Annotated in this window: 46 protein-coding genes and 1 pseudogene; 17 read left to right on the top strand and 30 right to left on the bottom strand. The window is 67.5% G+C overall.

Going from position 1 to position 49,311, the window contains the following annotated elements; all coding sequences use genetic code 11:
• From ACE3T8_RS12370 to ACE3T8_RS12360, 3 genes are all read left to right on the top strand, one after another.
• Positions 1-121 (top strand): transposase (locus tag ACE3T8_RS12370; protein ID WP_374606131.1); only part of this gene is annotated, 121 nt, incomplete at its 5' end.
• Positions 122-203: 82 nt separating this feature from the next.
• Positions 204-1,046: a DUF6159 family protein gene (locus ACE3T8_RS12365; RefSeq protein ID WP_374609505.1), complete on the top strand. Its 843-nt coding sequence runs from the start codon at positions 204-206 to the stop codon at positions 1,044-1,046.
• Positions 1,047-1,389: 343 nt separating this feature from the next.
• Entirely contained in the window at positions 1,390-1,947 is a 558-nt protein-coding gene (locus ACE3T8_RS12360; RefSeq protein ID WP_374609504.1) for a type 1 glutamine amidotransferase domain-containing protein, read from the top strand.
• A 113-nt stretch (positions 1,948-2,060) separates the two neighbouring features.
• On the opposite strand, the gene ACE3T8_RS12355 is transcribed toward ACE3T8_RS12360, so the two are convergent.
• From ACE3T8_RS12355 to ACE3T8_RS12315, 9 genes are all read right to left on the bottom strand, one after another.
• A complete protein-coding gene (locus ACE3T8_RS12355; RefSeq protein WP_374609503.1) occupies positions 2,061-2,612 on the bottom strand; it encodes a cupin domain-containing protein in 552 nt (183 codons plus the stop codon).
• 103 nt (positions 2,613-2,715) lie between these two features.
• Positions 2,716-3,102, bottom strand: a complete 387-nt coding sequence (locus ACE3T8_RS12350) for a hypothetical protein (protein ID WP_374609502.1) — start codon at positions 3,100-3,102, stop codon at positions 2,716-2,718.
• A 156-nt stretch (positions 3,103-3,258) separates the two neighbouring features.
• Positions 3,259-4,284: a proline iminopeptidase-family hydrolase gene (locus tag ACE3T8_RS12345; RefSeq protein WP_374609501.1), complete on the bottom strand. Its 1,026-nt coding sequence runs from the start codon at positions 4,282-4,284 to the stop codon at positions 3,259-3,261.
• A 113-nt stretch (positions 4,285-4,397) separates the two neighbouring features.
• The gene (locus ACE3T8_RS12340; RefSeq protein ID WP_374609500.1) at positions 4,398-5,144 is read right to left on the bottom strand and encodes an energy transducer TonB; all 747 of its coding nucleotides are present in this window, start codon (positions 5,142-5,144) and stop codon (positions 4,398-4,400) included.
• A 144-nt stretch (positions 5,145-5,288) separates the two neighbouring features.
• On the bottom strand, positions 5,289-5,522 hold the full coding sequence (locus ACE3T8_RS12335) for a hypothetical protein (protein ID WP_374609499.1): 234 nt from the start codon (positions 5,520-5,522) through the stop codon (positions 5,289-5,291).
• A 431-nt stretch (positions 5,523-5,953) separates the two neighbouring features.
• Positions 5,954-7,522, bottom strand: a complete 1,569-nt coding sequence (locus ACE3T8_RS12330) for a hypothetical protein (RefSeq protein WP_374609498.1) — start codon at positions 7,520-7,522, stop codon at positions 5,954-5,956.
• 65 nt (positions 7,523-7,587) lie between these two features.
• Positions 7,588-8,385: an NrdJb gene (locus tag ACE3T8_RS12325; RefSeq protein WP_374609497.1), complete on the bottom strand. Its 798-nt coding sequence runs from the start codon at positions 8,383-8,385 to the stop codon at positions 7,588-7,590.
• 94 nt (positions 8,386-8,479) lie between these two features.
• The gene (locus ACE3T8_RS12320) at positions 8,480-9,076 is read right to left on the bottom strand and encodes a hypothetical protein (protein WP_374609496.1); all 597 of its coding nucleotides are present in this window, start codon (positions 9,074-9,076) and stop codon (positions 8,480-8,482) included.
• 341 nt (positions 9,077-9,417) lie between these two features.
• Positions 9,418-11,568, bottom strand: coding sequence for an adenosylcobalamin-dependent ribonucleoside-diphosphate reductase (locus ACE3T8_RS12315; RefSeq protein WP_374609495.1), 2,151 nt, complete (start codon positions 11,566-11,568; stop codon positions 9,418-9,420).
• A 464-nt stretch (positions 11,569-12,032) separates the two neighbouring features.
• Here ACE3T8_RS12315 and ACE3T8_RS12310 point away from each other — a divergent pair, with 464 nt between their 5' ends.
• From ACE3T8_RS12310 to ACE3T8_RS12280, 7 genes are all read left to right on the top strand, one after another.
• Positions 12,033-13,478, top strand: a complete 1,446-nt coding sequence (locus ACE3T8_RS12310; protein WP_374609494.1) for a Do family serine endopeptidase — start codon at positions 12,033-12,035, stop codon at positions 13,476-13,478.
• Between the two features lie 97 nt (positions 13,479-13,575).
• Positions 13,576-13,932, top strand: coding sequence for a hypothetical protein (locus tag ACE3T8_RS12305; protein WP_374609493.1), 357 nt, complete (start codon positions 13,576-13,578; stop codon positions 13,930-13,932).
• A gap of 9 nt (positions 13,933-13,941) precedes the next feature.
• On the top strand, positions 13,942-14,502 hold the full coding sequence (locus ACE3T8_RS12300) for a phage holin family protein (protein WP_374609492.1): 561 nt from the start codon (positions 13,942-13,944) through the stop codon (positions 14,500-14,502).
• An 8-nt stretch (positions 14,503-14,510) separates the two neighbouring features.
• The gene (locus ACE3T8_RS12295) at positions 14,511-14,915 is read left to right on the top strand and encodes a hypothetical protein (protein ID WP_374609491.1); all 405 of its coding nucleotides are present in this window, start codon (positions 14,511-14,513) and stop codon (positions 14,913-14,915) included.
• Positions 14,912-16,027: an AI-2E family transporter gene (locus ACE3T8_RS12290; RefSeq protein WP_374609490.1), complete on the top strand. Its 1,116-nt coding sequence runs from the start codon at positions 14,912-14,914 to the stop codon at positions 16,025-16,027. The genes ACE3T8_RS12295 and ACE3T8_RS12290 overlap by 4 nt, the downstream gene beginning before the upstream one ends.
• Before the next feature lie 75 nt (positions 16,028-16,102).
• Complete coding sequence (locus tag ACE3T8_RS12285) at positions 16,103-16,834, top strand: HAD family hydrolase (protein ID WP_374609489.1); 732 nt, start codon at positions 16,103-16,105, stop codon at positions 16,832-16,834.
• Complete coding sequence (locus tag ACE3T8_RS12280; RefSeq protein ID WP_374609488.1) at positions 16,831-18,210, top strand: M17 family metallopeptidase; 1,380 nt, start codon at positions 16,831-16,833, stop codon at positions 18,208-18,210. Before ACE3T8_RS12285 ends, ACE3T8_RS12280 begins: the two co-directional genes overlap by 4 nt.
• A gap of 4 nt (positions 18,211-18,214) precedes the next feature.
• On the opposite strand, the gene ACE3T8_RS12275 is transcribed toward ACE3T8_RS12280, so the two are convergent.
• From ACE3T8_RS12275 to ACE3T8_RS12245, 7 genes are all read right to left on the bottom strand, one after another.
• A complete protein-coding gene (locus tag ACE3T8_RS12275) occupies positions 18,215-18,724 on the bottom strand; it encodes a hypothetical protein (RefSeq protein ID WP_374609487.1) in 510 nt (169 codons plus the stop codon).
• 91 nt (positions 18,725-18,815) lie between these two features.
• A complete protein-coding gene (locus ACE3T8_RS12270; protein ID WP_374609486.1) occupies positions 18,816-19,244 on the bottom strand; it encodes a hypothetical protein in 429 nt (142 codons plus the stop codon).
• A gap of 77 nt (positions 19,245-19,321) precedes the next feature.
• On the bottom strand, positions 19,322-21,304 hold the full coding sequence (locus ACE3T8_RS12265) for a serine hydrolase domain-containing protein (protein ID WP_374609485.1): 1,983 nt from the start codon (positions 21,302-21,304) through the stop codon (positions 19,322-19,324).
• A gap of 142 nt (positions 21,305-21,446) precedes the next feature.
• The gene (locus tag ACE3T8_RS12260; RefSeq protein WP_374609484.1) at positions 21,447-22,049 is read right to left on the bottom strand and encodes a response regulator transcription factor; all 603 of its coding nucleotides are present in this window, start codon (positions 22,047-22,049) and stop codon (positions 21,447-21,449) included.
• Positions 22,050-22,270: 221 nt separating this feature from the next.
• On the bottom strand, positions 22,271-23,452 hold the full coding sequence (locus tag ACE3T8_RS12255) for a sensor histidine kinase (RefSeq protein WP_374609483.1): 1,182 nt from the start codon (positions 23,450-23,452) through the stop codon (positions 22,271-22,273).
• A gap of 39 nt (positions 23,453-23,491) precedes the next feature.
• Positions 23,492-24,256: an ABC transporter permease gene (locus ACE3T8_RS12250; RefSeq protein WP_374609482.1), complete on the bottom strand. Its 765-nt coding sequence runs from the start codon at positions 24,254-24,256 to the stop codon at positions 23,492-23,494.
• Positions 24,256-25,182 (bottom strand): ABC transporter ATP-binding protein, encoded by a 927-nt coding sequence (locus ACE3T8_RS12245; protein WP_374609481.1) that lies wholly within the window; start codon positions 25,180-25,182, stop codon positions 24,256-24,258. The genes ACE3T8_RS12250 and ACE3T8_RS12245 overlap by 1 nt, the downstream gene beginning before the upstream one ends.
• Before the next feature lie 199 nt (positions 25,183-25,381).
• On the opposite strand from ACE3T8_RS12245, the gene ACE3T8_RS12240 reads away from it, so the two are divergent.
• The 5 genes from ACE3T8_RS12240 to ACE3T8_RS12220 all read left to right on the top strand — a co-directional run bounded on the left by ACE3T8_RS12240 (position 25,382) and on the right by ACE3T8_RS12220 (position 31,308).
• Positions 25,382-26,650: an efflux RND transporter periplasmic adaptor subunit gene (locus ACE3T8_RS12240; protein WP_374609480.1), complete on the top strand. Its 1,269-nt coding sequence runs from the start codon at positions 25,382-25,384 to the stop codon at positions 26,648-26,650.
• Positions 26,651-26,781: 131 nt separating this feature from the next.
• Positions 26,782-27,471, top strand: a complete 690-nt coding sequence (locus ACE3T8_RS12235) for an ABC transporter ATP-binding protein (RefSeq protein ID WP_374609479.1) — start codon at positions 26,782-26,784, stop codon at positions 27,469-27,471.
• Positions 27,472-27,483: 12 nt separating this feature from the next.
• A complete protein-coding gene (locus ACE3T8_RS12230; protein ID WP_374609478.1) occupies positions 27,484-28,641 on the top strand; it encodes an ABC transporter permease in 1,158 nt (385 codons plus the stop codon).
• Positions 28,642-28,748: 107 nt separating this feature from the next.
• The gene (locus ACE3T8_RS12225) at positions 28,749-30,065 is read left to right on the top strand and encodes an ABC transporter permease (protein WP_374609477.1); all 1,317 of its coding nucleotides are present in this window, start codon (positions 28,749-28,751) and stop codon (positions 30,063-30,065) included.
• 139 nt (positions 30,066-30,204) lie between these two features.
• Positions 30,205-31,308 carry an alpha/beta fold hydrolase gene (locus ACE3T8_RS12220; RefSeq protein ID WP_374609476.1) on the top strand — a complete coding sequence of 368 codons (1,104 nt, stop codon included), beginning with the start codon at positions 30,205-30,207 and terminating at the stop codon, positions 31,306-31,308.
• Between the two features lie 6 nt (positions 31,309-31,314).
• Here the strand turns inward: ACE3T8_RS12220 and rarD are convergent, their stop codons facing one another.
• Positions 31,315-32,244 (bottom strand): EamA family transporter RarD, encoded by a 930-nt coding sequence (gene rarD, locus ACE3T8_RS12215; protein WP_374609475.1) that lies wholly within the window; start codon positions 32,242-32,244, stop codon positions 31,315-31,317.
• Complete coding sequence (gene yedA, locus ACE3T8_RS12210) at positions 32,241-33,143, bottom strand: drug/metabolite exporter YedA (RefSeq protein WP_374609474.1); 903 nt, start codon at positions 33,141-33,143, stop codon at positions 32,241-32,243. Before yedA ends, rarD begins: the two co-directional genes overlap by 4 nt.
• Positions 33,144-33,211: 68 nt before the next feature.
• Between yedA and ACE3T8_RS12205 the strand changes: the two genes are divergently transcribed.
• Positions 33,212-33,712: an Lrp/AsnC family transcriptional regulator gene (locus tag ACE3T8_RS12205; RefSeq protein WP_374609473.1), complete on the top strand. Its 501-nt coding sequence runs from the start codon at positions 33,212-33,214 to the stop codon at positions 33,710-33,712.
• A gap of 9 nt (positions 33,713-33,721) precedes the next feature.
• On the opposite strand, the gene ACE3T8_RS12200 is transcribed toward ACE3T8_RS12205, so the two are convergent.
• The 12 genes and pseudogenes from ACE3T8_RS12200 to ACE3T8_RS12145 form a co-directional block, all read right to left on the bottom strand.
• Complete coding sequence (locus tag ACE3T8_RS12200; RefSeq protein ID WP_374609472.1) at positions 33,722-35,908, bottom strand: carboxy terminal-processing peptidase; 2,187 nt, start codon at positions 35,906-35,908, stop codon at positions 33,722-33,724.
• 272 nt (positions 35,909-36,180) lie between these two features.
• Positions 36,181-37,173: a lipoyl synthase gene (lipA, locus tag ACE3T8_RS12195; protein ID WP_374609471.1), complete on the bottom strand. Its 993-nt coding sequence runs from the start codon at positions 37,171-37,173 to the stop codon at positions 36,181-36,183.
• A gap of 42 nt (positions 37,174-37,215) precedes the next feature.
• On the bottom strand, positions 37,216-37,920 hold the full coding sequence (lipB, locus tag ACE3T8_RS12190) for a lipoyl(octanoyl) transferase LipB (protein WP_374609470.1): 705 nt from the start codon (positions 37,918-37,920) through the stop codon (positions 37,216-37,218).
• The gene (locus ACE3T8_RS12185; RefSeq protein WP_374609468.1) at positions 37,908-38,186 is read right to left on the bottom strand and encodes a DUF493 family protein; all 279 of its coding nucleotides are present in this window, start codon (positions 38,184-38,186) and stop codon (positions 37,908-37,910) included. The genes lipB and ACE3T8_RS12185 overlap by 13 nt, the downstream gene beginning before the upstream one ends.
• 72 nt (positions 38,187-38,258) lie before the next feature.
• Positions 38,259-39,476, bottom strand: coding sequence for a D-alanyl-D-alanine carboxypeptidase family protein (locus ACE3T8_RS12180; RefSeq protein ID WP_374609467.1), 1,218 nt, complete (start codon positions 39,474-39,476; stop codon positions 38,259-38,261).
• A gap of 132 nt (positions 39,477-39,608) precedes the next feature.
• Positions 39,609-40,868 carry a septal ring lytic transglycosylase RlpA family protein gene (locus tag ACE3T8_RS12175; protein ID WP_374609507.1) on the bottom strand — a complete coding sequence of 420 codons (1,260 nt, stop codon included), beginning with the start codon at positions 40,866-40,868 and terminating at the stop codon, positions 39,609-39,611.
• Positions 40,869-40,894: 26 nt separating this feature from the next.
• The gene (mltB, locus tag ACE3T8_RS12170) at positions 40,895-41,995 is read right to left on the bottom strand and encodes a lytic murein transglycosylase B (protein ID WP_374609465.1); all 1,101 of its coding nucleotides are present in this window, start codon (positions 41,993-41,995) and stop codon (positions 40,895-40,897) included.
• A gap of 83 nt (positions 41,996-42,078) precedes the next feature.
• Complete coding sequence (gene rodA, locus ACE3T8_RS12165) at positions 42,079-43,206, bottom strand: rod shape-determining protein RodA (protein WP_374609506.1); 1,128 nt, start codon at positions 43,204-43,206, stop codon at positions 42,079-42,081.
• Positions 43,195-45,182, bottom strand: a pseudogene (gene mrdA, locus ACE3T8_RS12160) (penicillin-binding protein 2); the annotation flags it as partial. The pseudogene mrdA and the gene rodA, both read right to left, overlap by 12 nt.
• Before the next feature lie 13 nt (positions 45,183-45,195).
• Complete coding sequence (gene mreD, locus ACE3T8_RS12155) at positions 45,196-45,675, bottom strand: rod shape-determining protein MreD (RefSeq protein WP_374609464.1); 480 nt, start codon at positions 45,673-45,675, stop codon at positions 45,196-45,198.
• Positions 45,672-46,646: a rod shape-determining protein MreC gene (mreC, locus tag ACE3T8_RS12150; protein WP_374609463.1), complete on the bottom strand. Its 975-nt coding sequence runs from the start codon at positions 46,644-46,646 to the stop codon at positions 45,672-45,674. The genes mreD and mreC overlap by 4 nt, the downstream gene beginning before the upstream one ends.
• A gap of 168 nt (positions 46,647-46,814) precedes the next feature.
• Positions 46,815-47,858 (bottom strand): rod shape-determining protein, encoded by a 1,044-nt coding sequence (locus ACE3T8_RS12145; RefSeq protein ID WP_374609462.1) that lies wholly within the window; start codon positions 47,856-47,858, stop codon positions 46,815-46,817.
• A 232-nt stretch (positions 47,859-48,090) separates the two neighbouring features.
• Here ACE3T8_RS12145 and ACE3T8_RS12140 point away from each other — a divergent pair, with 232 nt between their 5' ends.
• Entirely contained in the window at positions 48,091-49,026 is a 936-nt protein-coding gene (locus ACE3T8_RS12140; RefSeq protein ID WP_374609461.1) for a carbohydrate kinase family protein, read from the top strand.
• The last annotated feature ends 285 nt before the right edge of the window (positions 49,027-49,311 follow it).

Below are 49,311 nucleotides of genomic sequence, written 5' to 3'. Positions count from 1 at the left end.
CACCAACCTGGTCGAAGGCATCAACAACAAGATCAAGGTCATCAAGCGAATGGCCTACGGCTTCCGCGACGACGCCTACTTCTTCCTGAAGATCCGGGCCGCCTTCCCCGGACTTGGGTGAAGAACCCGAAGTTTAGCCTCAGCGGAAACTGGAGCGGCTGCTGCATACTGCGCGCACCCAAACCCTGCTCCCGGAGGCTGTCGTGTTCGAGCGAGTTTCCCGTAGTTGGGGCCTGATCAAGGCCAGTGCCGGCGTGCTGGCCAAGGACAAGGAACTCCTGGTGTTCCCGCTGCTCTCGGCGATCTGCACGCTGATCGTGGCGGCGGCGTTCCTGCTGCCGGCGTTCGGCTTGGGCGCGCTGGACGGCCTGCGCGAGGGCGGCATGTCGGTCACGGCCTACGTGTTCGCGTTCCTGTTCTACCTGGTGCAGTACTTCGTGATCTTCTTCTTCAACTCGGCGCTGGTCGGCGCGGCGATGATCCGCCTGGACGGCGGCGACCCGACCGTGCGCGACGGCCTGCGCATCGCCGGCGGCAAGGTCGTGCCGATCCTCGGCTATGCCGCCATCGCGGCGACGGTGGGCATGGTCCTGCGCGCGATCCAGGAACGCGCCGGCTTCCTCGGCAGGATCATCGCCGGCCTGATCGGCGTGGCCTGGACGCTGGCCAGCTTCCTGGTGGTGCCGGTGCTGGTGTCGCGCGACATCGGCCCGCTCGATGCGGTGAAGGAAAGCGCGCTGCTGCTGAAGAAGACCTGGGGCGAGAACCTGATCGGCCAGGGCGGCGTGGGCCTGGTGTTCGGCTTCATCTTCTTCGCACTGGTCATCGTCGGCGGGGCGGGCATCGTCGCCGCGGCCACGACCGGCAACGGCGTGCTGATCGGGCTGATGGTGGCCCTGCTCATCGTGGCGCTGCTGGTCGCCGCGCTGGTGCAGGCCGCGCTGTCGGGCATCTACTCCGCGGCGCTGTATCGCTACGCCGTCGGCGCGGGCGACAGCGAAGGCTTCAACGCGCAATTGCTCGGGCAGGCATTCCGCACCAAGTAAGCACGCGACAGGCGAGGGAATCGATGCATCGATTCCCTCGCCGCTTCACCCAAGGTCATTCCGCATCGATGTCGATGCGCACGCCCTGCACGTTGTTCTCGACCACGGCGTCGTGCACGTGATCGACAGCGTGCTGATGCCGAAGTAATCGCATTCCGCCTCCCTCGTGGCGGCATGCGTGCGGGCGGCTTCGGCCGCCCGTTTTCGTTGGCGCGCGTCGCGCGCGCGACGGTCAATCGCAACGGCGCAGTCAGCATTGCGAAGTCGCCGCTCACGGCTCCGTCACCCTGCAAGGACCCTCGCATCGGCATGGTGCGGGTCCTCCCACAACGCAGGAATTCCCATGGGCATGCCATTGCGCAACAAGACCATCGCCATCCTCGCCACCGACGGCTTCGAGCAGGTCGAACTCACCGAACCAAAGCAGGCTGTCGAACAGGCAGGCGCGACGACCCGCATCCTCTCGCTCAAGGACGGCGAGATCCAGGGCATGCACCACGACAAGAAAGGCGACACGTTCAAGGTTGATGCGCTCGTGGCCGACGCCAGCATCGACGACTTCGACGCCCTGATTCTTCCGGGCGGCGTGGCCAATCCCGATGCCCTGCGCCTCGACCAGGCGGCTGTGGATTTCGTGCGCGACTTCACCAACAGCGGCAAGCCGATCGGGGTGATCTGCCACGGCCCGTGGATCATGGTCGAGGCCGACGTGGTCGGCGGTCGCACGATGACCGCCTGGCCGAGCGTTCGCACCGACCTGCGCAATGCCGGCGCCGAGGTGGTGGACGAGGAAGTCGTCACCGACCGCGGCATCGTCTCCAGTCGCAACCCGGACGACCTGCCGGCGTTCTGCCGGAAGATCGTCGAGGAGTTCGCCGAAGGGAACCACGCAACGCGCTGAGGCCGCGCATTGCGGCAGCAACGGCGGGACGCGGAAGCGCGTTCCGTCAGTGCACGCAACATCGGCATTGCGCGGGTCCGAGGATCACGAAACGCGCCCGCGTTTCTCACCCATCATTTGTCCGCGGGAGCCGGCGGCGGTGCGAGCCAGCGCGGATAGCGACGCACGATCTCGAGCAAGCGCGCCTGGAACCCCGGGTCGCTGCGCTGCACGGATTTCGCCAGCGCCACGCGATCAAGGAAGAACTGCTCGAACGCGCCCGGCGAGAGCGTGGTCAACAGGCGCACCGGGCGATCGTCGGCGCTGCCCTGCGCATGCACTGTCCCGCGAGGGATGTGGACGAAGGAGCCGGCCGGCAGGCGATGGCTGCGGCCGTCGAGTTCCAGCGCCAGCGTCCCCTCGAGCACGTAGAAACTCTCGTCCATCTCCGGATGCACATGCGCGGGCGTGCGATACGGCGGTTGCTCGGTGAGCTCCACCACCGCGAAACGCCCCTCGGTGGCGGACGACGGCACCAGCACGCGCAGCGTGCCCGCGTCGTAGGAGTGCGATGGAGCGTCGGCGGCGATCACCGGCAGCGGTCCGTCGGCGGCCGATTGCGCGCGCGTCGCGGGCGCGAACGAGAGCAACAGCAACGCAACGCTGGCGGCGAAACGGATTGGCATGATCGTCTCCGGAATCAACACGGGCTACGAAAATCGCACCCACGCGCGGACAGTGGCGGCATCGATTCCAGCGGATCGTCGCTGACACCCTGCTTCGCTGGCGTCATTCCGCGCCGACCTTGCCAGCCGCTGGCGCACGCACGGCATTCCAGTTGAACAGGAAACGGCGGTGTTCGGCCCAGGTCTGGCCGCGCGCGACCTCGCCCTCCAGGCAGACGGACGTGTGATAGGGCCCGACCCCGTCGCTGGTGCGGAAGCTCGCACACACACGACCACGATCCAACTTCCAGCGCCCGGCTTCGATACGGCTGTTGTAGAAACTGCCCTCCACGCCGCCACCCGGTCGCAGGGACAGTTGCATGGGTTGCGTGTAGGGCACCGCAGGATCGGTGGCGAGATCGACCACCCAGTCGCCTGCCAATCCCGGCTCGGCGGCCGATACCGGCATCGCCAGGGATGCCGCAATGCAAAGCAGGGCCAGCACGCGCATGACGGTACTCCTCGTTGATCGTCGAAGACTGCATATGGGGACGTGCGAGATCCGGATGCACGGGAGATTTACTCTCGCGTTGTCACGACGATCCCGACGATGCGCAAGGCGGGACATGCACGCCTCTCGATCAGTGAACCTGACCGGGGGTCTGCGTCAGCGCGCGTCGTCCACCCTGTGCAACCAGCCCAGCAAGCCGTCGAAGAACATCTGCTGGTCGTCGTACATCGGCATGTGGCCGCTGTTCGGCAGCAGCAGGAAATCGCCGCGCGGCACTTGCTTGCTCATCATCCGCATCCACGCCGGATCCATCGTGTCGTGTTGCCCGGCGATGACCAGCGTCGGGACGGTGATCCTCTTCAGGTCGGCGGTGCGGTCCCAGTGCAGCAGGATGCCGCTCGCCCCCATTTCGCTGGGGCCCTGCATCGGCACGTAGACCTTCTTGTTGATGTGGCGGACGTAGGAACGCAGGACCGGCTCCGGCCATTCCGCCGCGGGCCGGCGCAGGAGGTGGGCCTCGTAGTACGGCAGCAGCAGTTCCTCGTAGCGCGGGTTGTCGTACTGCTTCGCCGCTTCCAGCGCCAGGATCTCCTTCAACGCCCGCGGATCCATCATCGGCATCAGCACGTCGTGCGCGTACCGGTTGTACGCGGGGATGCTGGACATCATGTTGGAGATCGCCAGCCCCTTGAGGTGCTGCTGGTATTTCAGGGCGTATTCGATGGCGAGGATGCCGCCCCAGGAATGGCCGTAGAGGTAGAAGTTCTCGCGGCCCAGCCCCAGCGCGATGCGCACCTGCTCCACTTCCTCGACATAGTGTTCGATGTTGAGGAACGGCGTCATGTGCTCCGGCTGGTCGCTGTAGTACGAGCCCAACTGGTCGTAGTAGTAGTACTCGATGCCGTCCGCCGGCAGGAAGCTGTCGAAGGCCTCGAACGCCTCGTGGGTGGCGCCCGGCCCACCGTGCAACAGCAGCAGCTTGATCCGCGGGTTGTTGCCGATGCGCTTGGTCCACACGCGGAACTCGCCCTCCGGCGTGTGGATCGGGATCATCCGCACGCCACCGGACCATGCATCGGGGTGCTCGGTGTTGCCGTGGTAGGCCTTGAGCGACTGCGGCTCCGCTGCGCTGGCGACCAGCGCACAGGCCCACAGCAGCAACGTGACCAGGATGCGATGCATGGCGATCTCCCCGAATCGATGCGAGGTGCCACTGTACTCCGGCTGCCGGAACAGGATTCGGCGCATGGCGCCCGGCATGCAAACGGAATCGATCGCTGCCGGCGTGCCGCAGATCAGAGCACGACGCCCTCGACCTTGGTGTCCAGCACCGGCGTCAACGGACAGCCGTCGGCAACGCGCGCCAGATAGGGCCGCAGGTCCGGCATCGCCGCCGGCGGCGGAGACCGGCCAGTTCCCAGGCGGAACGTGATCGGCGTGATCAGCCGACAGTCGATGCGCTGGCCATCCACCTCGACCGGTTCCAGTTGCCAGTGCACGATCGCCTCGCGCGCGACTGCATCGAACGTCTTCTTCCAGTTCTTGCCTGCCTGCGAATCCAGCAGCTCCACTTCGATGGGCTTGCCCTGCGGATCGGGCCGGATCGCGTACACCAGCGTTTCCTCGACGCCCCGCCGCTGCGCGTCCACCGGATAGCGCGGCGGATGCATGGCACGACTGCTGGGAGCTCCGTTGGCAACGAGCCACGGGGGCACGCTGGTCACGCTCTTGATCCGCAGCGAAAAGCCGCCACCCGCCGCAGGCAACACATCCACCACAATGCGTTGCGACACGCGCCCCGGCACCGGCTTGCCCTGCCACGTGCCCGGGATGTAGCGCCAACCGGCCACCTGCTTGCGCACCATCGCCTGCAACGTCGGCGACAACCCTGCGTCCGGCGCGATATTGGCTGGCCGCCCATCCGCCCGCACGTCGGCCTGGAAATCGAGCGGGAGCGTGCGCGGCGGCGATTCCGCGCGTGCGGGCAGGACGGCGCACAGCGCGACAACCAGTCCCATCGAAGCCAACCGGATTGCGTGCATGTCGGATCCACTCACGGAGGATGCCGAAGTGTGGCACGGCGGGCGCAAGCCGGCGTCCTCGTTTCGGGGCATGCGGAACATCGCCTGCGACGCCTCAACCGGACATATGTCTCTCGTTCTTTTTCGTTGCAGCCGGGATTGCGGCTAGTGCGCAGGGACGGAACTCTTCAGCGCAGACACGATGTCGATCAACCTCGTTCCGCTCAGGATGCTGGCGCGTATGAATTGCTTCTGGGCGACTGAAAGCTTTCCACCCAGCGCGTCGCGCACCGCCATCTGGTCCAGGTCGAACTCCAGGCCGCGAATGAGGCGCTTGACGTCGCCGTCGGGAAGTCCGTATTCGGAAAGCAGGTGGGCGATTTCATCGAGGACATCCATGTGTTCATAGGCCAAGGCTGGAACGCGGGCCTATTGAACCCCAGCACGGGTCTCGCCTCGGTGAAGAGAGAAATGGAGGAGATACATTCAATCAGACGAAATAAATGTACCTGACCCCATTTTTGATAGGCCAAGGCTGGAACGCGGGCCTATTGAACCCCAGCACGGGTCTCGCCTCGGTGAAGAGAGAAATGGAGGAGATACATTCAATCAGACGAAATAAATGTACCTGACCCCATTTTTGCTTCACCTCAAGAAAATTCGAAATTGTCCCTGACACCTTTTCTGCGCTGGCTTTCTCTTGGGCCAGCAAGAGAAAGTGATCCGGGCGCCGGAGGCGGACGGAAGCTCTGCTTCTTCCAGACATGCGAAAGGCGGGACATGCCCGCCTCCTGCAAGAGAACCTGGCCCTGCCACTCCCCTTTGCAAATTTAAGAAGCCGAAGACGACAAGAGCGAATTCTCAAAATCGGAAAGGTTCAAGATTGCCCTTCTTATCGAGCGATAGTCAGTTGCGGGAACATCCACATAGCCGGAAACACCCATTTCCGACTCAGCCTCGAAGAGCCCCTGGGGCGCACTGGTCGTGGAAATTAGGTCGACATAACAACCATAGTCAATCGCGTAGACGTTGTAACGCACGCCCCGAGTCTCATTACTGGAGACTCCTTTCTTGATGACGTGGATCACGCGAGAATCGTATAGATAGTCTATGAGATCACTCTTAGTAGATGACGGCAGCAAGAACGCCCTGGCGCGACGCTCCCCAATCACGTCTTCGCGAATCCAATGCAGCAGATCGAGCGCACTTTGGCGTGAGCCAATTGCGGCTTCCTTCGACTGCTGATACCACTGTCGCGCAGCCGATCTGATATCTGCAACTGAGATGGCGCGATCAGATGCTGATTGCGCGGCCAACGCCATTACATTGATCGCATCCCTAGGGACGCCTTCTGCAGCCCTCACCAATTCTTGCAAAGCATTGATTTGGGTGAAAGCGGCCGAAACGAAACTAGACTCCGAAATCTCCTTAAGTTCATGTCCCTCGCCCTTTTCTGGCGCCGACGAACGGACGTGCTTCCATAGTAAAGATTTGAAGAAAGCGGTCGCAGTCGTTGCGTTGTTGTCGAACACCATGAAGTCGTCCAACGTGAGACTTGCGACTGCATCGGCACCTATTTCAATGCCAATGGAACCACCTTGCTCTGAGGCTATTTGAAAATTTGTTCGCTGTTCGATAGCCGCGATTTTTACGACTATTTCTCTGATCGGGAAGACGGTCCTTCTAAGCAGATCTGCTAGATAGGGCTGAAGATCCAATGGAACTTCACTCCACTCGTCTAGCAAGAGCCACAAGGTCGCGCCGCTAAATGGCGCGCACGCTTCACGCAGAGCAGTCGAAACATTCCCAAACACGAGCCTGTGGCGCGCTACACCACTCACCGTAACTGTTCGTCCAGAACTCCTTGTGGAGCTAGCGACGTTCTCGAGCTTCGCCGTTAGGCCAGGATTTCCAGATAAATCTAATGAGATCCCGTCAGTCGAACCGGCGCTCTCTTCCGAATTTTGATTAGTAGCGTCAACCACCTGACCAACCACACAAACTTGTGTGATGGAATCTCGTAGGCCATCAAGCCGCCTCTGTGCAACTTCAAGATCTACGGACTCGTTGTCTAAGGCCGCACCCATCAGCCCATCGTGGATCGCCCAGAGCAAATCTGTAATTAGACGCGTCGCCCTCTCTGATAGCGGCAAATTCGGATCAGAGTAGATTCCGCCAGTCGACCCTAACGTCCGAAGATCAACCTGAATCGCTATCTGATTTTGCGCTATCGCGTCCGCATATAGCTTGGACAATACGTGGGTCTTACCTGTACCCCGCCTACCAAAGATGATCTGGTGATCATTATTGGCAAGCGACGCCAGAAGCGAGCCTGCGTCAGTAAAGGAAGCAACCAACTGAGCACTAGTGGCGCGCTCTGCTCGTTTTGGCAACTTCAAGAGGAGTCTATTTATTGGGCGCACTCATCTCCCCCTGCATTGCATCTAGAGGTATGAAGACCTACTCACCCGCACTTCGAATAACCACAATTCAAACAAGTCGCACACCCATCCATCAGGACCAGCGCCTTGGTCGAACACTTGTGGCACATCGTCGCCGTCGGCGGGAACACCGCGCCGTCGCCCGTCACTTCGATGTCCTCGTGGTGCGTCGCCGTGGAACCGGCGACCGTGCTGCCCGCAGGCGGCGTTACGTCAGAGTTTTTTTTTGAGCGCTGCTGCGTCTCATAGGCGCGCCGCTTCTCCGCGATCAGCGCGCGCTGGTGCTCGCTCATCTCAGGGTCGTGCATCATCCCGATCGACTTCAGGTGGTCCTCGATGATCATGCCGAGCTCGGCGACCAGCGACGGCATGTACACGCCACCGGCCTTGAAGTAGCCGCCCTTCGGGTCGAACACGGCCTTCATTTCCTCGACCAGGAAGGTCACGTCGCCGCCCTTGCGGAACACGGCGGACATGATGCGCGTGAGCGCGACGATCCACTGGAAGTGCTCCATCGACTTGGAGTTGATGAAGACCTCGAACGGGCGGCGGTGTTCGTGGTCGGTGCCGGCGTTGAGCACGATGTCGTTGATGGTCACGTACATGGCGTGTTCCACCAGCGGCGACTTGATCTTGTAGGTGCTGCCGATCAGGACTTCCGGGCGCTCGATGCGCTCGTGCATCTGGATGACGTCGGCCACCGGCAGTTCGGCCTCGACCTGGGCGCGGCTGACGGAATCGGCCTTGACCGCTTCCTTCGCCTTGTCCTCGGGGGTGACGACGGCGTAGCCCTTGATTTTCTTTTCGATCCTGACGGCCATGTGTGTTCCGGTTCTCTTGCTGTCTGCGTGCGTGGGTGGGTGCTGGCCCTCACCCCAACCCCTCTCCCGCGGACGGGAGAGGGGCTCGAGCGGGTCACTTCTTCTTCGCTGCCTTCTTGGCGGCCTTCTTCGCCGGCGCCTTCCTGGCGGCCGTCTTCTTCATCGGTGCCTTCTTCGCGGCTGCCTTCTTCGCAGGCGCCTTCTTCACCGCTTTCTTGATCGCCTTCTTCGCGACGGCCTTCTTCGCCGTTGCCTTCCTGGCGACCTTCTTGACCGCCTTCTTCACTGCCGCCTTCTTCGCCGTGGCTTTCTTGGCGACCTTCTTGGTCGCCTTCTTGCCGGCGGCCTTCTTGGCAGGGGCCTTCTTCGCGGCCTTCTTGCCGGTCGCCTTCTTCTTCAGGCTGGCGGCTTCCTTCTTGGCATCGGCACTGACCGCGGCGAGCTTCTTCTTGGCGTTGGCCACGGTCTTCTTGACCGCCTTGCTGGCTTTCTCGGTGCGCTTGGCCACGGCCTTCTTGGCGCTGGCGACGCGCGTCTTCACCGTCTTCTCGGCGGACTTCGCGGCCTTCTTCGCCTTGGCGACGGTGGCGCTGGCGGTGCTGGCGACGGCCTCGCCGATTTCGGATGCTTTTTCTTTCACGCTTTCAGCGGCATCGGACAGCGTGGCCGCCACTCCATTTCCATTGCTCATGAAGCCCTCCTCGTCGGGCGTTGGTTGGGTACTACAGCGCGATCCTATACCTGCTGGCGGCGTGCGTGCAGCGTGACGAACGTTGTAGGTCGCGCCGCCACCAGGCGCGACCGGAACTCCGTGATCCCTTCCATCGAGGCGCGCTTGCGGGTTGCCTCGAAACTTGCCGCGGGTCTTCTCGCGAAGCGCCATCGGCGGACCCTCAGAACGTGCCGCGGGCCTTCCTGCGAAGCCGCATCGGCGGGGACATCAGAACTTGCCGTGAGCCTTCTCGCGAACCGCCATCGGCAGACCCTCAGAACTTGCCGTGAGCCTTCTCGCGAAGCGCCCTCGACGGGACCTCAGAACTTGCCGTAGTAGCCTTCCTTCAAGGCATCGAACAGGTTGGCGGCGGTGTGCAGTTCGCCGTCGTATTCGATCTGCTCGTTGCCCTTGACCTCCACCACGCTGCCGTCGTCCAGCTCGAAGCGGTAGGTGGTGTTCTCCAGGTCGGCCTCCTTGACCAGCACGCCCTGGAAGGCGGCGGGGTTGAAGCGGAAGGTGGTGCAGCCCTTCAAGCCCTGCTCGTGGGCGTAGCGGTAGATGTCCTTGAAGTCCTCGTACGGATAGTCGGTGGGGACGTTCGCGGTCTTGGAGATCGAGGAATCCACCCACTTCTGCGCGGCGGCCTGGACGTCCACGTGCGCCTTCGGGGTGATGTCGTCGGCGCTGATGAAGTAATCCGGCAGCTTCGAGGCGGCGTCCTCGGCGTACGGCATTGCCTTCGGGTTGACCAGCTCGCGGTAGGCGAGCAGCTCGAAGGAATAGACGTCCACCTTCTCCTTGGTCTTCTTGCCTTCGCGGATCACGTTGCGGCTGTAGTGGTGGGCGAAGCTGGGCTCGATGCCGTTGCTGGCGTTGTTGGCCAGGCTCAGCGAAATCGTGCCGGTCGGGGCGATGGAGCTGTGGTGGGTGAAGCGCGCGCCGACCTCGGCCAATTCCGCGACCAGTTCCGGGGCGACCTCGGCCACGCGCTGCATGTAGCGGCTGTACTTCGCGTGCAGCACCTTGCCGCTGATCTCCTGGCCGAGCTTCCAGCCGTCCTTCGCCATCTCCGGGCGCTTGCGCAGCATCTCGGCGGTGACCTCGAACACCTCGTCCATGATCGGCGCGGCGCCTTTTTCCTTCGCCAGCGACAGGCCCATTTCCCAGCCGGCCACCGCCATGTCGCGGGCGATGCGCTCGGTGAACTCGCAGGATTCCTTGCTGCCGTACTTCATCTGCAGCATGGTCACGGTGCTGCCCAGGCCCAGGAAGCCCATGCCGTGGCGGCGCTTGCGGGCGATCTCGTCGCGCTGCTGCTGCAACGGCAGGCCGTTGACCTCGACCACGTTGTCCAGCATGCGGGTGAACACGCGCACGACTTCCTTGTATTCCTCCCAGTCGAAGCTGGCCTTGTCGGTGAAGGGATGCTTGACGAACTTGGTGAGGTTGATCGAGCCCAGCAGGCAGGCGCCATACGGCGGCAGCGGCTGCTCGCCGCAGGGATTGGTGGCGCGGATCGTCTCGCACCACCAGTTGTTGTTCATCTCGTTGACGCGGTCGATCAGGATGAATCCCGGCTCGGCGTAGTCGTACGTCGAGACCATGATCATGTCCCACAGGTGGCGGGCGCGGATCTGGCCGTAGATCTTGCAGGCCACCAGGCCGTCGTCGCGGGTGATGTAGCCCTTGTGGGTCGGCCAGTCGCGCCAGACGACCTGCGCGGCATCGGCCAGGTCGAGCTCGCCGGCTTCCTGCTCCGCCACCGGGAACACCAGCGGCCAGTCCTTGTCGTTGTTGACCGCGTCCATGAAGCCGTCGGTGATCAGCAAGCTGAGGTTGAACTGGCGCAGGCGGCCGTCTTCGCGCTTGGCGCGGATGAAGTCCTTGACGTCCGGGTGGGCGATTTCGAAGGTGCCCATCTGCGCGCCGCGGCGGCCACCGGCCGAGCTCACGGTGAAGCACATCTTGTCGTAGATATCCATGAAGGACATCGGCCCGCTGGTGTAGGCACCGGCGCCGGCGACGAACGCGCCGCGCGGGCGCAGCGTGCTGAATTCGTAGCCGATGCCGCAACCGGCCTTGAGGGTCAGGCCGGCCTCGTGGACCTTCTCCAGGATGCCGTCCATCGAGTCGGTGATGGTGCCGGACACGGTGCAGTTGATCGTGCTGGTCGCCGGCTTGTGTTCCTGCGCGCCGGCATTGCTGGTGATGCGGCCGGCGGGAATCGCCCCGCGGCGCAGTGCCCAGGCGAAACGCTCCATCCAGTACTGCTGCAGCTCGGCGGTGGGCTCGGCCTCGGCCAAGGCCTTGGCCACGCGCTGGTAGGTGCCGTCGATGTCGGCATCGAGCGCCACGCCCTGCTTGGTCTTGAGGCGGTACTTCTTGTCCCAGATGTCCAGCGAGGCCGGCTGCATCGGGATGTCCTGCTTTGCGTCCGTGGCCACTGCTTCCAGCCTCACCGTGCTCATGCCTGACGACTCTCCTGTCCTGTCATTCGATCGCAGCGGGGGCCGCGACCTGGGTTGTTCGTGGGTTCGCCATCGGCGATTTCAGCCGGCGACGATGCGGGCCGCGCGCTGCGCGCAGCCTGCCTGTCATGGTTTTCCTGGCGTTGCCGCCGAACTCCAGCTCGTCACGCGTCGCTCCCCCGACGTCGTTACTGCCAAGCACTTGCACTACCCTCCTGGGCACAAGTCTTGGGCCTGTTCGGCGAACCCGACCACAAGATGTAGTGGCTCGCCAGCAATCGAAGGTACCCAGCGTCCGGGAGCAAGTCAACGCTAAAATTTATCGAAAATGGCTTGCAAAGCGGGGGTGCCGGCTGACACGCGCATCCCGACGCGGTTTCACCGAAGATTCAAGCGCGTCGGCGGAAAGTGTGAATGCGCACCAACCGGTGCATCCCCCTGATTCATTCCGGAGTCGTCCCGCAATGCAGCACGCCCCGAGCACCGCCCGCCGCACCCTGCTGGCCCTGACCGCCGCCGCCGCGTTCGGCGGATTCGCCGCCACCGGCCTGAACCTGATGCTGGATGCGCCCGCCGGCGCGCAGCCCCCGCCCGGCATGGCCAGCGTGCCCGCCGCCGCCGCGCTGCCGACCGCGGTCAGCGGCGTGCCGGTGCCGTCGCTGGCACCGATGCTGAAGCGGGTGCTGCCCGCGGTGGTCAGCGTGACCAGCAAGCAGCGGGTGCGGGTGAACACCCCGTTCGGCGACGACCCGGTGTTCCGCCGGATGTTCGGCATCCCGCAGGAGCGCATCGCCCAGTCGCTGGGCTCGGGGGTGATCATCGACGCCCAGCGCGGCCTGGTGCTGACCAACAACCACGTGGTCGAGGATGCCGACGAGGTCTCGGTGAACCTGGCCGACGGGCGCACCCTCAAGGCCGAATTCGTTGGCTCCGATCCGGACACCGACGTGGCGCTGATGCGCATTCCCGCGCAGGACCTGACCGCGATCCCGATGGCGAACAGTGACAGGCTGCAGATCGGCGACTTCGTGGTCGCCATCGGCAATCCGTTTGGCGTGGGTCAGACGGTGACCAGCGGGATCATCTCCGCGGTGGGTCGCAACAACCTGCCCGGCGCCGGCTTCCAGAACTTCATCCAGACCGATGCCTCGATCAACCCCGGCAACTCCGGCGGCGCGCTGGTCAACCTCAACGGCGAGCTGGTCGGCATCAACACCGCCAGCTTCAACCCGCGCGGCTCGATGGCCGGCAACATCGGCCTGGGCTTCGCCATCCCGGTGAACCTGGCCAACAGCATCAAGGACCAGTTGCTGGCCGGCGGCGTTGTCCGCCGCGGCACCCTCGGCATCGACACCCAGGACGTGGACGCGAAGATCGCGCGCGGCCTGGGCCTGGCCGAAACCCGCGGCGCGGTGGTGACCCGGGTGTATCCCGGCTCCGCCGGCGCGGCCGCCGGCCTGAAGATCGGCGACGTGATCCTGGCCGCCAACGGCGAGCACATCGACAACGCCGAGGCGCTGCGCAACTTCCAGGGCCTGCAGGCGGCGAACGCGCGGGTCACCCTGGACGTGCGCCGCGACGGCAAGCCGCTGCAACTGGCCACCGGCCTGCGCGAGGCACCGAAAGCGCTGCAGGGCGCGCAACTCGACGAACGCCTGGGCGGTGCGAGCTTCGCCGAGCTGCCGGAGTCGCTGCGTCGGCAGGGGCTGGCCGGCGTGCTGGTGGAGAAGGTGGTGCGCGACAGCCGCATCGCCCGGACCGGCTTGCGCGACGGCGACGTGGTGCTCGGTGCCAGCAGCGGCGAGTTCAGCGACCTGACGGGCTTCCGTGCAGCGATGTCCGCGCAACCGCAGCAACTGGTCCTGCGCGTGCTGCGCAACGGCCGCGCGTACAACGTGCCGATGCGCTGATGCACTTGCGCGATGACAGCCGCGTCACATGGACGCTGGCAGTCTCGTTCTTCGTTGAACCCGCTGTTCCCCACATGTTCCCCACGAGGATTCCCGGATGAGCGACAACACCACTGCCGTCAAGACCAACCTCGGCGAAGCCGGCACCCACCTGAAACAGGCCGCGATCGCCGCGGGCGATGCGATCAAGGGCGCTGCCAGTGCCGCCGGCGGCGAAGTGCAACTCGGCAAGGCGCAGATGAAGTCCGAACTCGCCGAAGGCGCGCTCTCCGGGCTGACCGCCGCCGAACACCTGGGCGGTGCCGCCGGCGAGCAGATGGACGCGCTGATGGACAAGGGCCGCGACCTGATCGACAGCGCCGCTGAACTGATCCGCGAGCGTCCGCTGGCCGCGTTCGGCGTGGCCTTCGCTGCCGGCTGGATCATTTCCAAGCTCGGCCGCAGCGACAAGTAAGCCGCAACGATGCGCGCCGACGGCGACGCGCCGCAGCCAGACCCGGCAGGCAAACCGCAGGCCCCGCCCGACCTGGGCGAGGCCCTGCATGCGCTGGGCGCGGACAGCCGTGCCGGGCTGAAGGCCGCCAGCGACAGCCTCAAGGCCCTGCGCATCCTGGTCGCCGCGGATTTCTCGCTTGCGCGCAGCGCGTTCGGGCGGGCGCTGGCGTTCACCGGCGTGGCGATCGCGTTCGGCGCATCGGCCTGGCTGCTGCTGATGGGCGCAATGATCGCGGGCATGCAAGCCGCCGGCCTGTCCTGGGCGGTTGCCATGCTGATCGCGGCCGCCTTGAGCATCGCGATCACGGTCGGCGCGGTGATCGCGGCAATGCGCTACTTCGAACACACCCGGATGCAGGCGACACGGCGACAGTTCGCCCGCCTCGGTTTCGGTGAACTGGCCGATGTGATGCCGAGTCCCGGCAGCGCCGAATCCAGTGTCGATGCCGCGCAGCGCGTGGCCGAAGCCCACGCGAATGCCGACACACCGATGAAGAAGGGCCTGGGCGTCGACGTGACCCCGCCGTAAGGACACCGATGAGCTTCGATGCGTTGATCACCAAGGTGCAGCAGGCCGAACAGGCACTGGAGGGGCGCGAGCGCGCGGCCTCGGCGCAGTGGCGACAAGTGAAGACGACCTGGCGCGAGAGCTGGACGCCCGCGCGGATCGTGATCGCCGGGCTTGCCAGCGGTTTCCTGGTCGGTCGTGCGCAACCGCTGAAGCTGGCCGGAAGTGGTGGCCTGCTGAATCTCGTCACTGCGCTTTCCGGCATGCTGGCCAGCGGCAGCGCGCAGGCCGCCGCCGAGAACGCCGAACAGGCCGCGGATGCCGCGGGTGATGTCGCACAGGTCACGGGCGGAGCAGCGACCGGCAACCCGGGTGTCGTGCATGCCAGCGATGACGACATCGCCGCGATCGAACGGGCTGCCCGCGGCGCATGAGCGCGATCATCGACGGCGCGACGCCGCCCGCAGCCACCCCCGAACCCGCCGCAGCCGCTCCGCAGCAGCGCCCGCGCTCACCGGCCGCGCTGGTGGTGCTGGCGTCGCTGGCGGTCGGTTACACCCTGTGGGCGACCCAGGACCTGATCCTGCCGGTGCTGCTGGCGATGTTCTTCGCCCTGGTCGGCAACCCGATCATCCGCGTGCTCCAGCGCATCCGCATCCCGCGCTTCCTGGCCGCGCTGGCGGTGCTGTGCAGCGGCATCGCGCTCGCCGTGCTGCTTGGCCAGCAACTGGTGCAACCAGCCGGCGAATGGATCCGCGAGGCCCCGCGCGAATTGCGCAGCCTGGCACCCAAGCTGCAGAAGCTGGCCAAACCGATGCAGGAGGCGAACAAGGCCGCCGAGAACATCGCCCGCGCGGCCGGCGGCGAAAGCACGTCGCGGCCGGTGCAGGTGGTGCGGACCGAGGTCAACGATCCCTATCGCGTGCTCACCACCACCCCGCGGATGGTGGCCTCGATCCTGGCGGTGGTGCTGCTGACCTTCTTCTTCATGGTCTACGGGCAGGACCTGCAGCGGCACGCGATCGCGCTGCTGCCGGATCGGCAGAAGAAGCGGGTGACGGTGGAGATCCTGCACACCATCGAGATCGAGGTCAGCCGCTACGTGCTGACCATCAGCGTGATCAACATGCTGGTCGGCCTGGTGTTCGCCGCCTGCCTGCACCTCGGCCTGGACCTGCCGCTGGAGCAGGCCCTGCTGTGGGGCACCCTGGCCGCGATCCTCAACTTCGCGCCCTACGTGGGCCCGCTGATCGGCATCGTGGCGATGCTGCTGATGGGCTTCTCCAGCTTCAACGATCCGCTGGAATCGCTGCTGCCGGCGGCGATCTACCTGGGTCTGCACACGCTGGAGGGGCAGATCGTCACCCCGATCGTGCTGGGCAAGCGGATGGCGCTGTCGCCGCTGATCCTGATCCTGGCGCTGATGGTGTTCGGCTGGATCTGGGGGATCATCGGCCTGCTGCTGGCGGTGCCCATGCTGGTCTGCGTCAAGATCGTGCTGACCCGGATCGAGGGCATGGACGGCTGGGCCAAGCTGCTCGAGTGACGGCACGCGCCGGCCATGCCGGCAAAGCGCGACCGCGATCACGCCGATGGCGTGGGCGCGACCTACAATGCGTCGGTGAATCCTCCCATCCGTGCCGTCACCCTCGACCTCGACGATACCCTGTGGCCGTTCGCGCCGATCGGCGATCGCATCGAACGCGCCCTCCACGACTGGTTCGTTGCCCACAGCCCGCGCACCGCCGAGCGCTTCCCGATCAGCGAGATGCGCCACCTGCGCGAGCGGGTGTTCGCGCAGTTCCCGGAACATGCGCATGACCTGGGCCTGCTGCGGCGGCTGACCATCGAGCGCGCGCTGAAGGAAAGCGGCGACGACCCGGCACTCGCCACCGCCGCGTACGCGATCTTCTTCCGCGAACGCAACCGGGTGGATTTCTATGCCGATGCCGAAGCAGGCTTGCAGCGGATCGCCGCGCGCCTGCCGGTGGCGGGCCTGACCAATGGCAACGCCGATCTCGGCGCGGTCGGCATCGCCCCGTTGTTCGTGTTCTCGCTGAGCGCGCGCGAGTACGGCGCGGCCAAGCCCGATGCCGGGCTGTTCCACGAAACCTGCAAGCGGCTTGGCCTGCCGCCACGGGAGGTGCTGCATGTCGGCGACGACCCGCGCACCGACATCGCCGGTGCCGCCGGTGCCGGCCTGCAGACCTGCTGGATCGACCGCGGCGACCATGTCTGGCCGGAGGACGTGGCACCCGCCGACCTGCGCGTGACCACGCTGATTGAACTCGCCGACCTGCTGGACGCACACCTCGACCCCGAGGCCCACCTGCGCAAGGAGCAGGCCGCATGACCCTGCCCGTCGGTTTCGCCACGCCCGACGCGGCGACCACGCCGCGGCCGCTGCACATCGTCGACAAGGCCGGCTTCGCCGCATGGCGCGATGCGCAATCGCCCGTGGTGCAGGCCTGGCTGGCGGCGCAGCGCTTCGACGGCAGCGCCGGCACGGCGCAAAGCTGGGCGAATGCCGAGGGTGCGATCGGCGGCGCGGTGATCGGCATCGGCGATGGGCTGGATGCGTACAGTTATGCGCATGCGCCGCTGGCGCTGCCGGGTGGCGACTGGCAGGTCGTCGCCGACATCGACGAAGCCACGCGCCAGGCCTTGCACCTGGGCTGGGGGCTGGGCTGCTACCGCTTCGACCGCTACAAGAAAACCACTCGCGCGCCCGCGCGCCTGGTCGACACCTTCGATGCCGAAGCCCTCGACGTACTCGCCGCTTGCGTACGCGTGCGCGACCTGGTCAACACCCCGACCGAACACATGGGCCCGGATGACCTCGAATCACTGGCACGCGATCTTGCCGCGCGGCACGGAGCATCGATCACGGTCGTTGCCGGCGAGGACCTGCTGGCGCAGGGCTACCCGGCGATCCACGCGGTCGGACGCGCCTCGCATCGCGCGCCGCGCATCATCGAGCTGAGCTGGGGCGATGCCTCGCATCCGCATGTGGCGATCTGCGGCAAGGGCGTGTGCTTCGACACCGGCGGCCTGGACCTGAAGACCGCGGTCGGCATGCGCAACATGAAGAAGGACATGGGCGGCGCCGCGCATGCGCTGGCGCTGGCGGAACTGATCATGGCGCGCAAGCTGCCGCTGGGTTTGACCGTGCTGGTGCCGGCGGTGGAAAACGCGGTGGGACCGGATGCCTTCCGCCCCGGCGAAGTGGTCGCCACCCGCAAGGGCGTGAGCGTGGAGATCGACAACACCGATGCCGAAGGACGGATGGTGCTGTGCGATGCGCTGGCACGCGCCTGCGAACTCAAGCCCGACGTGCTGCTCGACTTCGCCACGCTGACCGGTGCCGCGCGTGTCGCGCTGGGCCCGGACCTGCCGGTGCTGTATGCGAATGACGAGTCGCTGGCCAACGACTGGCTCGACGCGGGCAACAGCACGCGCGATCCGTTGTGGCGGATGCCGCTGTGGCGGCCGTACCTGCGCTACCTCACCAGCGGGATCGCGGACCTCGCCAATGGCAGCGCCAGCAGCATGGCCGGCAGCATCACCGCCGCGCTGTTCCTGGAGCGCTTCGTCGCCGAAGGCCAGCGCTGGGCGCATGTCGATGTGTATGCGTGGAACGATAGCGACCGCGCCGGCAAGCCCGCGGGCGGCGAGGCGCAAAGCCTGCGCGCCTGCTACGCGATGCTCAAGGCGCGCGCGGCGGCCTGAGCCGTCACACCGCCGGGCAGGCCTCGGCGGACCGTTCGATCGTGTAGTGCTCGACGCCGTTGTCGCTCTGCGGGCCCATCGGCGTGTCCACCGTGCCCACGCCCCAGCCCTTCATCCTGACCGGCGCGCTGCCGATCCATTCGACCGAATAGGCCTCGCCGCCGCGCACACCGAAACCGCTCAGGTGGCCGTCGTACTTGTAGGTGCCGCCGTCCTTCGAGGTCGGCGTGAAATACACGGTCAGGCCGCCACCCTTGAGCTGAAACGGCTTCTCGAAATCGCAGACGATCCCGGTGCCGTGCCAGTCATCGGCACCGCCCTCGACCTTGTAGGCCACTGGCTTGGGTGGCGGCACGACCGCCACGATCGGTGCCGGCGACGTCGCGGGCGGCGTGGCCGTGGCGACCGGCGGCTCGGGCTTGGCGGGCGCGGGCTGGCCACGACCACAGGCCGCGAGCAGCAAGGTGCCTGTGGCGACGGCGATGAGCACACACGGGCGAACGACAGCGATCATCGGCAGGGTTCCATGGCATCCCGCAACGGGATTCTTTCCATCGAAGCGGAAAACGGCGAGGTTTGCGGCCACGTGCTGATCGTCTCGCGGCTCAGCGCAACCAGCCGCGCGACGCCGCCTTGCCCGCGTACCACCACAGGAACAGGCCGAACAAGCCGATGCACAGCGGCAGGATCGCGCCGCCGATGCCGGTGAGCGCCCACGTGGGCGTGATCGCGTAGATCGACCCGAACTGCACAAGGATGGCCAGCAGCGACAGCAGCAACACCGGCACCGCCCAGCGCCTGCCCAGCAGCAGGCCGAGCGAACCCAGCACGCCGCCGATGGTGGCGACGGCAAACGGCACGAAGATCCAGCGCGGCGTCGCCGCCTCGATCTGCCGTTGCGCCTCGGGCCAGCTGGCGATGACCTCGGGACCGGCGGTGACGTGGACGTAGAACGAGAACAGGCCGAACAGGTTCCACAGCAGGGCCAGCACGGCCACCAGCACGAACCACCACGGACGTGGCACGGTCTTCATCGCGAATCCTCCCCCCGGTTGGATCGCCGCAGCCTACGCCGGTCGCATGGCGCGTGCATGCCGCAGCGCGTCGCGGCTTACTGCACCGGGGTGAACACGTACTCGTGCTGCTCGTCGTCCAGCACCAGCGTCGGCTGGCCGGGCGCGCCCTGCAGCTTGAAGCCGAACCCGTCCACGCCCGGCGAGACCGTCACCAGCAGCGGCGTGTCGACATCGTTGCGTGTCGCCATCTCGCTGTTCCAGCCGCCGAAATCGAACCACAACGCCGCACCTCGGCGCGAGACCACGATGTCGCCCAATGCCGCGTTGCGATAGCGCGTCGCCAGCGTGCCGGCCACGGCGGGATCCACCGGCACGGTCAATGCCTTGCGCGCGACCTCGTCGCCCTGCCTGACGCGGCGGCCCTGCACCGCGACGTTTTCTTCCGCCAGCGGCCTGCCGTCGAACAGCACCTCCAGCACGCGCCGACGGAACGGATAGCGCATGCCGGTGCCCGCATCGGCATTGGTCAGGATCACCCCGCCCACGTCGTGCTCCGGCAACCAGAACATGTCGGAGCGATAGCCCGGCTCGCTGCCGCCGTGGTTCACCACCAAGGTGCCCAGGCTGCGGTCCAGCTTCAGGCCCATGCCGTAGCCCGTGTCGTTGCCGGTCGCCACCTGTTGCCTGGCTCGCTCGTGCAACGCGGCTTCGCCGATGTAGCGGCTGCCGTCCGGCAACAGGCCATCGGCCAGCTCCATCCGCACATAGCGCAGCATGTCGTCGACATTGCTCCACGCGCCGCCATCGGGTCGGCTCGGACGCACCCGGTCGCGATGGACGCGCAGGTCGAGCGGCACCAGCCTGCCGTGCACGTCGCGCGCATGCGGCGAGGCGTGGTTGCCGCGCAACGCGCGATCGAAATCGAAGGTGGTCGAGCGCATGCCCAACGGGTCGAACACCAGGTCCTGCATCGCGCGGTCGTAGGCGGCACCGAGTTCCAGTTTCGGGTACCGCACATGCCCGCCGGTGAAGCCACCGGCTGCGGCCATCGCGTTGGAATACTGGTACAGCTCGCCGAAACTGCTGGTGGGCTGCATGGTGGCCAGCACCCGCACGACCTTGTCAGGCGTCAGTGTCTCGTCGAACAGCATCTCCATGTCCTGCCGCGGCATGCCGGTGCACGCGCACACCAGGTGCCGCACCTGCACCCGTGCGGTGCTCGCCGCATCGCCGAGCCTGAACTCCGGCAACAGCGTGGTGACGGGCGTGTCCCAGGCGAACCTGCCGGCATCGACCTGTTTCGCCAGCATCAGCGTGGTCAGCGCCTTGTTGTTGGAGGCGATCATGAACACTGTGGACGCATCGACCTTGCCGGGCTTGCCGAGCTCGCGCACGCCGAACCCGCCGGCGAACACCACCTTGCCGTGCTGGACGATGCCGATCGCCACGCCGGGCACGTCGAAGGCGATGCGCGCGTCTTCGATGAAGCGGGTGAGGATGTCGATGCGCGCAGGGTCGAGCGCATGCGCCTGCCTGCCGGCGAATGTTTCCGGCGCATAGCCCTTCGGCCACAACCGGCCGAGCGCCAGGTCGACCTGCGATTCGCGCTTGCCGAACACGCCGTCGTCCATGTCCAGGATCGCGACGGTCCAGCGCTGGCCGACGCGCAACGCCTGGGCGGAGACCACGCGCGATTGGCCCGCCGGCGACCGATATGCGTAACTGCGGATCTGCTCCCAGCCATCGCGGCGCGCACGGTCGCTGTCGAGCTTGAGCGGGGGCGGCGTGATCGCGTAGATCGCCCACGCTGCGGCCACCGCGGCATCGGCATCGGCCACGCTGCCGACATCGATCAGGGCGAGCTTCGAGCCGCGTTCGGGCGTTTCCAGCAGGCGCATCGGGCCGGTTGCGGTCAGCGACCAGCCGGCCGGCGCGATGAAGCCGTTGCCATCAAGGGTGACGCTCGGCGTATCCGCCGCCAGCACCTGGCCTGCACCACCGGACGGCGTTGCCGCGGACACACTGCCTGTCAGGAACAGTCCCACCAACATCGAGATCACCCGCATCCGCAGCTGCATCGCCCACTCCGCACCGAATCGTGGGCGGATGGTAGTGGCGATGGCCGCGGCACAGGCATGATCAGCCGATGCCACGGGACGAAGACCCCGTTTCCCGTGACGAAACTCGTTGCCCGATGCGCGAAGCATCGGCGGCGTTGCGCTACAGCCAACCCTTCTGCCGGGCCAGTCGATAGGCCTCGATGCGGTTGCCGACACCGAGCTTGCCGATCGCTTCCGACAGGTAATTGCGCACGGTGCCTTGCGAGAGATTGAGCTTGGCCGCGATCTCGCCGGCGCTCATGCCCTCGCCGGCCAGGCGCAGCGCCTGGCGTTCGCGGTCGTTGAGCGGATCGGCTTCGCCCCAGGCCTCCAGCGCGAGGTTCGGGTCGATGGCGCGACCGCCGCGATGGACCTTGCGCAGCGCCTCCGCCAGGTCTTCGGCCGGTGCGTCCTTCAGCAGGTAGCCGCACACGCCGGCATCCAGCGCACGCCGCAAAAAGCCCGCCCGCGCGAAGGTGGTGACGATGACGACCTTGATCGGCAGTTCATGGCGCTGGATGCGCTGCGCAAGTTCCAGCCCGGTCAGGCCTGGCATCTCGATGTCGGTGACAAGCAGGTCGGGCTTGAGCCGCTGCAACTCGCGCCAGGCGCTTTCGCCATCGGGCGCGGCACCGAGCACCTCGAGGTCGTCCTCCATGCCGAGCAGCGCGGACAGCGCGCCACGCAACATCGCCTGGTCTTCGGCGAGGAGGACGCGGATCACGCGATGGCGGGCATCGACGACATGCGCGGGACGTTAGCAGATCGCCCGCGGTGAGCGTCGAACCCTGGACCGCTTGCACCGCCCTGCCATTGCTCGTCATCCCTGCGAAGGCAGGGATCCAGTGACTTCAAACCACTGAAAGCAAAGACGCTGGATACACAGCCATTCGGCTGCGAAAGCGGCCTGCCTTCGCAGGAATGACGGCATCAGTCATATCTCACCTATGTTGTTTCCTCGCCGGGATCGTCGTTCGCGGCCAGCGGCACGCGCGCTTCGACCCGGGTGCCGCGGCCGTTGCCGGCATCGATGCGCAGGCTACCGTGCACGCCTTCCAGGCGTTCGCGCATGCCGCACAGGCCGTTGCCGGGCACGATGGATCCACCGCGGCCGTCGTCGACAATGCGCAGCACCGCATCGCCGCCCTCCATGCCGAAGCTGGCCTCGGCGCGTTGCGCGCGCGCATGTCGCTGGATGTTGGTGGCGGCCTCGCGCACGGTCATCGCCAGCGCGCTTTCCACGCCCGGCGGCAACGCGCTGCCGGAAAAGCCGTCGTCGAAGCGGTAGTCGAAGCTGACGCCATCGGTTTCCAGCAGCAGCTTGGCGGCAGCGAGTTCGGCGGCGATGCCGGCGGCGCGGATGCCGCTGACCGCACGCCGCACCTGCGCCAGCGCCTCGCGCGCGACCCGGCTGACTTCGCCGATCTCGTTGCGTGCGGCGGCGGGATCGCGGTCGAGCAGGCGCCCGGCCAGGTCCGACTTCAAGGCCACCATCGACAGCGTGTGGCCGAGCAGGTCGTGCAGGTCGCGGCCGATGCGTTCCCGTTCCGCCAGCGCAGCGAGACGGCGCACCTCGTCGTGCGAGAGCTTGAGCGCCGAATCGCGTTCGCGGTTGATGCGTTCGACCATCACGATCACGCCGATGATCGCGGTCACCGTCGGCATCCACACCAGCGCCTGCCACGGATAGCCGATGGTGCGCGCGTAGCCGATCAGGATCACGTTCAGCACGGCGATCGTGCCGAGGTAGCGCAGCACCGAACGGGAACGCCGTGGCTGCAGCATCACGCAGCCGAACACGAAGTAGCTGAGCCCGGACGGATACCAGCGCAGCAAGGCGAGGCACAACGCCACCATCGCCAATGCCGCCAGGTGGGCGCGGCGCGGCGACGCGAACACGCTGGTCGCGTACAGCCACAGGAACAGCGGATACGACACCGCCGTCAACGCGAACCAGGTCGGGGTGAACCCGTAGTCGCCGCCGGAAAGCGCCGGGGTCAGGAACACCCACACCGACCACACCAGGTGGATGAAGCTGGTCCATGGCGAGCGGCCCAGGCGCAACTCGTGCGCCGCCACCGAGTCCGGGGCCGCTTGCAGCACGCGCAGTCGGGACAGACGCTTCACATGGCGCTCCGGTGGCGGGCTGCGCGGATCATGGCACGCTCATTCCGCCGCGGACAGGCGGCGCTGCGCCAGCACGAAGAACAGCACGGTGATGCCGGCCAGCACCAGCACATGCACCCACACGGGCTGGCCCATGTCGAAACCGACCACCTTCAGCGCGAGTTGCCCCAGGTGGTAGGCCGGCCACAGCGGCGCGATGGTCGAGAGGATGTCGGGCAGAATCGTCAGCGGCAGCCACAGCCCGGACAGGAAGGCCATCGGCAGGTACAGCATGTTGAGCAGCGCCGGCGCCGCGTTGCCGCCGACCAGCGAGCCGACGTACAGGCCGATCGCGCAGAACGGCAGCACGCCGAGCACGTCGATCACGAACAGGCGGATCCATTGCGACGGCTCCAGCGCCACGCCGGCCACGGTCGCGGCGATCACCGCGAGCACCAGCGAGATGATCGCGGCGAACGACATCGCCATCACCATCTTCGCCAGCAGCAACGCGCCCGGCGGCACCGGCAGCGCGCGCTTCAGGCGCAGCAGGCCTTTCTCGCGATCCACCGCGATGCTCACGCCGAAGCCGAACAGGCCGGCACCGATCACCCCGAATGCACCGTACGTCGCCAGCAGGTATTGCGCGGCCTTGCCCTCGCCCTTGTCCAGCAGCACGCCGAACAGCAGGTAGAACAGCACCGGGAAACCGATCACCGGCAGGCAGAACGCCGGCTCGCGGAGCATGCGCAGGGCTTCGCATTTCGCTTCCTGCAGGTAGCTCTGCCACGGGGAATGCGTGGAACCCTGGACGATGGAGGACATCACGCGGCTTCCTGTTGTTGGACGGTCGTGTCGTCGTTGTTGCGGGTGAGTTCGAGGAAGGCGTCGGCCAAACCGGCGCGTTGCACTTCCAGTTCGTGCAGCGCGGGATCGGCATCCAGCAAGCGGCGCACGACCGGTTCGGCAGTGTCGGCGACGATGCGCAGGTACTCGCCATCGCGCACCGCCTCGCGCACGCCCGGCCAGCGTGCGGCCGCATCGGCATCGACCGCGGTGATGCAGCGCACCCGGCGCTGCGAGACATGCGCGCGGATCGCGCCCACGCTGCCTTCGGCGACCAGCTTGCCGCGATCCAGCACGACCACGCGGTCGGACAGCGCTTCGGCCTCTTCCAGGTAATGGGTAGTCAGCAGTACGCCGCTGCCCTGCGCCACCAGTTCGCGGATCGCCTGCCAGAGCTTCTGCCGCGCATCGATGTCGAGGCCGGTGGTGGGCTCGTCGAGGAACAGCAGCGCCGGCCGCCCGCACACCGCGATGGCGAACTGCACGCGCCGCTGCTGGCCGCCGGAGAGCTTGCCGTAGGGACGATCGAGCAGGCCATCCAGGCCCGCCAGCGCCACGCAGTCGGCGATGCTGCGCGCGTCCGGGTAGTAGCTGCGTGCCTGCGCCAGCAACTCGCCGACGCGCAGGCGCTCCGGCAGGCCGGCGGTCTGCAGCATCACCCCGATCTTCCGGCGTGCAACCAGCTCGCGCGGATCCTGGCCGAACAGTTCGACGCTGCCGCTGTCCGCGCGCAGCAGGCCCAGCAACAGGCCGATCGCGGTGGTCTTGCCGGCGCCGTTCGCACCGAGCAGTGCGGTCACTTCACCCGCACGCAAGGACAAGTCCAAGCCGTCCAGCGCACGCACCTTGCCGTAGGCCTTGCCTGCCTGCTCCAGGCGGGCCAGCACGTCGTCGTTGCCCTGCATCGCACATCTCCCGTGGTCGATGGCGTGCATCCTGCGTGCAACGCGCCGCATGCGGCAGTCGCGGGTTTCAGGCAAACGACATGACAACCGTCAGGTGACGCGACAACGCCACGCGCCTAGTCTGCGCAGCGTCGGTCGATGGCACCCGCCCCGCCATGCCGGCACACTGATCGTCCCTCCACACCCATCCAGACCGCGCATGAACTCGTCCGCAGACCTGCTGAAGTCGCTCAAGATCGACCGCAGCGCCCCGCCGCCGCCCGCATCGCACAAAGGGCTCTGGATCGGATTGGGCGTGGCCGCGGTGGTCGTGCTGGGTGCGGGCGGCGCGTGGCTCGCGCTGGGCCGCGACCAGGGCGTCGAAGTGCAGGTGGCCGACGTGGTCGCGATCGGCAACGGTGGCGCGGCCAGCGCGTCGGTGCTGGATGCGACCGGCTATGTGGTCGCGCGGCGGATGGCCACGGTCTCCGCCAAGATCACCGGCAAGGTGCGCGAGGTGCTGATCGAGGAAGGCCAGCGTGTCGAGGCCGGCGACGTGATGGCGCGGCTGGATCCGATCGATGCCGATGCGCAGCGCGACCTTTCCGCCTCGCAGCTGGCCGCCGCGCAGAGCCAGATCGTCGGCAGCCAGGCGCAATTGAAGGAAGCCGAGGCCAATGCCGCGCGGCTCGGTGCGCTGGTCGGCCAGAAGCTGGTGTCGCGCGCCCAGTACGAGCAGGCCGTGGCCCAGCGCGATGCGCTGCGCGCGCAGGTCGCCACCGCGCAGCGCAATGCGCAGGTCGCGCGCAACAGCCTGGCCATCGCCAGCAATGGCGTGGACAACACCGTGGTGCGCGCGCCGTTCGCCGGCATCGTCATCGCCAAGTCCGCGCAGCCGGGCGAGATCGTGTCGCCGCTGTCCGCCGGCGGCGGCTTCACCCGCACCGGCATCGGCACCATCGTCGACATGGACTCGCTGGAAGTCGAAGTCGAAGTCGGCGAGGCCTTCATAGGCCGGGTCAAGCCGGGCATGCCCACCGAGACCATCCTCAACGCGTACCAGGACTGGAAGATCCCGGGCAAGGTGATCGCGATCATCCCTGCCGCCGACCGCGGCAAGGCCACGGTCAAGGTGCGCGTGGGCATGGACGCCAAGGACGCACGCATCGTCCCCGACATGGGCGCGCGGGTCGGCTTTCTTGAAGACGCCAAGCCCGCCGCGGCACAAACCGATGCCAAGCCCGGCGTGCTGGTCCCGGCCGATGCCATCGTCCAGCGCGCTGGCAAGGACGTGGCGTTCGCAGTGGAAGCCGACAAGGCCGTGCTGCGCACGCTGACCATCGGCCGCACCCTGGGCGACGACCGCGAAGTCATCACCGGCCTGTCCGGCGGCGACCGCGTGGTGCTGGCGCCGGCCGACGACCTGGCCGATGGCGCGCGCGTGCGCATCGCCAGCGACAAGGACGACGCGGACGCTAGTAACGAATAAGTCGCTACCCACCGTAGCCCGGATAAGGCCGAAGGCCGCATCCGGGACACGTGCGATGCAGATCAACCCGGGTGCGCTGCGCTTACCCGGGCTACAACAAGCCGCCAACAACACCGTCTTCAGGAGACGCCATGTCCACCCTCGTCAGCATCCGCAACCTGCACAAGACCTACCAGCGCGGCCCCGAGAAGGTCGACGTGCTGCGCGGCATCGACCTCGACATCGACAAGGGCGACTTCGTCGCGCTGATGGGCCCGTCCGGCTCCGGCAAGACCACCCTGCTCAACCTGATCGGCGGACTGGATTCGCCGAGCTCGGGCAGCATCGAGGTCGACGGCGGCCGCATCGACAACCTCGGCTCCGGCCAGCTGGCGCAGTGGCGCAGCAACCATGTCGGCTTCGTCTTCCAGTTCTACAACCTGATGCCGACCCTCAACGCGCAGAAGAATGTCGAGCTGCCGCTGCTGCTGACCCGCCTCTCCGCCGCCGACCGCAAGCGCAATGCGGCGATCGCGCTGGAACTGGTCGGCCTCAAGGATCGCGGCGGGCATCGCCCGAACGAGCTCTCCGGCGGCCAGCAGCAGCGCGTGGCGATCGCCCGCGCGATCGTCTCCGACCCGACCCTGCTGATCTGCGACGAACCCACCGGCGACCTCGACCGCGCGTCCGCGGAGGAAATCCTGGGCCTGCTGCAGACGCTCAACCGCGAACACGGCAAGACCATCGTGATGGTGACCCACGACCCCAAGGCCGCGGAGTACGCCACCCACACCCTGCACCTCGACAAGGGCAACCTCGTCGAGTCCGCCGCGCACGCCTGACGGAGCGCCGCGATGAAATATCTCCACCTCATCTGGGCCGCGCTGTTCCGCAGCAAGACCCGCACCCTGCTCACCCTGCTCTCGGTGGTCGCCGCGTTCCTGCTGTTCGGGATGCTCGATTCGGTACGCGTGGCCTTCAATTCCGGCGGCCAGGTCACCGGTGCCAACCGCATGATCGCGTCCTCGCGGCTGTCGATCACGCAGATGCTGCCGTACAGCCTGACCGAGCGGATCCGGGCGACGCCGGGCGTCAAGAACGCGGCGTTCGCGGCCTGGTTCGGCGGCATCTACCGGGACCCGAAGAACTTCTTCGCGAATTTCTCGGTGAGCCCGAACTACCTGGACCTCTACCCGGAGTTCAAGATCCCGGCCGCGCAGAAGAAGGCCTGGCTGGCCGACCAGCGCGGCGCGATCGTCGGCGAGTCGCTGGCCAAGCGCCACGGCTGGAAAGTGGGCGACACCATCCCGCTGCAGGCGACGATCTTCCCGACCAAGGGCAGCAACAACTGGTCGTTCACCCTGCGCGGCATCTACGTGGTCGACGACCCCAAGCAGAAGGCGCAGGAGAACGTGCTGTTCTTCCACTGGAAGTACTTCGACGAGGCCAACGACTACGTCAAGGGCCGGGTTGGCTGGTTCGTGGTGCAGCCCGACAGCGGTGATGCCGCCGACCGAGTGGCATTGGCCATCGACACGCTCAGCGCGAACTCCGACCACGAGACCAAGACCCAGACCGAGACCGCGTTCAACCAGGCCTTCGCCAAGCAGTTCGCCGACATCGGCCTGATCGTCACCGCGATCATGGGCGCGGTGTTCTTCACCCTGCTGCTGCTGACCGGCAACACCATGGCGCAGGCGGTGCGAGAACGCATCCCCGAACTCGCCGTGCTGAAGACGATCGGCTTCTCCAACCGCAGCATCCTCTGGCTGGTGCTGGCCGAGGCCATCCTGCTGGTGGCACTGGGCGGGTTGATCGGCCTGGGCATCGCCGCGCTGATCATGCCGGCGGTGAGCGCCGCCAGCGGCGGGATGATCCAGCTCCCGGGCGTCATGCCCGAGACCTGGCTGATGGGCCTGCTGCTGATGCTGGCGATCGGCGTGATCGTCGGCCTGCTGCCGGCGCTGCGCGGGATGCGGTTGAACATCGTCGATGCACTGGCCGGCCGGTAACAGAGAGCTGAGGCGGCTCGCGCGGCACTGCCGCGCGCCGAAGCGAACGCCCGGCGCGCTGCGCCGGGCCAGTCGACCAGAAGCGAAAAATTTTCGAGGGCACTGACATGACACGTTTCAAGGGATTCCTCGGCGGCCTGCTGACCGTGCTCGCGCTGGTCGCGATGCTGGTGGTCTGGATCGCGTTGCCGTGGTTCGCGGTGCTCGGCATCGCGGTCGCCATCGGCCTCTGGCTGTTCCTCACCCGCGGCGGACGACTGGCGCGCGAGGCCGCGAAGATCGGCATCGCCGGCCTGCCGCAACGCTGGGGCGCATCGCTGGTGATCGTGGTCGGCATCGCCGGCGTGGTCGGCGTGCTGGTGGCGATGCTGGCGATGGGCGAAGGCTTCAAGGCCACGCTCGACAAGACCGGCGGCACCGACTCGGCGATCCTGCTGCGCGCGGGCTCGCAGGCGGAAACCAATTCGGTGATCACCCGCGACCAGGTCCCGCTGATCTCCACCCTGCCCGGCATCGCCAAGGGCACGGACGGCAAGCCGCTGGCGTCGGCGGAGCTGTCGCAGATCATCAACCTGCCGAGCATGGCCGACGGCACCGATGCCAACGTGCAACTGCGCGGCGTCGGTCCGACGGCCTGGACATTGCGCTCGCGGGTGAAGATCGTGGAGGGTCGCAAGTTCGGCGCCGGCCTGCGCGAGATCGTGGTCGGCCGTGGCGCGCAGCAGCGCTTCCGCGGGCTGGAGCTCGGCAAGCAGCTGAAGCTGGCCAACCAGGCGTGGACCGTGGTCGGCGTGTTCGAATCCGGCGACTCGCACGAGTCCGAACTGTGGGCCGATGCCGACGTGCTGGGCCCGGCCTACCAGCGCACCGCGTTCCAGTCGATGACGGTGAAGCTGGACGGCAAGAACGGCTTCAAGCAGCTCAAGGCCGCGCTGGCCGCCGATCCGCGCCTGAAGCTCGATGCCGAGACCACCCGCGACTACTACGGCAAGCAGTCCGAGGGCCTGACCAAGGTGATCAACGTGCTGGGCACGGTGATCGGCGCGATCATGGCGATCGGCGCGGTGTTCGGTGCGCTCAACACCATGTACGCAGCAGTCGCCGGCCGTGCTCGCGAGATCGCCACGATGCGGGCCCTCGGTTTCCGCGGCGTGCCGGTGGTCACCGCGGTGATGCTGGAGACGATGCTGCTGGCCTTGCTCGGCGGACTGCTCGGCGCCGGCATCGCCTGGCTGGTGTTCAACGGCTACACGGTGAGCACGCTCGGGCAGAACTTCAGCCAGGTCGTGTTCCAGTTCCGGGTCTCGCCGGAACTGCTGTGGACCGGCCTGAAATGGGCGCTCGGCATCGGCCTGGTCGGTGGCCTGTTCCCGGCGTTGCGGGCAGCAAGGCTGCCGGTGACGGACGCCCTGCGCGGGGCCTGATCCACCTGCAACATCACGACATGCGGCGGCCATTCGATGAATGGTCGCCGCGATGTCATGGCACTGTCATCCGATTGCGGTAGATGCGCGCGGCCGCGACGCCTACCCTGCGCGACCTCCATTCGTCCGGATCGCGCCGATGTACCGCGTGTTGTTGTTCCTGTGCGCCTGCCTGTTGCTGGCCGGCTTTGCCTGGCCCGATGCCGCCGACATGCTCGGCAAGCGCCTGGTCGCACCCGGCGGTTCGTCGCCGATCCTGCCGACCGCGCGCATCGACCGGGCGGTGGCGCGGCTGCCGCATCGCGAAGGCTACGTGGCCACGTCCGCCGGCGTGCGGCTGTTCTGGCGTGCGTTCGATCCTGGCGACTACGTGCTGGATTACGCCTACCGTCCCGACGGTACGCAACACGGGCGCATGCAGTTCGACCTGGATTTCGCCGTTCCGCGCCGCACGCCCATCGCACCGCGCGGCACGGTCGTCCTGCTGCATGGCTGGATGATGGATGGCGGTTCGCTGCTGCCGTGGTCGCTGCAACTCGCGCAGGCCGGCTATCGCACGATCAGCATCGACCTGCGCAACCACGGGCGCTCCGGCGCGGCACCGTCGGGCTACGGACTGCGCGAGGCGCACGACGTGGCCGATGCCGTGGCGGCGCTGCGCGCACGCGGCGAAGTCGTGGGTTCGCTGCACCTGATGGGCGTGTCCTATGGCGCGGCGACCGCGGTCTTCAGCGCGCGCGCACTGGGCATGCAGGTCGACAACGTCATCGCCATCGAATCCTTCGACAACGCCGGCGGTGCGATCCGCGACATGGTGCCGCACATGCTGGCCAAGCCACCGGAGACGATCGCCCAACAGGTCACCCATCGCATGCTGCGCATGCAACTGGACGACGCCGCGCTGGAACGTGCGATCGCCTCCGCCGGCGATGCGCTGCAACTGCCGCTGGACCAGGTGGATGTCGGCGTGGCGCTCGCCCAAGTGCCGGCGTGCGTGCTGTTGCTGCATGGCCGCGACGACCGGCATGTGCCGGTCGCGCATGGCCGCGCGCTGGCCGCCGCCGCGCCACGCGCGCATTACATCGAGGTGGCAGGCGAAGACCACATCAGCCTGCCGATGCGGCTGGACCTGCTGGCGCCGACGGTGATCGACTGGCTGGACAATGCCGACCCCGCGCGCAGGTTCTGTCCCGAACCACTGGCGCCCACAGTGCCGCAATCCACGCCACGTCGCGTGGCGTGAGATCGCTCAAGCGGGTGCAAGCCTGCTGCGTCGCGCGCGCACCCATCCGTCGATCGCATACAGCGCCAACGCCACCCAGATGAAGCCGAAGCCGATCGCGCGGTCGCGGCCGAACGGCTCGTGCAGCACCAGCACGCCGACCAGCAGTTGCATGGTCGGCGAGATGTATTGCAGCAGGCCCACCAGCGAATACGGAATGCGCTGCACCGCCGCGGCGAAGCCGATCAGCGGCAACGCGGTGAGCACGCCACCGAGGACCAGCAGCGCGGCCACGCCGATGCCCCACGAGGCGGCATCGCCATGGGCGAAAAGATGTCCCTGTCCGGTGGCTTCGGTCCAGGCGAGGAAGGCCAGTGCCGGCAGCAGCAGGTACAGGTTTTCCACGCCCAGCCCACGCACCGGCGGCACGCCCAGCAGCTTGCGCACCAGGCCGTAGATGCCGAACGACGCCGCCAGCGACAACGCGATCCACGGGAAGCTGCCGTAACTGATGGTCAGCCACAGCACGCCGATGGCGGCGATGGCGACCGAGGCCCACTGCGTGCGGTTGAGTCGCTCCTTCAGCACGAACACGCCCAGCATCACGCTGAGCAGCGGATTGATGAAGTAGCCCAGCGCGGATTCGACGACGTGGCCGGCATTCACCGCCCAGATGTACAGCCCCCAGTTGAACGCGATCAGCACGCCGCTGAGCGCCAGCATCGGCGCCGCGCGCGGCCGCGACAGGGTTTCCCGCACCCAGCCTCGGCCGTACTTGAAGCCCAGCCAGCCACACACGAACAACGCGCTCCAGACCACCCGGTGGGCCATGATCTGCATCGCCGGCACCGCCTTGAGCACATGCCAGTACAGCGGCATCAGTCCCCAGGCGACGTAAGCCGCCACCGCGATCCACACGCCGCGGCGATCCAGCGGACCGGTGCCAACGGCGGTCATCGGGTTGTCGCCTTCGCCGCCTTGGCCAGGGTGATGGCGACCACGCCCGACAGGATCACCCCCATCGCCACCAGTTCGTGGCTGCCGAAGCGCTCGCCCGCCAGCCACGCGCCCAGCGCGACGGCGATCGCCGGATTGACGTAGGCATAACTGCCGGCCAGTGCCGGGCGCACGTGGTGGAGCAACCAGATGTAGGCGGTGAAACCGAACCACGAACCGAACACGATCAGGTAGGCGAACGCGCCGAGCGCATGCGGGGTCGGCAAGGCGTGCATGCGTTCGCCGGTGGCCAGGCCGGCGACGATCATCGCCACCCCGCCACACAGCATCTGCGCTGCGGCATTCATGAACGGCGGCGCGAGGTCGCGGCCGCGACTCCAGATCGAACCGAACGACCACGCCAGGGTCGCCACCAGCAACGCGATCATCCCCAGCGGGGTCGCCGAAAGGCTGCTGCCGGCATTCAGCCAGAGCACGCCGAGGAAGCCGATGCCCAGGCCGATCCATTCGCGACGGGTCGGCCGGTCGCCGCGCATCGCCGAGAACACGCCCATCCACAGCGGCGCGGACGCGACTGCCACCGCGGCCAGGCCGGACGACACGGTCTGCTCGGCCAGGTTGACCATGCCGTTGCCCAGCAACATCAGCAACAGGCCGAGGACGAACGCATTGCCCCATTGCGCACGGGTCGGTGCCGCCATGCCGCGCCAGCGCAGCAGCGCGTACATCAGCGCGCCGGCGATGGTGAAGCGGATCCCGCCGAGCAGGAACGGCGGGAACCCGCCCTCCAGCGCGAAGCGGATGGCGAGGTAGGTGGACCCCCAGATGACGTAGACCGCGGCGAGCGCCAACGCGATCCGTCCGCCGGTGGGGGTGGCGGTCGAAGAGGTGGTGTGCATGCGCTCAGGCTAGCGGCGTGGCGCGGACGCGGTTTGAAAATTCATGCGCAGCGGCGCAATATTTTTGCGTGACCGTCGCCGTCGTCCTGGATGCGTTCGACCATCGCCTGCTGGCGCTCCTGCAGGACGATGCCGGGCGCACGCTCACCGCGCTTGGCGAGGCCGTCGGCCTGTCGCCCAGCGCGGTGCAACGACGATTGAAGCGTTACCGCGCGAACGGATTGCTGCGACAGGTCGCCGTACTCGATGCCGAGGCGTTCCCGGCGGTGGTGCTGGCCGCGGTCTGGGTGACGATGGAACGCGAATCCGTGCGCCAGCTCAATGCGTTCTACGCGCGCATGCGCGCCACGCCGGAGGTGCAGCAGTGCTACCAGCTGGCCGGCGAATGGGATTACCTGGTGATCATGGCGACCACCAGCATGGCCGCCTATCGCGAGACCGCCGAACGGCTGTTCAAGAGCGACGGCAACATCAAGCGCTACGAAACCCGGCTGGTATTCGACACCGTCAAGCGCGGCTTGCAGCTACCGACGCTTGCGCCCGCCACGAAGGGCCGGCGCAAGCGCTGAGTCTTCGCGTCAGTCGACCCAGTGGCCCTGGGTGCGCGCTTCCGGCAGCACCTGCGCCGCCAGCTTCGCGTCCTTGCCGAGCAGGCCGATCGCATCACCCAGGATCGCCGCGGATTCGCGCAGGAGCGGGTCGGTGACCTTCTTCGCCGCTTCCTCGCGCGCCACCGATTCGGCGACGTTGCGTTCGTCGGCCTGCAGGCCATCGTCGGAACGACCTTCCAGCAGCGGGTCCAGGGCGATGCCCAGCTTCTTGCGCGCCTCGATGCGCTGCTTGCGCTTGGCGTCGAAGCTGTCGCGCTCGGCGCGGCGCTCGGCCTCGTTGAGCGAGATCGACTTCTTCGCCTGTTCCTCGCGGAAGGTGCGCACGTCCTCGACCCACCACTGGAACTCGACGTCCCTGGCGATGCGCGCATCGTGGCGGGCATCGAGCTGGCCGAGCAAGGGCACGAAGTTGCCGTACTGCACGTGCGGCACCGCGGCGATGCGCGTCCACGGCAACGCGTTCTCGTAGGTGCTCTCGCCGTATTCGCTGGCATCCACGCTGGTCGGGAAACTCACGTCGGGCACCACGCCCTTGTTCTGGGTGCTGCTGCCGCCCGGGCGGAAGAACTGGGCGATGGTCAGCTTGACCTGGCCGAAGCGCGGTTCCTCGTTGGCCGGCCAGCGATCCAGGTCAACCATGTTCTGCACAGTGCCCTTGCCGAAGCTGGTCTCGCCGATGATCAGCCCGCGCCCGTAATCCTGGATCGCACCCGCCACGATCTCCGAGGCCGACGCGGAGCCACGATTCACCAGCACCGCCAGCGGCCCGTCCCAGGCCACGCCGGCCTTGCGGTCGCTGTCCACGGTGACCCGGCCGCCGGATTCGCGCACCTGCACCACCGGGCCCTTGTCGATGAACAGGCCGGTGAGCTCCACCGCCTCGCTCAGCGAACCGCCACCGTTGCCGCGCAGGTCCAGCACCACGCCGTCCATCTTCTGCGCGCGGAACTCGCCGAGCATGCGCTCGACATCCTTGCTGGCCGATGCGTAGCTGTCGTCGTTGCGACGTCGCGCCTCGAAGTCCTGGTAGAAGCCCGGCAACTTGATCACGCCGATGCGGCGCGCCGGTTGGCCATCGGCAGCCGGCAGGGTGATCGTCTCGGCCTTGGCGCGCGCGTCTTCCAGCCGCACCTTGGCGCGGGTCAGCACCAACCGGGTCGGCTTGCTGTCCATCGGCGCCTCGGCGGAGACGATGTCCAGCCGCACCTGGGTGTTGGCGGTGCCGCGGATCAGGTCGACCGCATCATCCGTCCGCCAGCCGATCACGTCCTTCATCTCGCCCGACCCGCCCTGGCCCACGCCGACGATGCGGTCGCCGGACTTCAGCTTGCCGCTGAGCGCGGCCGGTCCGCCCGGCACCAGTTCGCGGACCACGATCACGTCGTCCTGCTTGAACAGCACCGCGCCGATTCCCTCCAGCGAGTTGGAGATCGTCATGGTGAAGTTGGCCGCGCTGCGCGGGGTCAGGTAATCGGTATGCGGGTCGATCGCGCCGGCATAGGCATTGAGGAAGGTCTGGAAGACTTCCTCGCCCTTGAGCTCATTCACGCTGGACAGCAGGTTCGCGTAGCGCTTGTCCAGGGTCTTGCGGATCTCGTCCGGCTTCTTGCCGGCCAGTTTCAGGCGCAGCCAGTCGTTGCGCACCGACTTGGCCCACAGCGCATCCACTTCGGCATCGCTGGCGGCCCATGGGGCGTCCTCGCGGTCGAACTCGTAGCGTTCGTTGCCGCTGAAGTCGAACTCGCCCTTGAGCACCTTGCGCGCATGGCCGATGCGCTGGTCCACGCGCTGGCGATACAGCGCGAAGATCGCCCAGCCGGGTTCGACCTGGCCGCCCTTGATCGCATCGTCCAGTGTCGTCGCGTAGCGATTGAAGCTGGCGACATCCTGCGCAGTCAGGAACACCTTGCCCGGGTCCAGCGATTCCAGGTAGCGCTTGAGCACGTCCTTCGACATCGCATCGTCGAGCGCGCGCGGGCGATACGCATAGCGGCTGTCCGACAGCAGCCCGTACACCAGCCGCGAGGTGGTGGCCTGGTCCGCGGTAGGGGCGGCCGGCAGCGAGGTGATGTCGGCCGAACGCGCGAGCAGCGCCAACGGCGCGACCAGGGCGAGGCCAAGGGACAGGGCAAGCAGGGTGCGATTGGACGTCATCGAAGGATTCCGCGGCGTGGGGTGCCGTCGTTGCAGGATGCGGAGGGGTGCGACCGCATGACAGTGCCGGAAGTTGCGTGGCAGCGCCATTCATCGCCACTGTAGCCCGCTCGTGCGATGCAATGTGAACGGCTCCGAGCATGCAGTCGGGCGTGTTTCCGTCCCGGCGGCAACTGCCGCATTGGATGCTGCGCGGCTCGAAATGACGTTGGGCGCGCACCCGGCGGTCTCAGCGCCTTGGCCCACGACCAGGCACTGGGATCTCGGCGCGATCAGGCGATGCCGGCTGCCTGGCGATCCGCGTGATAGCTGGAACGCACCATCGGCCCGGATGCAACATGCGAGAACCCCAGCGCATAGCCGTAGTCCTCCAGCGCCTTGAACTCGTCGGGCGTCCAATAGCGCAGCAGCGGATGGTGGGCGGGCGAGGGCTGCAGGTACTGGCCGATGGTGACCATCTCCACGTCGTGCGCGCGCAGGTCGCGCAGGGTCGCCTGCACCTGCTCCATGGTCTCGCCCAGGCCGAGCATGATCCCGCTCTTGGTCGGCACGTCGGGGTGCTGCGCCTTGAACTGCTGCAGCAGGGTCAGCGACCACTGGTAGTCCGCGCCCGGACGCACGTTGCGATAGAGATCCGGCACCGTCTCGATGTTGTGGTTGAACACGTCCGGCGGGCCCGCCGCCAGGATCTCCAGCGCGCGCTCCATCCGGCCCTTGCCGCGGAAATCGGGCGTCAGGATCTCGATGCGGATGCCGGGCGAGGCCGCCCGCGTCTCGCGGATGCAGTCGACGAAATGCTGGGCACCACCATCGCGCAGATCGTCGCGGTCGACGCTGGTGATCACCACGTACTTCAGGCCCATGTCGGCGACCGTGCGCGCCAGCCGCAGCGGCTCGCCGGCGTCGGCAGGCTTGGGCCGGCCGTGGGCGACATCGCAGAAGCTGCAGCGGCGCGTGCACACGTCGCCGAGGATCATGAAGGTCGCGGTGCCGTGGCTGAAGCACTCGTGGATGTTCGGGCAGCTGGCGTCTTCGCAGACCGTGACCAGGCGGTTCTCGCGCAGCTTCGACTTCAGCGCCTGCACCGCATTGCCGGACGGGATGCGCACGCGGATCCAGCTCGGCTTGCGCAGCACCGGGGCCTCGGCGAATTCCACCGGCGAGCGTCCGATCTTCTGGTCGGCGACCTGGCGCGCGCCCGGCTCCAGCGAAGCGGAGCCCTCGGCGACGACGGCCAGCGGAATGGTGCGGGGCGTGCTGCTCATGGCCGGATACTCATGGGCATGATTATCGCGCAGAACCGCGGATCAGGCGGCCACCGGCGCGGGCAATCCATCGGCATGCCGCAATGCCAACCCGAACTGGCGCGCGAGCGCCTCCAGCAACACCGGCTTGACCGATTCCAGCGAGGACGGCCCGCCGAGGTCCTGCAACGCCACCACCTGCAGGCCTTGGTAGCCGCAGGGATTGATCCGCAGAAACGGCGCGGTGCTTTCCGGGGCGATGTTGAAGGCCAGGCCGTGGAAGGTGCAGCCGCGGCGCACGCGGATGCCGAGCGCGGCGATCTTGGCGCCGTTGACGTAGACGCCGGGCGCGCCCTCGCGGCGCATGGCATCGATGTTCCATTCGGCCAGGGTGTCGATGATCGCCTGCTCGATCCTGCAGACGTAGTCGCGCACGCCGATCTTCAGCCGCTTCAGATCGAGCAGCGGATACACCACGATCTGCCCGGGCCCGTGATAGGTCACCTGGCCGCCGCGATCGACGTGGATGACCGGGATCTCGCCCGGCATCAGCACGTGCTCGGGCTTGCCGGCCTGGCCGAGGGTGAATACCGGATCATGCTCGACCACCCAGAGCTCGTCCGCGGTTTGGTCGTTGCGGGCGTCGGTGAAGGCCTGCATCGCCCGCCACACCGGTTCGTAGGGCTGGCGGCCGAGATCGCGCACCAACGCGTCGCGAATCGATCCCGACGATGCGTGAGCCGCGCAATCCGCGGCTACAGCGTCCACTTCACCTCGGGATGCGCACGCAGTGCCTCGTGGGCGCGGTCGTAATCCTCGCGGGAGTTGGCGCGGAAGGCGATGCGCACGGAGACGTAGCGGCCGCTGCTGGAATGCTTCCAGTTGACCGACTCGTGCAGGACCTCGATGCCGGCATCCAGCAGGGCGGTGGGCAGGGCGGTTTCCAGGTCTTTGTCGGCAGTGCCCATCGCGGAGAGCTCGAAGGTGCCGGGGAACTGGAAGCCGTGGTCGGGATTGTCGGAATGGATGTCCATCCCCGGATTATGGGGATCCGATGCCGGTTCCCCAACCGGCTCGGGCCTGCGCGGCAGGCCCGGCAGCGTGCGTCAGTCCTGCCACCACATGAGAAGTTCATGCCAGAGGCGCTTGAAGAAGCCGCCCTCCTCGACCGCGTTGAGCGCGACCAGTGGCGACTGCGCCACCACCTTGCCGTCCAGGGTGACCTTGACCATGCCGATCTTCTGGCCCTTGGCGATCGGCGCGACCAGCGACTTCGGCAGGTCCATGCTCGCCTTCAGCTGCGAGTACTTGCCTCGCGGGGTGGAGACCAGCAGTGGCTGGGCCACGCCGACCTGGACCAGGTTGGCGGCGCCTTTCCACACCTTCGGCGTGGCCAGCGACTTGTTGGCCTCGTACAGGCGGTGCGACTCGTAGAAGCGGAAGCCCCAGTTGAGCAGGGCCTGCGAATCCACCGCGCGCTGGTTCTCGCTGCTGTTGCCCATCACCACGGTGATCAGGCGCTGGTCGCCACGCTTGGCCGAGGCCATCAGGCAATAGCCGGCCGCGGAGGTGTGCCCGGTCTTGATGCCGTCCACCGAGGGATCGCGCCACAACAGCAGGTTGCGGTTCGGCTGGGTGATCGGGCCGACCGTCAGCTCCTTGATCTTGTTGTAGCTGTAGGCCTCGGGGAAATCGCGGATCAGCGCGCGGCCGAGGATGGCCAGGTCGCGGGCGGTGGTGACGTGGCCCTCGGCGGTGAGGCCGTGCGGATTGACGAAGTGCGACTTGGTCATCCCGATCTTCTTCGCGTACGCATTCATCAGCTGGGCGAAGGCCTGCTCGCTGCCGGCGACGTGCTCGGCCAGGGCGATCGCGGCGTCGTTGCCGGACTGCACCACCATGCCCTTTTCCATCTCGACCAGCGGCGCGGTCTTGTTGACCTCGAAGCCGCTGTAGCTGCCGTCGGTGCCGGCGCCGCCGCTGCGCCAGGCGTGTTCGCTCATCATCACCGGGTCGGTCGCCTTGACCTTGCCGGCGGCCATTTCGGCGGCGATCACGTAGCTGGTCATCACCTTGGTGATGCTGGCCGGATCCACCGGGGTATCGATGTTCTCGCCCGCCAGCACCTGGCCGGTGGCGTGGTCCATCACTACCCAGGCCTTGGTCACCGCGGGCGCGGGCGCATCCGGGATCGGCAGGTTGTCGCTGAGGGCGGCGGGCTTGGCGACCGGCGCGGGCGTGGGCACCTGGGCGATGGACAGGCCGGAACCGAGGGCGATGCCGGCGGTGGCCAGGGCGACGAACAACAACGAACGCGAACGCATCAAAGCAAACTCCTGGTGGCCGCGCAGGCGCGGCGCGAAAAATTCAAACACACATTTTAAGCCGCAATCCGTGGCGTGATGCCGTGACGCAATGCCGACTCCCGCCGACGACGCGACCCGATGCCTGCAGGGTCAGTCGCGCACCCGCTGCGGCTGCCCGAAGCCCAGACCGACGATCCGCGCCGCGAGTTCCGGTGCGTGCGCTGCGGCGACCGGGCCGATCCGCAGGCGCCAGATCTTCTTGCCATTGACGTCGGCGTCCAGGAGGCGGGCTTGGGCGATCGACGCGCCCTGCAGCATCGACAGCGCATGCCGGGCGTTCTGCTGGTTGGCGAAACTGGCGACCTGCAGGGTCACCTCGTCGGCCGCGGCGGCCGGGACGACGCTGCTGGCGGCGACCAGCGCAGCGGCATTGACCGGCGATGGCGGTGGCGGCGCGACCGCGGCAGGCGCGGCCGTGGACGCCTTGGCATCGGTGGATGCCGGCTGCGGATCGGGCCTGCCCGGCTTGCCGGTGGCCACGCGGACACGGCGCGACTGCATCCAGGCATCGAATTCGTCGGCCGACATCACCTTGCCGTCCTGCTGCATGTCGAAGCGATAGCCGCTGTCGGCCGCGGGCCTGGCCTGCGGCGCCGGCGCGACCGGGCCGGCGCTGGCCAATGCCTGCGGCAACTGCTCGACCAGCTTGTCCATCGCAGTGTCGGCGGCAGGCGGCGCACGTGACGCCAGCAGGTCACCGCCATCGTCCTCGGTCAGCGCTTCCACGCGCACGCGTGCGGTGCCGCGATCCCGATAGCCCAGCTTCACCGCGGCGGCGTAGCTGAGGTCGATCACCCGGCCGGCATGGAACGGGCCACGGTCGTTGACCCGGACCACGACCGAACGGCCGTTGTCGAGGTTGGTGACGCGGGCGAAGCTGGGCAGCGGCAAGCTCTTGTGGGCGGCGGTGAAGGCGTACATGTCGTACACCTCCTGGTTGGAGGTGCGCCGGCCATGGAATTTCTTGCCGTAGTAAGAGGCCAGCCCTTCCTCCGCGTAGCCGTGGGCGCTGTCCAGCACGTGGTAGCGCTTGCCGAGCACGCTGTAGCTCTTGTTGCCGGCGCGCGAACGCGGTTCGGCGCGCACCTCCGGTTCCGGGATCGCGTCGACATCCGGCACATAGTCGGGGACGGTATCGGCCTCGCCGGGGCGGAACAGGCCACCGGCCACGTAGTCGCCGCGCTTGCTCGGGTCTTCCTGCGCCGCCGCGTACGGCGACGACTTCGGCCGTTGCAATGGCGGCGCGGTATTCACCGTCTGCGCGGGCTGCACGACCAGCTTCGGGCCTTCATTCACAGGCTTTTTCGACGCCGTGCCGGTGGTCGCACAGGCCGCCAGCGCGAGCGGCATCGCGGCCAGCAGGAGGACGCGCTGGTTCACGGCGTGGCCGGATCGCGCCCGGCGATCGACTGCGACAGCTGGTAGACCGCGGTCGCGTACAACCGCGAGATGTTGTACGTGGTGATCGCCTTGAAGTTGTTGTAGACGATCCAGTATTCCGGGCCCTCCACGCCTTCGAGGGTGATCAGCGTGACCGGCTTGCCGGTGGCAAGCGGCGCCGCGGCGGGGCGATAGCCGGCAGCGGCCAGGCTGGCCAGGGTCTGATCCAGGGTCACCGCGTTGCCGGGATTCACGAAGTCCGTCGCCGATGCGTCGCGCAGGGCCTGCTGCATGACCGGGCCGCCGCGCTCCCACTTGCCCTTCTTCGCGAAGTAGTTGGCGACCGAAGCGAACACGTCGTCGAGGTCGTTGAACAGGTCGACGCGGCCGTCGCCATCCCCATCCACTGCGTAATCGCGATAGCTCGACGGCATGAACTGGCCCCAGCCCATCGCCCCGGCATAGCTGCCCTTGAGCGTGGCGATGTCGAGCTGCTGTTCCCGCGCCAGCGCGAACAGCTGCGCCAGTTCGTCGCGGAAGAACGCCTCGCGCTGGTTCTCGCGCGCCGCCTTGCCCGGATCGCCGGTGCGCGGATACGCAAACGCAAGCGTGTACAGCGCATCGATCACCGGGAAGCTGCCCTTGTTGCCGCCGTAGCTGGTCTCCACGCCCAGGATCGCGACGATGATTTCCTTCGGCACGCCATGCGTGTCCTGCGCACGCTGCAGCGCCGCGGCATGGGTGGCCAGGAAGGCTTGCCCATCGGTGATGCGCTTGGGCTGGATGAAGATCGGGCGGTAGTCGCGCCACGGCTTGGCCTCGGCCGGTCGCGACATCGCCTTGATGATCGACTCGCGGATCTGCGCGGTCGCCAGCACCGCTTCGATCTCGGCGGCGGGGATGTTGAAGCGCTGGGCGGTGCTGCGCACGAACTCGGCACGGGCCGGGCCGATGTCGCGCAGGTGCGGCGCGGGCGGGGCGGCTTCGACCACCGGCGCAGGCGTTGCCGGCGGCGAGGGCATCGGCTTGGGCGGCGGGACGGCACACGCGGCAAGCGCGAGTGCGGCGAGGCTGGGGACAAGTGCGCGACGGATCATCGGCGCGAGGGTAGCACGCGTCCGGATGGGCTCCGGAACGGCCGATTCAGCTTGCAGGGCGCGATTCCGCACCCATTCGACCCTCAGCGATTCAGCACCCGCCGCCCCTTCAACGCCATCACCACGCCGAAGCCGAGCAACAGGGTGACCGCCGAGGTGCCGCCGTAGCTGAGCAGGGGCATCGGCACGCCGACCACCGGCAACAGGCCGGAGATCATCCCGGCGTTGACCAGCACGTACACGAACAGCGACAGCCCCAGCGTGCCGGCGAGCAGGCGCGAGTAGCCATCGCGCAGGTCCGACGCGATCCACAGGCAACGCGCGACCACGAACAGGTACAGCGAGAGCACCACGACCACGCCGATCCAGCCGAAATCCTCGGACAGCACCGAGAACGCGAAGTCGGTGGTGTGTTCCGGCAGGTAGTCCAGGTGCGACTGGGTGCCCTGCCCCCAGCCCTTGCCGGTCAGCCCGCCGCCGCCGATCGCGATCTTGCTCTGCAGGATGTTCCAGCCCGCGCCCATCGGATCGTTCTCGGGGTCGCGGAAGGTCAGGATGCGGTTCTGCTGGTAGGGGCGCAGGAACGAGAACCAGGTGATCGGCGCGAACATCGCCACCGCGAAGCCGCCGATGGCGAGCACGCCCGCAGTGCCGAACCACCACCACGACACGCCGGCCAGGAACAGCACGAACACGCCGCTGGCCAGCACCAGCACCGCGGTGCCGAGGTCGCGCTGCAGCAGGATCAGCCCGACCGGCAGGGCGATCACCACCAGCGCGACCGCCAGGGTCGACCAGCGCGGCGGCAGGCGTTGGCGGTCCAGCGTCCACGCCAGCATCATCGGCAGGGTCAGCTTGGTGAGCTCGGACGGCTGGAAGTTGAAGAACCCCAAGTTGATCCAGTGGTTGCCGTACTTGCCGCTGCCGATGAACAGCACCAGCACCAGCGGTAGCAGCGACAGCACGTAGATCGGCGGCGTGGCCTGCTTCAGCAGGTGCGCCGGGATCCGCGACGCCACCCACAGCACGCCCAGTCCCACGCAGAAGTAGGCGCCCTGGGTGGTGACAAGGCGGGTGGATTCGTTGCTGGCGCTGTACAGGGTGGCCAGGCCGATCCCCATGATCGCGAGCAAGGCGGCCAGCAAGGGCAGGTCCAGGCTGCGCAGGAAACGCAGCAGCAGGTCGGCGAGCAGGCGCAGCAAGGTATTCATCGACGCGCCGCCGTTGGCGCGGTCGTCGGAGTCGCCATGCCCGGACTGCCCTGCACATCGGAGAAATCCGGCGGCAACGCGGCCTGGACGGCGGCATCGACCGGCGTTGCCTCGTCCTGTTGTTTCGGTGCCACTGGCTTGCCCAGCAACCAGGCATCGAACACCTTGCGCGCCACCGGCGCCGCGCTGGAGGCGCCGTAACCGCCACCCTCGATCGCCACGGCAATCGCGATGGTCGGCGCGTCGGCGGGTGCGTAGGCGATGAACAGGCCGCGGTGGCGCAGGTGCATGGGCAGGCTGCGCGGGTTCACCGCCGCGCTGCCGCGGCGGCTGACCACCTGCGCGGTGCCGGTCTTGCTGGCGATCAGGTAGGTCAGGCCGGCGCGGATATTGGTGGCGGTGCCGGGCCCGTGCACGGTGGCGATCATGCCCTCGCGCACCGCCTGCAGGTGCGCGGCGCTGTCGCTGCCGCGGGTCGGCGGCACCAGCTCGACCGGCGCCCACGGCGCGGCGAAATCCGCGCGCATGTCCTTGACCAGGTGCGGGCGCCGCACCCAGCCGTTGTTGGCCAGCATCGCGGTGGCCTGCGCCAGTTGCAGGGTGGTGGTCTTCCAGAAACCCTGGCCGATGCCGGTGATCACGGTGTCGCCGGGATACCACTTGCCGTGCTGCGACGCATTCGCCGCCTTCCATGCCGGCGAGGGCAGGATCCCGGCGATCTCGCCCGACAGGTCCACGCCGGTCGGCTTGCCGAAGCCGTAGCGGTCCATGTACTCGTCGACCTTGGCGATGCCCATGTCCAGCGCCAGCCGGTAGTAGTACGTGTTCACCGATTCGTAGATCGACTTGCGCAGGTCGGTCCAGCCATGCCCACCGCGATGTGAATCGCCATAGCCGCGGCGCTGGCCGCCCAGGTAGAACATGCCCGTCGACAGGGTCTTGTCCTCTGCCGTGCGCACGCCGCTGTCCAGGCCGGCCAGCGCGAGCAGCGGCTTGATGGTCGAACCCGGCGCGACGCCGCCCAGCACCGCACGGTTGAACTGCGGGCGCGAAGGGTTGTCGTTGAGCGCCTGGTAGTCGGCATGGCTGATGCCGTTGACGAACAGGTTGGGGTCGTAGGACGGCAGGCTGACCATCGCCAGGATCTCGCCGCTGCGCGGATCCACCGCCACCGCGGTGCCTTCCAGTTCGGCGAAGGCGTCCACCATCGCCCGCTGCAGGTCGATGTCGATCGACAGCCGCAGGTCGGTGCCCGGGGTGGCCGGCACCGTGTCCAGCGCACGCACGGTGCGCCCGTCGACATTGGTCTCCAGTCGCCGGAAGCCCGGCTTGCCGCGCAGCTGCGCTTCGTAATAGCGCTCCAGCCCGGTCTTGCCGGTGTGCGAATAGGCACCGCCGGCATCGCCCAGCGCCGCCTGGTCCTTTTCGTCGATGCGGCCGACATAGCCGACCACGTGCGCGAACAACGCACCCTGCGGATACACCCGCCCCAGGTACGGGACCAGCTCCACGCCGGGGAAACGCCAGCGATCCACCGCGAAGCGCGCGGCTTCCTCATCCGACACGCGCAGCTTGATCGTCACCGGCTTGAACGGACGGCTGTTGCGGTAGTCGCGCAGGAAGCGCGTGCGCTGTTCCTCGTCGAGCACCACCACGGTTCGCAGCTTGGCCAGCAACGCCTCGCCATCGCCGGCGCGTTCCGGCACCGCATCCAGCCGCCACGCCGCCACGTTGTCGGCCAGCAACCGGCCCTTGCGGTCGTAGATCAGCCCGCGCGCGGGCGCGACCGGCACCAGCCGCAGGCGGTTGGCCTCCGAGCGGGTGGCGAATTCGGCGTGCTGGACCACCTGCAGGCGGAAATACCACGCCGCCAGGCCGCCCAACGCCAGCAGCACCAGCAGGAAGCCGACCAGCGCGCGGCGGCGGAATAGGTCGGCCTCGACCGCGTGGTCCTTGAGCTGGCGCGCGCGACGCATCATCGGCGCGCGTTCAACCGCGCCTGCGCAGGCGCAGGGTATCCAGCGCGAAATGCAGCGGCGCCCACAGCAGCAGGCCCAGCAGCGGCGCCAGCCAGTACAGCCACGGCAGTTGCGGTGCGCCCATCACCACGTGGATGGCGGCGCTGATCACCCGGTCGTTGAGCAACAGCACGCCCATCACCACCGCCTGCTGCGACAGCGGGAAGAAGCGCATGCGCGCGCGGAAGCGGTCGAGGATGAAGGCCATCACCACCAGCCGCATCGCCTGTTCGCCGAGCAGGCCGCCGAACATCAGGTCGGCCAGCACGCCCAGCGCGAACGCCACCCCCAGGCCGATGTGCTCGGGTTCCTCGAGCAGCCAGTACGCCAGCACCAGCGCGAGCCAATAGGGTCGCAAGGGCTGCAGCAGGCCGGGCAGCGGCACCAACCCCAGCAGCAGGGCGAGCAGCAGGCTCACCGGTAACACCCAGCCATTGCGTGCGCGGCTCATCGACGGGGCTCCGCTGCGGGTGCGGTCGTTGATGGCACGACGGCATTCGAGGGCGCAGCAGGCAACGTCGACGCGGGTACGGAGGCATTGCCGGCGGCGGGCGCCGCCGCGGCGGGATCGACCGCCGGCACCGGCTTGTAGCCGCGCAGCAAGAGCACGTCGCGCCCGCGGTCGAGTTGCGCGGCCGGGGTCACGTCGGCTTCCAGGAAGGCGCGGCTGTCGTCCGGGCGCAGGGTGCCCACCGTGCCTACCGCGAAGCCGGGCGGGAAGCGCCCGCCCAGGCCGGAGGTGAGCAACTGGTCGCCGACGCGCACGTCGGCCGACAGCGGCACGTCGGCCAGGTGCAGCGCATCGTTGCGCCCGCTGCCGTACACCACCAGGCGGATCCCGCTGCGCGCCACCGCCACCGGCACCGCATGGTCGGGGTCGGTGAGCAGCAACACGCTGGCCGTGGTCGGGGTGGTGGCGGTCACCTGCCCCATCAGGCCGCCGGCGTCGATCACCGCCTGGCCCACGCGCACGCCGGCGTTGCTGCCGCTGTCCAGTAACAGGCGCTGGCGGGTCGGGTCCAAGTCGATGTCGAGGACGGAGGCCAGTTGCACATCCAGCCGCCCGCGCTCGGCGCTGCCCAGCAGGCCGCGCAGGCGTTCGTTCTCCGCCGCCGCGGTGCGCAGCCGCGCATTGCGCGCGGCCTGGACCAGCAGGGCATTGCGCAGGCGTTCGTTGTCGCGCGCCAGCTGGGTGCGGGTCACCGCTTCCTCGCGCAGGCCGGTGCCGACCTTCGAGGGCAAGCCGGCCAGCCACCACAACGGCTGCACCGCCACTTCCGCCTGCGCGCGCACGGCGCGCAGCCAACCACTGCGGTAGTCCAGCACCATCAATGCAGTCGCCAGGATCAGGTACGCCAGCAGGCGCAGCACGCCGGCGACATCGCCGGGGCGGGCTGCGGGAGGTCCGGCGTAGGGCGGCACGTCAGTGGGTCAGCAATGGCTTCAGTGAAGGAATTCGCGCGAAGCGGCAGTTTGGCCCATGGAGGGGCCAACGCAAACGACCATGTCGTTTGCGTAGCGCATCGAAAACCACGCTTTTCGATGCGCGAGTTCGGAGTCGGCCATGGATGGCCGATCTCCGAATACGAATCACTCCGGCGCGAAGAACTCGTTGCCGTGCATGTCGACCAGTTCCAGCGCGCGCCCGCCGCCACGCGCCACGCAGGTCAGCGGGTCGTCCGCCACCTGCACGTGCAGGCCGGTTTCCTCGCTGATCAGGCGGTCGATGTCGCGCAGCAGCGCACCGCCACCGGTCAGCACGATGCCGCGCTCGGCCACGTCCGCGCACAGTTCCGGCGGGGTCTGCTCCAGGGCCAGGCGGATCGCGGAGACGATCCCGGACAGCGGTTCGCGCAGCGCTTCCAGCACCTCGTTGGAATTGATGGTGATGATCTTCGGCACGCCCTCGGCCAGGTGGCGGCCGGAGATCTCGATCTCGCGCACGTGCTGCTGCGGGTAGGCATTGCCCAACTCCAGCTTGATCCGCTCCGCGGTGGCATCGCCGATCAGCATGCCGTGGTGGCGACGGACGTAGGCCACGATCGATTCGTCGAAGCGGTCGCCGCCGATGCGCACCGACTGCGAATAGACGATGCCGTTCAGCGCGATCACCGCTACCTCGGTGGTGCCGCCGCCGATGTCGACCACCATCGAACCGCGCGCCTCGGTCACCGGCATGCCGGCACCGATCGCCGCGGCCATCGGTTCCTCGATCAGGTAGACCTCGCGGGCACCGGCTTCCTCGGCGGATTCCTTGATCGCGCGGCGCTCGACCTGGGTGCTGCCGGCCGGCACGCAGACCAGCACGCGCGGGCTGGGGCGCAGGAAGCGGCTCTTGTGCACCTTGCGGATGAAATGCTTGAGCATTTCCTCGGTGTAGGTGAAGTCGGCGATCACGCCATCCTTCATCGGCCGCACCGTGCTCATGTGCCCGGGCGTGCGGCCGAGCATCTGCTTGGCCTCGCTGCCCACCGCGGCCACCGCGCGGGCACCGCCGCCACGGTCCTGGCGCACGGCCACCACCGACGGTTCGTTGAGGACGATGCCTTGCCCGCGCACGTAGATCAGCGTGTTGGCGGTGCCAAGGTCGATGGACAGGTCGCTTGAGAAATAGCCCCTGAGGAACTTGAACATGCGGGAGATGCCCGAAAAGTGATATGGCCACGTCGGGGGACGCGGGGCCGAAAGGCGGGGCGGGAGCGCGGAAACCGCGGCGAACGCCGGGCCCGCTAATCTAGCAACGCCCCCCCTGCCCGGCAAGGAGATTGCAGGGCTGCCGGTCGCTGCGATTCAGCCGCCGCTGGCCGCCGGACGGTGCCGACGCTACCCTGTGCGCCCTTTTCGTCCACCCGCCCGCGAGGCCCCGATGTCTGCCCTGATCTGCGGTTCCCTGGCCTACGACACCATCATGGTGTTCCCCGACCAGTTCAAGAACCACATCCTGCCGGACAAGGTGCACATCCTGAATGTGTCGTTCCTGGTGCCGCGGATGCGCCGCGAGTTCGGCGGCTGCGCCGGCAACATCGCCTACAACCTCAAGCTGCTGGGCGGCGACCCGATCCCGATGGCCACCGTCGGTGCCGACTTCGGCCCGTACCGCGAGTGGTTCACCGAACAGGGCATCACCCTGGACCACGTGAAGGTCATCGACGAGCTGTTCACCCCGCAGGCCTTCATCACCACCGACCTCGACAACAACCAGATCACTGCGTTCCACCCCGGCGCGATGATGCGCAGCTACGAGAACCACGTGCGCGACGTGCCCGGCGTGACCATCGGCATCGTCAGCCCGGACGGCTACGAAGGCATGCTGCAGAACGCGAAGGAATTCGCCGAGGCCGGCATCCCCTTCATCTTCGATCCGGGCCAGGCGATGCCGCTGTTCAACGGCGCCGAGTTGCGCGCCTTCATCGAGCAGGCCGACTACGTCACCGTCAACGACTACGAGTCCAACCTGCTGCAGGAGCGCACCGGCTGGAGCGAACAGGAAATCGCCGGCAAGGTGAAGGCGTACATCACCACCCGCGGCCCGCAGGGCGCGGAGATCCATGCCGACGGCACCACCCACCGCATCCCGCCCGCGCACGAACGCCGCGTCACCGATCCCACCGGCTGCGGCGACGCCTTCCGCGCCGGCCTGATCTTCGGCATCGAGAAGGGCTACGACTGGATGACCATCGGCCGCATGGGCAACCTGATGGGCGCACTCAAGGTCGAGCACCCCGGCACCCAGAACCAGCGCTTCGACTACGAGGAATTCGCCGAGCAGTTCCGCCAGCAGTTCGGTTACGCGTTGACCTGAGCGGGGCCTCGCTCTCCCGCAGAAGCGGGAGAGCGATCAAGATCTTGTAGCCCGGATAAGGCCAACGGCCGCATCCGGGGTATCGCGAAATCCGACGCACTAAACCCCGGATGCGCTGCGCTTTCCGGGCTACAAAAGCGGAGCGAGCGATTTTTTTAGGTTCTTCTCCCAACTGAGGGAGAGGCGCACGGCCGACCCGGTTAGTTTGCAGTTGTCGAGACAACAAACCGGGGGTCGGCCGTGGCCGACGGAGATTGTATTTCCCAGCTGGGAGGCTGGGGCGGG

The sequence above is a fragment of the Thermomonas sp. genome, from assembly GCF_041919455.1.
Lineage (GTDB): Bacteria > Pseudomonadota > Gammaproteobacteria > Xanthomonadales > Xanthomonadaceae > Thermomonas.
The sequence above is the reverse complement of the archived record's forward strand: the minus strand, read 5'-3'. Positions and strand labels throughout refer to the sequence as shown.

Excerpts from the sequence above, each read along its gene's own strand:
- ACE3T8_RS12270 (WP_374609486.1), bottom strand. The coding sequence starts at position 19,244 with ATGAAGACCGTGCCACGTCCGTGGTGGTTCGTGCTGGTGGCCGTGCTG.
- ACE3T8_RS12340 (WP_374609500.1), bottom strand. The coding sequence starts at position 5,144 with ATGCACGCAATCCGGTTGGCTTCGATGGGACTGGTTGTCGCGCTGTGC.
- ACE3T8_RS12265 (WP_374609485.1), bottom strand. The coding sequence starts at position 21,304 with ATGCAGCTGCGGATGCGGGTGATCTCGATGTTGGTGGGACTGTTCCTG.
- ACE3T8_RS12275 (WP_374609487.1), bottom strand. The coding sequence starts at position 18,724 with ATGATCGCTGTCGTTCGCCCGTGTGTGCTCATCGCCGTCGCCACAGGC.
- ACE3T8_RS12245 (WP_374609481.1), bottom strand. The coding sequence starts at position 25,182 with ATGCAGGGCAACGACGACGTGCTGGCCCGCCTGGAGCAGGCAGGCAAG.
- yedA (WP_374609474.1), bottom strand. The coding sequence starts at position 33,143 with ATGCACACCACCTCTTCGACCGCCACCCCCACCGGCGGACGGATCGCG.
- ACE3T8_RS12320 (WP_374609496.1), bottom strand. The coding sequence starts at position 9,076 with ATGAGCAATGGAAATGGAGTGGCGGCCACGCTGTCCGATGCCGCTGAA.
- ACE3T8_RS12145 (WP_374609462.1), bottom strand. The coding sequence starts at position 47,858 with ATGTTCAAGTTCCTCAGGGGCTATTTCTCAAGCGACCTGTCCATCGAC.
- ACE3T8_RS12300 (WP_374609492.1), top strand. The coding sequence starts at position 13,942 with ATGCGCGCCGACGGCGACGCGCCGCAGCCAGACCCGGCAGGCAAACCG.
- ACE3T8_RS12360 (WP_374609504.1), top strand. The coding sequence starts at position 1,390 with ATGGGCATGCCATTGCGCAACAAGACCATCGCCATCCTCGCCACCGAC.
- ACE3T8_RS12235 (WP_374609479.1), top strand. The coding sequence starts at position 26,782 with ATGTCCACCCTCGTCAGCATCCGCAACCTGCACAAGACCTACCAGCGC.
- ACE3T8_RS12315 (WP_374609495.1), bottom strand. The coding sequence starts at position 11,568 with ATGAGCACGGTGAGGCTGGAAGCAGTGGCCACGGACGCAAAGCAGGAC.
- ACE3T8_RS12175 (WP_374609507.1), bottom strand. The coding sequence starts at position 40,868 with ATGCCGCTCGCGCTGGCGGCCTGTGCGACCACCGGCACGGCGTCGAAA.
- ACE3T8_RS12250 (WP_374609482.1), bottom strand. The coding sequence starts at position 24,256 with ATGTCCTCCATCGTCCAGGGTTCCACGCATTCCCCGTGGCAGAGCTAC.
- ACE3T8_RS12280 (WP_374609488.1), top strand. The coding sequence starts at position 16,831 with ATGACCCTGCCCGTCGGTTTCGCCACGCCCGACGCGGCGACCACGCCG.
- ACE3T8_RS12355 (WP_374609503.1), bottom strand. The coding sequence starts at position 2,612 with ATGCCAATCCGTTTCGCCGCCAGCGTTGCGTTGCTGTTGCTCTCGTTC.
- ACE3T8_RS12295 (WP_374609491.1), top strand. The coding sequence starts at position 14,511 with ATGAGCTTCGATGCGTTGATCACCAAGGTGCAGCAGGCCGAACAGGCA.
- mreD (WP_374609464.1), bottom strand. The coding sequence starts at position 45,675 with ATGAGCCGCGCACGCAATGGCTGGGTGTTACCGGTGAGCCTGCTGCTC.
- ACE3T8_RS12230 (WP_374609478.1), top strand. The coding sequence starts at position 27,484 with ATGAAATATCTCCACCTCATCTGGGCCGCGCTGTTCCGCAGCAAGACC.
- ACE3T8_RS12325 (WP_374609497.1), bottom strand. The coding sequence starts at position 8,385 with ATGGCCGTCAGGATCGAAAAGAAAATCAAGGGCTACGCCGTCGTCACC.
- ACE3T8_RS12305 (WP_374609493.1), top strand. The coding sequence starts at position 13,576 with ATGAGCGACAACACCACTGCCGTCAAGACCAACCTCGGCGAAGCCGGC.
- ACE3T8_RS12220 (WP_374609476.1), top strand. The coding sequence starts at position 30,205 with ATGTACCGCGTGTTGTTGTTCCTGTGCGCCTGCCTGTTGCTGGCCGGC.
- ACE3T8_RS12310 (WP_374609494.1), top strand. The coding sequence starts at position 12,033 with ATGCAGCACGCCCCGAGCACCGCCCGCCGCACCCTGCTGGCCCTGACC.
- ACE3T8_RS12200 (WP_374609472.1), bottom strand. The coding sequence starts at position 35,908 with ATGACGTCCAATCGCACCCTGCTTGCCCTGTCCCTTGGCCTCGCCCTG.
- ACE3T8_RS12185 (WP_374609468.1), bottom strand. The coding sequence starts at position 38,186 with ATGGACATCCATTCCGACAATCCCGACCACGGCTTCCAGTTCCCCGGC.
- ACE3T8_RS12345 (WP_374609501.1), bottom strand. The coding sequence starts at position 4,284 with ATGCATCGCATCCTGGTCACGTTGCTGCTGTGGGCCTGTGCGCTGGTC.
- ACE3T8_RS12240 (WP_374609480.1), top strand. The coding sequence starts at position 25,382 with ATGAACTCGTCCGCAGACCTGCTGAAGTCGCTCAAGATCGACCGCAGC.
- mltB (WP_374609465.1), bottom strand. The coding sequence starts at position 41,995 with ATGATCCGTCGCGCACTTGTCCCCAGCCTCGCCGCACTCGCGCTTGCC.
- lipA (WP_374609471.1), bottom strand. The coding sequence starts at position 37,173 with ATGAGCAGCACGCCCCGCACCATTCCGCTGGCCGTCGTCGCCGAGGGC.
- ACE3T8_RS12140 (WP_374609461.1), top strand. The coding sequence starts at position 48,091 with ATGTCTGCCCTGATCTGCGGTTCCCTGGCCTACGACACCATCATGGTG.
- rarD (WP_374609475.1), bottom strand. The coding sequence starts at position 32,244 with ATGACCGCCGTTGGCACCGGTCCGCTGGATCGCCGCGGCGTGTGGATC.
- ACE3T8_RS12225 (WP_374609477.1), top strand. The coding sequence starts at position 28,749 with ATGACACGTTTCAAGGGATTCCTCGGCGGCCTGCTGACCGTGCTCGCG.
- ACE3T8_RS12335 (WP_374609499.1), bottom strand. The coding sequence starts at position 5,522 with ATGGATGTCCTCGATGAAATCGCCCACCTGCTTTCCGAATACGGACTT.
- ACE3T8_RS12290 (WP_374609490.1), top strand. The coding sequence starts at position 14,912 with ATGAGCGCGATCATCGACGGCGCGACGCCGCCCGCAGCCACCCCCGAA.
- ACE3T8_RS12180 (WP_374609467.1), bottom strand. The coding sequence starts at position 39,476 with ATGCGTTCGCGTTCGTTGTTGTTCGTCGCCCTGGCCACCGCCGGCATC.
- ACE3T8_RS12350 (WP_374609502.1), bottom strand. The coding sequence starts at position 3,102 with ATGCGCGTGCTGGCCCTGCTTTGCATTGCGGCATCCCTGGCGATGCCG.
- rodA (WP_374609506.1), bottom strand. The coding sequence starts at position 43,206 with ATGAATACCTTGCTGCGCCTGCTCGCCGACCTGCTGCTGCGTTTCCTG.